This window comes from Syntrophobacterales bacterium (assembly GCA_031274925.1).
Lineage (GTDB): Bacteria > Desulfobacterota > Syntrophorhabdia > Syntrophorhabdales > Syntrophorhabdaceae > PNOM01.
This window is the reverse complement of the sequence record JAISPL010000036.1, coordinates 1-43,938: the sequence shown is the minus strand read 5'-3', so window position 1 is coordinate 43,938 and position 43,938 is coordinate 1. Positions and strand designations below refer to the sequence as shown.

Sequence of the window (43,938 nt, the reverse complement as noted above, 5' to 3'; positions counted from 1 at the left end):
TTATTAAGACCAAGCTTTGAGGATATATCGCTTATACCCAAAGATTCTTTCGACTGGACAAGGAGATTAAGAATAGTGAAGCACTTGTCTATGGCAGGTACTTGTTTGAAGGTTTTGGGGACTATAAGGACCATTATTATTTGTCCTCTATATCAAACATATGTTTAATATAAAAAACAACAATTATTTATGTCAAGTAAAAAATGAACTTTTTTATCAATGCTGTTTCCTGGATTCTAACCGTCTCCCGCAAAATCAGTACCAGTACCAGCTTTCCAAGTATCTGACGATGGGGAAGAATTCTGTAGCCTGTGATTTTGCTGGGAGCTACTGGTCGCCCCTTCTTACAAGTTCTTCTATAATAGATTTATCCGCTTCAGGGAAGTCGTAACCGGCAAGGTCAGGGGGTCTAACCCATCGCACCTCTTCGTGAGCGTTTAGGCTGAATGAATCATTAAGCACATACGCCCGGTAGGCCAGGAGCTTGATTGTATAATCGGATGTGTACCTATACTCGCTTGAGCAAATAAAATCACCGACCTCTGCTATCGTACCGAGTTCCTCTTCAAGTTCACGTTTCAGGCACTCCTCGTTGGTTTCTCCCTCTTCAAGCGTGCCACCTGGAAACTCCCATTTACCGGGATGCTGTTTTCCTCTATTTCTCTTTGCAATAAGTATGCGGCCGTCTTTCTCAATCACAGCGGCTATAACAATTTTAGGATTGGGCTTCTTCGTCATTAAGAGATAATTACTTTCCGGTTACCGCTTTTAGGCCTCGTAAACCGATGGTCGTTTTGCGCTCAACAAGACTGATTCCATATATTATTACTTGAAGAGAATATCATAAACCGCCGATGCGGTCACAGTCATTTTTTGTATCCCGATGGGAGGGAGAGAAAGGAAGCCGTCTTCGGTTGACAAAGGACTTGCATAAATGTATTATAGCTCATTCGTAATTCTTTGTGAACCACACCGGAGGCAGTCATGGACTTTTTAAGCAATATGGGCAATGCAACATTTTTCCAAGGGCTTCTTGAAATCATCTTCATAAACATCATCCTCTCGGGAGATAACGCCGTGGTGATCGCTATGGCGGTTCGCTCCCTCCCTCACAAGCAAAGGCAGTGGGGCATCATGCTCGGTACAGCAGGAGCGGTAATACTCAGAGTCATTCTGACTTTTGTAGCCGCGAAGCTCCTCGAGATATCTTTTGTGAAGCTCGCGGGAGGTTTGCTCATCCTCTGGATCGCTTTCAAGCTTATCCTACCTGAAGAGGAAGAAGAGAACGCGAAGGAGGTCAGCGGACTCAGGCAGGCCATCATCACCATACTCATGGCCGACCTTGTAATGAGCCTCGACAATGTCCTAGGGGTCGCGGGAGCAGCAAGAGGCGATTTGGCCCTTCTTGTGATCGGCCTTGCTACCAGCATCCCCATAGTGGTCTTTGCAAGCAACATCATTACCAAACTCATGGATCGTTTTCCTGTAATCGTCTTGATCGGAGCAGCCATCCTCGGAAGGGTCGCAGGGGAGATGATCATGAGCGATCCATGGATGGTGCACAAATTTGGACATCCCAGCCGCATCCTTGATTACGGCGTACAGCTTGTGCTGGCCGTGGGAGTTGTGGTAGCGGCCAAGGTTTGGGTCAGATACCGCCACAGTACTTTGAAATAGAAGCCGGCCGCTTGGATTAGATACCACCGTTTGCGCGGTACTGTACTGTAAGGTCAGGTTACACCGAAGCCTTAGGACCTCCCCGCCGCAAACTGCGGGGTCCCGTGTTTACGACTGACTATTAGGAAGTACCCCAAGGGGCGGGGAATTAGACCCGCAGAGATTAAAGGAACAAGCATCACGGTCAAGTTCGAACGGTAGTTCTCCAGTTAAACTGGAAAACTACCGTCTTCGTCTGGAGTGAAAATCAACTGCAACTTATCAGCGAGAGTTTCGATCAATTTCGACAGATACCAAGGACAGAGAAAAATTGATGCTGGCTATCAATCAAACGATTAAGCTACGTGGTAAAATAAATCAGGACGATCTAACGCCGCATCTTTCTCTGTCATTAGTGGAGGTTTACGTCTCACCTCGTGGTACGCCAAGCGGTGAGGCGGATCAGATTTTTCGAAAGCATCAGTTCTTTATCCCTAAAAGAGATCGGGAGATTAAGGATTTTGCCGAGTTCATTTTGCATGTTCCCGAAGGGAACGTCGGATCCGAAAAGAACCCTTTCCGGTCCTATAGTTTCTACGAATTTTAAGATAGTATCCTTCGACGCAAGGGCCGTATCAAAGTAAACGGAAGGGTTGGCTTTAAAGCGTGCCAGAAAATCCAATGGATTGCCTCCCAGCATACCCAAGTGCGGAATTATAAGTCTCAGGTCACACGCCATCTCCGCGAATTTCTCGGTGAAAGCAAGTTCCTCCTCAAAAATAACGGGCTTGCCGGTCTTTGTGAGTTTCCGTATAAGTGCGGGAAGACTTGGGTCTTTCAGTACGTCATAATTTGAAGCAGAATCCTGCCATCCCCTCATCCAGTGCCATTTACCGCCAAAATAACCTTCGGGTACGGGTTCAAAACCTGCGGCATCGTAGTTCTCCCTTATGTAATGATACGGTATGAACCCTTCCCGGCGCTCCGCCTCGCAAAACACATCGATATTTATATCATTGCCGGCAATAGCCGTAGAAGGAAAAGGTATTATCACTACATGAGATACGCCGGAATCTTCCTGCTGTTTCCTTAGTTCCTGTGTAGTCACTTCCGTCCCGAGGGTCAGGGAGGGACCCCAGTGGGTATGGCTGTCGATGATGCAGTCGAACTCCATGGTTGAAAGATGCTTATCATAGATGGTATAGAATTGTAAAGGGTCCGGTAGCAATTCCAACATAAAATACGCTGTGAAATGCGCCTGAGAAAGGCCCTGTGTTTGATGGGACCGGGAATATTCTTAGGTGATTTATGCTAAGCGTCTCAATTCCCCGGTTCCTGCCCCGAACTGATTGGGGGCACGAAATAGATAAGGAGTACGCCTATGGGTGAGATAAAAACCCCACTACTCACAGTTGATATTATCATCAGGTATCGGGATGGCATCGTTCTTATTGAGCGTAAGCACCATCCGAAGGGATGGGCGCTGCCTGGGGGGTTTGTGGAGATTGGCGAATCCGTGGAAGAAGCCGCATCCAGGGAGGCAAAGGAAGAGACATCCCTGAATGTGACACTGACCGAGCAGTTCCATGTCTATTCCAAGCCTGATCGCGACCCTCGTTTTCACACCGTCACAGTGGTCTTCATTGGCGATGGGGAAGGTACCCTGGAAGGCGCGGACGACGCGAAACGGGCGAAGGTATTCAGGAAAGAGAGTCTGCCCGACCCCATTGTATTTGACCACGGAAAGATCCTTTCCGACTACTTTGAATACATAAAGACCAACAAAAAGTTATCCTAAGCAGGGGCAGAGCGGACTGACGGATCCTTGGATGTCCGGCGCCTTTTGTCCGCAGGACTTTACTCCAAGGAGCCTATTGCTTTCTTTATCCGGTCGAACCCCTTTTTGATCACTTCCATAGAGGTGGCAAAGGAGAGTCTCAGGTAACCTTCTTTCCCAAATTCGATGCCGGGCACCACCGCAGTGTGAAATTCCTCAAGGAGAAGGCCGGTAAGGGCCGTGGATGTATCTATCTTCTTTCCCTTGTATGTCCTACCCAAGACTGAGGTGAAATTAGGAAAGACGTAAAAAGCCCCCTTGGGATTATAGCAGGTAATACCTTCAATGCCGACAAAACTTGATACTAGGAAATCTCTCCTCTTCTTGAATTGTTCGAGCATCATGGCAATGCTCTCCTGAGGACCAGCGAGAGCTGCTATTACCGCTTTCTGAGAAATGGAAGTGGGATTAGATGTGCTCTGACTCTGTATGTTCGACATGGCTCCGATCACTTCAACGGGTCCGGCAGTAAAACCAATACGCCACCCCGTCATTGAGTACGTCTTCGAGACTCCGTGGGCGATGATAGTCTTCTCTTTGAAAGCCTTGTCGAGAGAAGCAATGCTCGTATGGGTATATTCATCATAGGTCAGCTTTTCGTAAATCTCATCCGATATGATGTAGAAACCTCTCTCCACCGCCATCCTTCCTATCTCTTCAAGGTTTTTGAGAGAATATACGGACCCTACAGGGTTCGAGGGATAGTTCAGGACTATAGCTTTCGTCTTAGCCGTCAGGTGTCGCTTCAGTAAATCAACGGTGATCTGATAGTCTTCGTTCTCCTGAGTCTCCATGATGACTGGTTTCGCCCCTGCGAGCTCTACCATGGGAGGGTAGGAAACCCAGTAGGGGGAAGGTATCAACACTTCATCACCTTCTTCAAAAATCGCCTGGAAAAGGTTAAAGAGGGAATGTTTCCCTCCGCATGAAACAAGAATCTCTCCTCGCTCATATTCAAGGCCGTTATCTTTTCTGAACTTTTCGATAATCGCGTCTTTCAGAGTATCAATACCACCCACCGGGGTATACTTGGTAAATCCTTCGTTGATCGCATCAATCGCAGCTTTCTTGATATGTTCTGGGGTATCGAAATCAGGTTCGCCTGCTCCAAATCCCGCAATATCTATCCCCTGCGCTTTCAAGGTCTTTTCCTTGGCTGAAATTGCGAGGGTCGGTGACGGTTTTAACGCCTGGGCTCTTTTTGATAGCATATTAGAACTCCCTTGGTTTAATAATTATTTCCTTGACCTTGATGTGAAAAAATCGGTTCGAAGAGTTCGCCTTTATGATACATGCAGTGTCGGCTCCCTTCCCCGTTCCTGCTACGGCTATGACGTCATCGAAAGGTATGAATCCTCCATCCGCCGCCATGGCGACGATTTCCACGCAGACCTTTATTCCTTGGGAAAACATGCGGAGAGTATTTGCAATGAGGTCCTGCTCAGAATATCCCGTCAATCCACGGATCGCAGTCCCCAAGTTCCTCAGCACCATCGTTCCAGTCAGCACCTTTATGCCAGATTTCGACAACACTTCTTTGATTTCAGGAGGGAAAGTCTGGTTGCCTTCTTCGCCGAAGCCCGTATTGTGAGTTACCACCGTAATATCAAACTCCTCGGCTGCGGCTTTGTCACGAATGGCCAAAGCGCTGAATCCCGTGGTCGATGCAATCACAATATTCCTGATCCCGTACGCCTTTCCGCACTGGAGGGCAGCTTCAATTGTAGCCTCGGTATTGTCTATCCCCGGCTTTTCGTGCTGCATATTCCCGCCTCTCCTTAAGCTCATAGATTTATCGGGCCGTATTTCTCACATCATTTTCGGATAACTTTCTACCAACCGTCAGAATCATGTAACCAGATACTCTGCATCGGTGAGACGGACACGCCGAAAACACCTTCAATGCAGGTCTGGTCCGGAAACCACTGTCCGGCGCTTAGTGCGCCGTCGCTAAACGGTGGTGTATACCACGGAACCGCCTCTGGCCATCAATCACAACTTCCGGTCAAAATTCTTAGCGATATTCTCTACAACATCACGTGCTGCGTTGTCAATCAAAATATGTACGAGGTTAACAGACAAAACCGGTGCATCAGGAAAATTCCTTCCTGAATATAAGATCAGGACGATAAAATAGGGTCCGCGTGAATCCTTATTTTACGTAAGGTATCCCCCGTCACCTTAAATCGGTCGTCCATCCTGTGGCCTACGACCCATATTATGTGATCGTCCGATAGAAGGAGAGGGATATGCCTTCTCTTCTCCCGGGGAATCTTTTGGGAGATGAAGAAATCTTTCAGTTTGACCAACGCTTTCATGCCTAAGGGGACAAATCTGTCCCCTTCACGAAAGGACCTCACCTTCAACATCCCAAGTTTATCCTCATCGAAAAGGACGGTGAGAGGGTCGAGAAATACGAGCGGGGTCTCGCCTAATTCCCTCAAAGATTCTATCATGAGGGTAATATTGAACGGATCCAGTCTGTTCGAACCCTCCATCACAGGGAGGATGTCCATCGAAGGTGACTGAGGGTTCAATTTGGTGATTGTCAGCCTATCGTAAGTCTTCTTTACCCTAAAGCCATGGGGCAGTTCTGCTGCCAAATTGGGTCCCAGACCCATTAGGACGTTATTTATCTGGCGCATATGCTCTCGCAAGGCGATAAATCCCGGCTCCAGTTGATCAAGGAGGTGCGCCATCACTCTGAATCTTGTCTCTTCATCAAGTCCTTTCAGAGCCTCCACCCCCAGGGAAGCGGTTTCATCGTCCCACGAAATACGGGTCTTCATAAAATCATGTGCTCTCGCGTCGAACATCCGATTCACTGCGATAAGATCATTAAGGAGGAAAGAAACCTTCTCCCTGAACGCTGGATTCAACTCTTCCATCAAAGGGATTATCCGTTTTCTTACGAAATTTCTTTCATAGACCGTCTTTTCGTTTGAGGAATCGTGAACGAAAGAGACATTATACATGCGCCCATACTCTTCTATCTGCGCCCTTGTCGCTGTGAGAAGAGGCCTGACTATATTGTCTCTCTTGACCGGGATCGCTGAAAGTCCCCTAAGTCCGGTACCCTTTAGCATTCTCATAACGAATGTCTCCACCTGGTCGTCAAGGGTATGGGCGACAGCAATCTTTTGATAGCCCTGTTCTGCGGCCGTCTCCCTGAAAAACCCGTATCTCGCGTCTCTGCCCGCATGCTGTAGAGACTTACCCGCTTCCCCTGCCTCCCTTTTCACATCAATCCTTCCGACATGACAGGCCAAAGAGAGACTCTCGGCAAGGTTTCTCACAAATTCCTCGTCCCTTTCAGACTCCTCCCCTCGCAGGAGATGATTGATGTGGGCTACGCCGAGATCGAACGATAGGTCCTCACTTATGCGGAATAACAGATAGAGCATGACGGTAGAATCTATTCCACCCGACAAGCCGACAAGCACCCGTTCTCCAGGCTCAATAAGCTTCTCTTTCTCAATTATCTTTTTGACTTTATGGACAAGAGTCACTGCAACAACACCGGCTTCTTTCGGAAAGCAGGAATTGCAAAACCGCCTCGCCAGAAGGGCTGCGCCGCTACGAACACGATGAACAATTTGACGAGCTGCAACCTGCGCATCCTGATCCTGAATTTTCCGAAGATGATTTGTACTTGTATCCAACTGAAAATCCAAAAGTAGACATTTTTTTTACCGGCTCCTTATCTCCGCATGACGGACATTCTGGTGTGTCGTCTTTGAAGACGATAAGCTCAAATTCATTTCCGCAGTTTTCGCATTTATATTCAAAAATGGGCATCTATACCCTCCTCTCGCAGTGATGCTCCTTTCATTTCCTTTCCCCTGAAAGCTCCCGGATCAGACCGTTTAGTGATTTTCTGTAGAACTCCATATCGCCGGCAGCACCGGAAACGGTCAAAGCCTTCTCTGCGTACGATTTGGCCTTCGAAAGCCGGTTCTTGAAAAAAAAATGGAAAGCCGATGCGTACATGAATAAAAAGAAAGCCAGCTCATTGTCTTTGTCAAGGCGGCTGACTTTCTGAAACAGCCTGCGGGCCGCCTGGTAGTATTCGCTCTCAAGGTAGCTCTGGGCCGCCTTGAACATCAGGAGTGATCGCCCGTCCCTGTACATATCATTGAGAAGCCGTTCAAAACCTCTTTTTCCGAATATTCTGACGAGCATTTTTTCGTTCTCGAAGATAAATCGAGGCACCAGATAGTTGGCCTTGTAAAGCCTTATTATATCCTTCAACTGTTCCACTAGTTCCCCCGACAGGATCTTTATTTCCTTCAGGCCTTCTTTCGTTCTCCTCTCCGCTTTATTTATGAGAATTTCGATCTCATGGACGATTTTCTTTTCGAGGCTCGTCAGTTTTTCGGAATCCATGTCCTGCTTCGGTTTATAATATTCGATCTGATAAAGGTTCTCTCGGAGCTTCATGGCCTCGTGAAAGACGTATCCGACCGTTATATCGTAGAGTTTTTCCTTATAGCTCGCCTCGGTGGAATTCCTGAAAAGGTCATGGCACATCTCCTTCAATCTGAAAAGACAGCTCTTTCCTCTATCGTCAACAAAATCCTCGACAGTTGAAAAAGAGAGGTCTCCGTGTTTGAAAAGATCTCTGCATTCCTCCGCTTTGGCAAAAACACAAATCGACTCCCTGATAAGGTCAACCTGTCTCTTTTCTATATTTGTCCTGTTCATCTTCTCACTCGGACTTGCTCGTCTCCTTTTATGAGGGTGCGCAACTATTCACCCTCTACCGAGCGCAAAGTCGCCCTGAATTGTGTCGATGGTAAATGACCATGTCGCTTATTTTCCCCTTGTACATCAGCTCCTTGGGTTCGCTGCAAGAAATAGTCTTCACAGTGCTCTTGCTGTTGATAACTATTATTCCGGTAAAAACGAGGATAAAACAGACAAACGCGAAGTTTCGGGTATTAGGATTCTTGGCTTTCGATTTTTCCTTTAGTTCAAAGAAGATATTGGACTCTTTTGCTTTGCACGGTGATTTCTTTTTCGCCCATGGCATAGATAAATTTTATCAGAAAACCGCCTGTTTTTAAATATTTAATTGAAAAGAGGCGTTCTGGCCGCCGTTATTCGCCAGAGCAGTCAAAACACCGGGGACGTCACTACGCAACGTTTTTCTGCAATTTGCAAAAGATAAAATCAATACGGAAATAATCCGTCGGCCGTGCAAATTACATCCTTAGCTTTTGACTTAGCTATCAGCTAACGGCTTAACGACCATCTTTAAAGGTCAATTACTTTAGTTTCGATCATTCCGTCGATCGTCCGGATATCCTCAAGGACGTCATTGTCGATTGGACTGTCGACTGATACAAAGGCGACCTCTTCTCCGCTTATGGGACGCGAAACACATAATCCTGCTATGTTTATACCGTGGCTTCCGAGGATTGTCCCCACTCTGCCTATGATACCGGGCCGGTCGATAATCCTGCATTCAAGAAAGGTCCCTTCAGGCACCATATCTAAGTGGAAACGATTCAGAAGTACGATCCTCCCCAATTTGTCGGCAAAAACGGTTCCCGCGATGCTTATCTCTTCCTCATCCGTCTTCAGAACAAAGAGTACGAGGTCATTGAACGTGTCATACTGATCCGTTTTGGCCTCAACCACGACGATACCCCTATCCTTCGCAAGGTACGGGGCATTGACAAAGGTGACCGACTCCTTGAGGCTCACGTCAAGGAAGCCTTTTAAGGCGCCGATAGTGAAAGGCTGGTAGCTGAAAGGCACGTCAAATTTTCTCTCACAAAGGTCTTCCTCGAAGTTTTTTCCCACCATCACAACCTTAATCTCTTCCGGTCTGCCTTTCACTATTTGAGCGGCAAGCCTGCCCATCTTCTCAACGAGCTTAAAATAGAGCCGGGCATGGTCGGGAAGAAGGGACTGCATGAATGGAATATTCACACCGTTGAGATATGGTCTTTCGTGGAGAGCATTGGCCACCTGTTCTGCGATGATAACAGAAACGGCTTTCTGCCCCTCCTTCGTATTGGCGCCTATATGTGGTGTTACGATCACATTCTCAAGCTCAAGGAACTTATTATTGCGGGGAGGCTCGTGCTCAAAGACATCAACCCCTGCCGCAAGTATCTTACCCGATACCAGTCCGTCATAAAGATCGTTTTCGTTTACAATTCCGCCTCTGGCGCAGTTGACAAAAATTACACCATCTTTCATTATGGAGATCTCTTTTGCGGTAATCATATTCCTTGTGGCAGACGTAAGAGGCGTATGGAACGTTACGATATCCGCTTCCTTCAGGAGATCGACAAGACTGTCACGAAGAACGGCGCCCACGGCTTCGGCCTTACTCTTCTTTATATAAGGGTCGTAGGCAACAATCTTCATACCGAAACTTCTCGCCCTTACAGCCACATTGGTCCCTATCCTGCCTAAACCTACTATTCCCAAGGTTTTATTGAAGAGTTCAATCCCCATAAATCTCTTCCTGTCCCATTTTCCCGCCTTCAGTGAATCGTTCGCCAAAGGTATTTTGCGGGTTGCGGAAAGCATTATCCCAAGGGTAAGCTCCGTGGCCGCAAGGGTATTTCCGGTCGGGGCGTTTATCACAATAATCCCTTTCTTGCTTGCCGTCTCGATATCTATATTGTCCACTCCGACTCCGGCCCGCCCTATGATCTTTAATTTCCCTGGGTTTGCCAGGAGATCGCCTGTTACCGTAGTGCCGCTTCTCGTAATGATCGCGTCGTATTCTCCCACGATCTTCTTGAGCTCATCATTCTTTATTCCGACCTGCATATCAATGTCAATATCGCCGTCCTGTTCCAGAATGTCGACACCTTCCTGAGCGATGTTATCAGTGACAAGCACTTTAAACTGTTTCATGGCTTTCCCTCTTTCAGCGAATTTGAGATAACATTAAGCGCTTAAATTTTTGTCTTTTGGACAACATATATTAATTATGAAAGATACCATGCAGGGTATTGAAAAATCAACAGTATCCTTTTTCTATGTCCTCCGGAATAAAGAGAAAGGCAACATTGGCTTTACTTAAAACCTGGCCTCTGCATTATACCCGGTACTTTTCCCTTGACTCTTATAGGAACATGCTCTTATATTTTCCCACATTCCATGAAGACAGAGCAGCCTAATTCCCTTATCGCGCCCATAAGACCTTGGTCGAGCCGCGATTGGGTCTTTTTTATTCTTGTGGCAATGGCAGGCGCAATTCTCTTGCTTTCCGGCCTCTCTGTGAGATCGCTCTGGGGGTCTGAAGGGCGATGGGCGGTGATTGTCAGGGAAATGCTCTCCACCGGGAACTACTTCCTCCCCACCATCAACGGTGAGGTTTATTTCGATAAACCCCTGCTAAGCTATTGGATAATAGCTCTTTTTGCTTCCCCAGGAGGAGTCACAGAGGCAGTCTCGCGCCTTCCAAGTGCCTTTGCCGGGGTCGCGGCAGTACTGGTTACCTTCTCCATAGGGAGGAGGCTTTTCGATACCAGAACTGCGGTGCTGTCTGGAGGACTCCTTCTCACATCAATTATGTACATCCTTTGGTCAAAGACCGCTTCCGCCGAGCTTCTAAACGTATTGAGCATATGGCTCATGCTATGGGCATTCGTGACGGGCGGTGTGGACGGGAAACTTACAAAACTCATCCTCCTTTATTGTTTTGGGGCAGTTTCAGCATTCCTCAAGGGACCGGTAGCGCCTGCCGTCGGTTTTTCGGTCATCGGATTCTACAGCCTGGTCATGCTCCTTACTCCCTTTGCCACGCGTAAGCCCTCCTTCCAGAATGTGCCGAGAGCATTTCTCATCCATTTCAAATGGATAATATCCTGGCAGGGTCTGATCTCCATACTGGCGTCCCTCTTGTTGTTTGCCGCTTTACTCCTCGCGCCTGTAATCATAACTGGATCGTGGCAATCCGTGGAACTTATGTGGAGAGAAAATTTCCTTCGCTTCTTCAGACCTTTCGACCACGTAGAACCCCCTTATGTATATCTGAAATATACCCTTCTGTTCTTCCTGCCCTGGACACTTTTGCTTATCGGAGCCTTGTGGCATGCTAAAGAGTGGCTGGCTAACCGGGCTAACTGGTGGACACCTCTCGCGGGACTCGCGATATTTCTTTTCTTTACCGCTTCTGGTTCGCGGAGAAGCTACTACATCCTGCCTCTTGTACCAGCCCTTGCATTGATCACGGGAAAAGCCCTGACGGACTGGCTGGCAAGACCGGTTCAGGACAGCTCGCGCACCATGAATGCGGCGGCTCTCGCCACTGCAGCATTACCAAGCCTTGCAGGTATGGCTCTGCTCTGCAGTTATTTCATTAAAGAGATGCCTCACCATCTCGCTCAAATCTTAGTGGGTATTCTGGCGATAATCGGGAGCCTATCAGCCATCTTCCTTTTGAAAAAAAGAAGGCGCCTTCATGGCCTCATACTCCTCTTTCTTCTCGTCTTCGGCGTAGAGCTTTGGAGTTTCACCGGAGGTATGGCGGCCATGGAGGAAATGCGTACGTTCCGTGTGTTTTGCCGTGAGGCAGCGGCTGAGCTGAAAGGGATTCCCGATAGCAGGTTAGCTCTTTTCCCCGGCGGAGATTCCTCTCTCATCTTCTATTTGAACAGGGGCCGCCTGAGAACTCTGGGCGGTGTCGAGGATGTGGCAAAATTCCGGAAGGAATTCCCCGACGGCTTCATAATAAGTGAATCGAAGATGGTGCAATCGCTTCTGCGAGAAAACCCTGCATTTCAGGATCTGGTCACCGTTCTGGCTCAGGTAAAAGAACCTCGCAGCAAAAAAGAGAAAAGGCTGCTGCTTATGAGATTTGCGGCAAAATAGGCTGTGAAGCATATCCACACCAGGGTTCTTCCTGCCGCCTTGAATCCCCCGTACCTCTTGCCTCTCGAGTCAGTCGTCTGTGCCGCCTCTTGCCGCCCCCTGCCACCCCCGGCAAAGACGCTTACCGGCCAAGCTCCCCACGCGTATAGAGACTATGGTAACAATTTAACTTGATTTTTCAAATAAGATTCATTTAACTATCCCATTATGATGGATGATAAAAAGATCATAACAGCGACTCTTGCGGATATCTATCTTGATCAGGGGTGTATCGAAAAAGCAATAGAGATTTACGAGAAACTGACACGGAAGGATCCCGGGAACAGCTTCTACAAAATGAGGCTTGGGTCCCTCAAAAAAGATCTTAAAGGAAAACAAAAAGGGTCTATTTTAAAACGGTTACTGAAAAAAAGCAGTGACAGGCGATGAGAGATAAGAGAATAGGCCTGGTAGCACAGATAATCGACGAAGCGGGCCTTGATGCCTGTATCCTGAAGGGCATGGATAATATATTTTATCTTACGGGGTTCAGGGGTTCCGAGGGTTCTCTTCTGGTGACACACGAGGATGTTCTGCTGCTTACCGATTTCCGGTACATTACCCACGCCATGGAGGTGACAAAAGGTATCCAGGTCCTTGAAGTGCAGCAGAAGATCAACTCCCTCCCAAGATTATGCGACAAGTACGGCATCCGTAAAATGGGTTTTGACAGCGCCCATACTACTTATGATATGTACGCACGGTGGACTGAGACTCTGGGGAATGTGGAACTCGTGCCCCTAAACAAGATTGAGACGATAAGAGCCATTAAAGACCCGGAAGAGATTGAGACGATAAAGAAGGCGATACGGATCTCAACTGATGCCTTTACTGAGGTCTATGAGAGAATAAAGCCCGGGAGGACTGAAAAGGAGATCGCCAACGAGTTGGAGTACACCATGAAGCGGCTTGGAGCCGATTGTCCGTCTTTTAACACAATCGTTGCATCCGGGCCACGGGCGGCCCTGCCCCATGCAGAACCCACCGACAGGGAGCTTAAGGACGGGGAGGCGGTAATAATCGACTTCGGAGCCCAGGTGGACAGCTATTGCAGCGATGAGACATGTACCATAACCTTGGGCAAAGTAAATGGTAAGATTGATAAGATATATTCCATAGTAAGAGAGGCAAAAGACCTCGGCTTGGATAGCATCAGAGCAGGCATGCCGGCAAAGGAGCTTGATATGATAGTCAGGGGCTTCATTGACCGGAAGGGCTATGGTGATTTTTTCAGGCACGGAGTCGGACACGGAGTCGGGGTAGCGGTTCACGAAGCCCCGGCCGTCAACTATATGTCGGAAAGTCTCATTGAGCCGAACATGGTTTTGACCATTGAGCCGGGAATATATATACCTCATTTGGGTGGCGTAAGGCTTGAGGATATGGTACTTATAGAAGAGAATAGAACTACGGTTCTTACTCATATTCGAAAAGATATGCTGAGCGTGAGGTCGTAAAAGCGGCAGGGCGGCGCACGGTGGAGAGTTGTCGGTAGTTCTCCTGAATCTCATCGAAAATCAATTGAGGAGGAAATGATGGTAGTTTCCACATCGGAGTTTAGAAAAGGCTTGAGAATTCTGGTAGAGAATGAGCCCTTCGTCATAGTCGAGTTCCAGCACGTCAAACCTGGGAAAGGAGGCGCGTTTGTCAGGACAAGACTCAAGAGTCTTGTTTCGGGAAATGTGCTTGACCGGACTTACCGCTCGGGAGACAAAGCCGACGTCCCGGAACTTGAGGAAAGAGAAATGCAGTTTCTCTACAAAGAAAGCAGCAACTATTACTTCATGGATCAGAATACTTATGATCAGATGTTCATCGACGAAAAACAGTTGGGAGATGCGAGGTATTACCTCAAAGAAGGACTCGTCATACAGGTACTCATATACCAGGGAAAGACAATAGGGGTGGAGGTACCCAATTTTGTCACTCTTGCCATCACTCAGACCGAGCCAGGCATCAGAGGAGACACAGCGCAGAACGCCACAAAGCCGGCCATGCTCGAAACGGGGTATACGATCCAGGTCCCTCTCTTTGTGGAGCAGGGCGAGACAGTCAAGATTGATACGAGAACAGGGCAGTACATGGAAAGAGTTAAGTAGGCCCAGTATGTTAATTGCATTCGAAGGTATAGAGGGAAGCGGCAAGTCAACGCAGGCTGAGCTTCTAAATAATTATCTTGTGTCGAAAGGGCATACCGTGGTACGGACCAGAGAGCCAGGCGGCTCGCCTCTGGGGGAGGCATTACGGAAGGTACTCCTTCAAAGGGACATGAATATTTTCCCTTTTTCCGAACTTCTTGTGTTTATGGCCATGAGAGCGCAACACGTGGATGAAGTAATTCTTCCTGCCCTCCAAGAGCAAAAGATAGTGCTGTGCGACAGGTTCGTGGATGCCACATATGCGTATCAGGGTTACGGACGAAGTATTGACCTGGGTATCATCGAAACCCTGAACAGACTTGTCACCAAAGGCATCAGACCTAACCTGACGATTCTCCTTGATGTGGACGTTGAAACCGGACTCACGAGAAAAGCTCTGCACGCCACTATGGATCGTTTTGAAAAGGAGGCCCTTTCTTTCCATCAAAAGATAAGGGACGCATATTTGAAACTGTCGAAGGAGGATCCCGGGAGATTCCTCGTGGTGAACGGCGGCTTGGAACAGTCCGCGATACAGGACATCATCAGGCAAAAAGTTGAAACACTGATCAACAATTATGGGATTCGATAGCGTCATCGGCCACACCTGGCAAAAAAAGCTGCTCCGGTCGCTTCTTGCGAAAGAACGTCTGCCCCACGCATTTCTTTTCACCGGGCAGGAAGGCATAGGAAAGCGAAAATTCGCCATTGAATTCATAAAACATATGATGTGCGAAAAAGGTACGGGATGCGACAATTGCCGTCCCTGCATCAAACTTGAACATGGTTCTCATCCCGACCTTATGATTGTTGAAGGCGTCGAATCTATAGGGATCAGCCAGTCGAGAATGATAAGCAAGGAAGTGAGCGAACAGCCATACGAAGCAAAAGTGAGAGCTATTGTGATAGACGGGGCTGACACAATGACCCCGGAAGCGACAAATGCCCTCCTGAAGACACTTGAGGAGCCACCACCCAACAACGTATTTTTCCTCATATCCTCTTCGGAAAAGGACATCCTCCTGACTATAAGGTCCCGCTGTGTCCGGGTGCCATTCAGCCCCCTCAATCAGAGTGACGTTGAAGAGTACTTCGCGAATGTGCTCCGGATGGAGAAAGAAAAGGCCAGGTTGATCTCCTCCCAATCATACGGAAGCATAGGTCTGGGCCTCTTCTGGACGGAAGACGACAACCTCCTCCTCAGACGCAAACTGGGCGAACTGATTACGGGAAAAAAGAGAAGCTTCGTCGAATCAACCGCCATATCGGAGCGGCTATCCAAAAACAATAGGGGCCTTAACCTCTACCTTTCCTTCCTCCTTTCCTTTTTCCGCGATCTCTATCTCGCGGCCCACGAAAGAGGTTCTGCTCAAATTATAAACTCGGACCTGAGAGACCTGATGGACCATGAGACGGCCGATCTGCCGTGGATAGAACGCTCCATCAAAAAGATACAGGAAACCATGTTCAATATGAGGTATAATATTAACAAGTGGTTGCTTTTTGAAAATATGTTGCTCCATATAATGAGGTAGTCATGAAGAGTTGCTATATAAAGATCGACAGGCTGACAGGTGTGATTGAGGTACAGGTTCCTGACGATGTGAAAATCGGAGATCACGTGAAAGCCGACCTTGAGAAAGGCCATTGCCTTGCGCTGGTTGTTACCGAACCGGTCGATTCATCTAAGGAAGGATTGAAAAAAATCACGGCAAAGGCGACGGATACCGAGGTAGCCCAGTACTTTTCTTTAAAAGAAAAGGAGAATTACGCATTCACCCTCTGCAAACAGAAGATCAAAGATATGAATCTCCCCATGAAGCTCCTGTGGGCAGAGTATCTTTTCGGCGGAACGAAGCTCCTTTTCTACTTTGTGTCTGAAAACAGGGTAGATTTCAGAGAACTGGTAAAAGAACTCGCAAAGGAATTCAAGATCAGGATAGAATTGAGGCAGGTAGGCGTCAGAGATGAGGCAAAGATTATCGGCGGCCTCGGTAACTGCGGGAATGTGTGCTGCTGCAGAAAATTTCTCAGCAATTTTTCCATAGTCTCCATAAAGATGGTAAAGGAACAAGGTCTCGCCCTGAATCCGAATAAAATATCAGGAATCTGTGGAAGGCTTATGTGTTGTCTCTCTTATGAATATGAAATGTACGTTGGCTACAAGAAAAACTTCCCCAAGCTCGGAAAGAGGGTAACCGTGGCGCAGGGGGAAGGCAAAGTGATAAAGCACAACACCTTGAACTCCACCTTTACGGTTGAACTGGACGGCGGAAAAGAAGTGATTCTGACCGCAAAGGACATAATAAAACCGGACCAATCTGCAGGAGGCGACAGTCAACGGCAACAGCCAAAAAAGTGAAGAGAGGCGGTCGCTAATCGTTGGTTACTAATAATACGTAATAGGACCGTCAGGCTACCGCTCCCCGGTGTGCAATACGGTCACGAATAGGCATTACTACTGGAATTGGAGAAAATGATGAGTAAAAATTATTACGTAACAACCCCTATATATTACATCAACGATGTACCTCATATCGGGCACGCTTACACTACCATCGCGGCGGATATTATTGCGCGGTACAAACGCTTGTGCGGTTACAATGTCTACTTCCTCACAGGGACCGACGAACATGGCCAGAAAGTGGAGAAAGCAGCGTCCAATCAGGGAATTCACCCCAGCGAGTTGGCCGACAGGATGGTCCAAAGATTTACCGATCTATGGAAAACCCTTAATGTCACCAACAGCAGCCATATAAGGACCACCGAAGAAAGGCATAAGAGGGTGGTTCAATATATATTCCAGAAGACGTATGAGAAAGGAGACATATATCTCGGCGCCTACGAAGATTGGTACTGTGTGCACTGCGAAAGCTACTTCACTGAGCTCCAGTTGAAAGAAGGCGCTTGCCCGGACTGCGGCAGACCGCCGGAAAAATTGAAGGAAGAAAGTTATTTCTTCAACCTTTCAGGCTACCAAGAACGCCTCCTCGCCCTTCTCGAATTGCACAAGGATTTTGTTTTGCCCGAGGTACGATACAATGAGGTCCTTAGTTTTGTAAAAGGAGGTCTCAGAGATCTGAGTGTAAGCAGGACCAGTTTCCGCTGGGGCATACCTACGCCTACGAATCAGGACCACGTCATCTACGTCTGGTTCGACGCCCTCGCCAACTATATATCCGGCATAGGATTTCTCGACGACCCCGACTTGTTCACGCAGTTCTGGCCATGCAACATCCATCTCATGGGCAAAGACATACTGAGGTTCCATACCGTATACTGGCCAAGCTTCCTCATGTCCCTGGGTTTGGAGCCGCCCAAGAGGGTATTTGCTCACGGATGGTGGACCATAGAGGGTCAAAAAATGTCAAAATCTCTCGGCAATGTGGTCGATCCCAATGATGTGGTACGAGAGTACGGGGTAGACCAGTTCAGGTTTTTCCTTTTCAGGGAAGTGCCCTTCGGCCTTGACGGGGATTTCTCAAAAAGCGCCATGGTTCACAGAATCAACGGAGACCTTGCCAACGATGTTGGCAACCTCACAAGCAGAAGTGTCACCATGATGGGGAAATTCCTGAAAGGCAAAATAGAGGCGCCTGAGAAAAAGGGCGGCATGGACGAATACGTTGAGGAACAGGTAAGAAACCTTGTTGAAGAGTATCAAAGAGACATGGAGGTTTTCGCGTACCACAAGGCCCTTGCCGATGCCTTCGAGATTATTTCCATTCTTAATAAGTATATCGATGCAGAGGCTCCCTGGAGACTCGCAAAGGAAAATGACGTGCGGATCAGGACGGTACTTTACAACATCTGGAACAGCCTGAGAGTGGCCGCTATGCTTCTTTACCCGTTTATGCCCGAAAAATCGAATCTTATATGGAAAGCACTCGGCATAGAAAAATCCATAGAGACCGCTGTCTTCGACGAGGAAAAAATCTTCTACCGCTCCGGCGATACCGGCCTCATTGATAAAATAGCGCCCATCTTTCCCAGAATAGAGACCTGACCCATGGCCTTTTACACAGTACGGGGCGTGGTAGAAAAGGTACTGAAAAAATACCGACTTACCGGTGACCTTGATGCATATAAGGTTTTTCACCTGTGGAGCGATCTGGTGGGAGAGCGAATTTTAGCCCACGCTAGACCCGTGAGGATAGACGGATACACCTTATTTGTGGAGGTAGACGACCCCCTGTGGCTTACCCAATTAAAATACATGAAGACGGACATACTGGGCAGAGCTGATGTAACAATTAAGCCTGGAGCATTGAGAGACATAAAGTTCTATCTGAAAAATACCGGGTAAATCCCGAATGATCATATTTTTCTCCAATCATCGCCACGTCAGCCAGTATCGCCTTGCCATCCTTATTTAGGCGGAAACTGTCGAGACTTCTGGTACCGACATTCATCATCGAAGTGTTTTTCAATCATGACAGCACGGAAACATTTCAAGACAAGTTACTCAAGGGTAATACTTGCTGAGGAGTTGGTGTCGAGTTGACACCTTATTCATTAAAAAACCACCTTTGCTTTGCCGAGCATGGGCTGTTTTTTGCCAAAAAGAACAGACGAAAGTGCTTATACTGCATGATGTTGGTGCTATTCAATTTTGAAATCCTCTGAACTGAAATTCGTATAATATCTGCCCGTCTGCGCTGTAAATCTCAAAACACAATAATCAGGGTCGGTAACACCTTTTGAGTAGTACATGGTATCGCCTTCCTGCCAAATCATTTCCTTGCTCCCAGCGTCCTCTAAGACTTCCATTGCGCCTTTCAGCATAACACCACGGAAAAACCTTTTATCAAAGAAATAGATGCAGGCTTTTGGGTTAGAGCGATATTGCGCTACTCGCATTGACGATGTGTTTGTTGTGAACCAAAAAGATTTTATGCCCTCGCGCTTTCTCGGCGGCACCATAGCTTTTGTGTTTGGGAATCCGTCACCGTCAACAGAACTAATCAAAGAAACGCTCTGTTTGTCAATCAAATTCCCAATCGTTTGTACTACATCACGCATCAATTAAATAACCTCCATGAATTACATTATATGGTGGCAAAGAATAATAGTAAATTACCCACTTTTTTGTGGGTATGGATTATTCAATGAAACCGTTTGCTTTCAGAATATCGTCCATGCCGTTTTCTTTCATAAGGTCAACGCGGCCTATGCTTTGCATGATATAGTCACCGTACTTTAAAACAAACAGTCTGTAAGGACATCGTCAAATGAATCGAATAGATTTAGGACGCTACGCCGAGATTTGAGCCAGCCCCAGAAACGTTCAATCAAGCTTAGTTCCGGCGAATAAGGATGATTGGGCCTCTTTCAAGTGCGTCAGCTATAACCAATATATACTCAAGAGTCCCAAACGACTCCTGCAAACCGTAAAGAGGAGGACGACAGTAGCCCCGAAAGCTGGTCCATCTCCTCTTTTTTTAGGTAATATAGCCGTTCGCGACATTGAAGGTATTGTATTACGCATACGTAACGTTCTTATTGGCCCCCGGTAAGGCGCTTTCCGCACAAATTATAATAAATCAGCTCTACCTTAGATACCTTCCCGTCGCCTCATGGCAATCTCATTTAGCCGCTCCTTAAACTGGTCACTACCGCCGAGTTGGGAGACGGAAAATCTCTCTCTGTCGAGGTGCAATTCCAATCCTCCGTAAACTGAATGATTCACAAGATTTTTGAACCGCGGGATAGTCTCCAGCGGAAGGGCCATAAGTTCTTTGACCATAGCATCTAGATTGGCTTCAAGTTCTGTCTCGTCCCATACATAATTCACCAAACCAAGATCAAGGGCCTCATCCATGTTGATGTTGCGGGAGAAGAGGTACAATTCATTGAATTTCTTTGCTCCCACCATCCTGGGAAGAAAAAAACTGTTGCCCCCTTCAGGTGTCAAGCCGAGCCTACGATACCCTACATTCATGATCGCTTTTTTTTCCGCCACTGACAAGTCACACGCCAGAGCAAGACCCACCCCGGCGCCTGCCGCGAGACCTTCAACGACGGCAATAACTATGGCGTCCATTTTCCTTATGAGCATGATGGCTCTGTGCAGCGCATCCGCCATGGAATCTATCCTCCCGGGACTCTGCTTAACCTGGGCTATATCACCACCTGCCGAAAAAGTTCTCCCCGCCCCTCTTATAACCACGACGGCGGCCCCTTTCTCCTGGGCGTTTCTAAGCGCCTGGGAGAAAGATACCAGTACCTCCAGGGTCAGGGCGTTCCTCTTTTCGGGCCTGTTGAAGGTAATAGTGTACACACCGTTTCTCAATTCTTCCAATACGTTTTCCGCCACGCAACACCTCCGTATCAAGATTGGATCTTACACTCCACTTCAAAATATACGATTTCTTTTCGTATCAGTCAAAACGCATGTTCTCCGCTATCCTTTTCGTCTCATTTTTTTCGGAAGATGTATATGAGAAACACAAGCGCCAACATGGCAAGGGTAGCCCCAATGACTGTGTCATAAACAGAAAGAGATTTTCTCTCATACCGCCTAAGTTTTCCGGTTTTATTGGACGCATATATCCTTATGCAGCTACCGTCCGGGCCTTTGCGTAAGTTGCCCCCCATCATCGGAAGAGCGTGACGCCGGACAAGCCGCCCGGTATGGATATAACCACCGCCGAGAGCGGTTATATCCATACGCTAAGACGGACGAATTCCTAGCATATAAAGAATAACAGCGTGAAGGCGAACCAAAGAATCAGAAAGGCGGCATTCTCTTTTTCAAATCCTCCACCGCAGGCGATCGCGCTAATCGACAAGCTCGATATCCATCGTCTCTTCGGCCCTGGGCAGACGGTCCGTCGGCCTCGCCCACCAAACATAGAACGTGGGAAGCAGAAAAATACTCATCAACATATCTGCGATCAACCCCCCCACGATCACGATGGCAAAGGGTCGCTGGGAATCCGACCCGATGGCGTGGGACATAGCTGCAGGAAGAAGGCCCAAGGTGGCCACCAGCATGGTCATCATAATAGGGCGCAGTCTACGTGTCGCCCCTTCTATTGCCGCCTCCGTGACGGAATACCCCCTTGCGCGCAACTGGTTTATGTATTCCACCATAATGACCCCTATCTGGACCGATACCCCAAAGAGCGCAAGGAACCCTACCCCTGAAGAGACGCTGAAATGAGTACCGGTGACAAGGAGCGCCATAAGACCGCCGATAGGCGCCACAACCACGTTAATCAGGTTAAGAAACGCCCATTTGGCGGAACCAAAGGCGCCGTAAATTATTATGAATATGAGACATATGGTAAGCGGCACAACGACAAGCAGTCGCCTCTCCGCCCTCTTCTGGCTTTCATATTCACCCATCCAGTTGATATAGTAGCCTTGAGGCAGCTTTACATGTCTGCCGACATTTTCAATCGCTTCTTCGACAGTACTCCCAAGATCGCGGCTCCGCACGCTGTATTTAACCGCGATGTACCGCCTGTTCCCTTCCCGGTAGATTTGCGAGGCTCCGTCTCTCGTCTCCACCTTGCAGAGTTGAGCAAGCGAAACCCTCTCCCCGGAAGGTGCAAGGAGGCGCACCCTCTCGATTGCTTCTTTCGTATCACGATAGGACGACTGGTAACGCATCACGAGGTCGTAGCGTTGTTCGCCTTTTAAGACCTGGGTGATAGCTCCTCCTCCCACTGCGGTCTGAATAGCGTCCTGCACGTCGGCGACGTTTATCTGGTAGCGGGCCGCCTGCACCCTGTCCACCTCGAAATTAAGGTTCGGCTGACCGACTACGCGGAAAATCCCAAGGTCGTGGACGCCGTTGATGTGACGCATGGTTTCGACGATTTCCTCTGCCTTGGTCTCAAGAATTTTTAAATCGTCGCCGTAAATTTTCGTGACGAGCTGCCCCTTCACTCCGCTCACGGCCTCCTCCATGTTGTCCTGGATAGGTTGGGAGAAATTCCAGATCGCGCCTGGTATCTTTTGAAGCTCACGGTTCATGGCCGCGATCAGTTTCTCCTTGTCCTGGTCAAATACGGGTCTCCACTCGTTTTTCGGCTTAAGGTTCACGCAGTACTCGGTATTGAAAAAACCGGTAAAGTCCATTCCGTCATCAGGCCGTCCTACCTGGCTTGTAGTCCTTGTGACCTCGGGAAAGGAGGCGAGTATCACCCTAACCTTGTCCGCCACCCTGATCCCTTCACTCGGTCCAGTGCTTGGCGCAAGAGTGCCGCGCACCCAGATGGAGCCTTCATCGAGATGAGGCAGGAACTCTGATCCGATCACACCGCTCTTCACAAGGAAAATGCTGCCGCACAAGATGAACATCGAAATGGCTACCATTACTGCTCGATGATGTATAGACCAGGTCAGGGCCGTCCGGTAGTGCTTCGTGAGCCACACGACAACCGGATTGTGCCACTCGGGGGTCACTTTGCGGAATATGAGACTCACCAGGACCGGAGCGATGGTGATGGAAAATATCATGGCGCCGAGAAGGGCAAACCCCACGGTCCATGCCATGGGCTTGAACAGACGCCCCTCCACGTGTTGAAGCGTAAAGACCGGAAGGTAACCGCTGATGATGATCGCAATGGCGTAGAAGACAGGTCTTTGCACTTCGTGTGCAGCAGCCCTTATCCTGTCCGGTACGGTGGCTGTCGACTCCTTTGAACCCAGGTGACGGATTATGTTTTCCACCATCACGACCGCACCGTCTACCACCATGCCAAAATCAAGGGCGCCCAAAGAGAGCAGATTCGCGGGGATGTTCCTGAGGTTGAGACAGATTGATGCAAATAACAGGGAAAATGGGATCGTAAGGGCGACAATGAGTGCGCCCCTCGGACTGCCTAAGAAAATGAGGAGCACGATCGTCACAAGGATGAAGCCTTCAGTTAGGTTCTTAAGGACGGTCTGGGTCGTGTGGTGAACGAGATCGCTCCGGTCATTGAAAGGTACCACCTGCACACCAGGCGGAAGGATCTTCTCGTTTAGCTCCTTCACCTTCTTATGCACACCTTCAAGCGTAGAGTCGAACTCCGCGCCCTTCCTCATGAGAATGATCCCGGAGACGACGTCTCCGTTATCTATTATCTTTCCATCCTCCCGATGGATCGCCCTGCCGAATTGACCGAGCCGTATCTTCGGGCCCTGAGAGACGGTAGCAATATCTTTCACCCTGACCGGCGTGCCATTCTTGGCCGCAATAACCGTATCCTCGATGTCCTGCACGGTGCGCACCAACCCGACCACACGGACATTAATCTGCTGCATGCCGGCCTCAATGAAGCTTCCTCCCGCATTCATGTTGTTATTCGTAAGCTGCTGCTCCACCTGGCCGATATTTAAACCATAAGAGATGAGTTTGTCGGGATCAACCCTCACCTGGTATTCCATGGTAGGACCGCCGAATACCGATACATCCACCACGTTCGGTACTGTCTTGAACTGTTTTACCAGCACCCAATCCTGCAGGGATTTCAACTCCATGGCGTCATAACTAGGGTTCGTACTCCTAAGGGTGTAGAAGTATATTTGGCCCACCGGGCTGAAATCAGGACCAATCTCGGGTTGGAGGCTCGGAGAAAGGTTCGCTATGGAGATGCGCTCTAAGACTCTTTGCCGATTCCACACGTTATCCGAATCGTCGTCAAAGACAAGAATCACCACAGACAGTCCTGCCACCGAAACGGACCGGAGGTGGGTAATATGAGGAATACCGTTCATCGCGTTTTCAATGGGGACCGTGATCTGCTGTTCCACCTCCTCTGCCGCCCGGCCCGGCCATTGCGTGATGACCCATGCATAATTATTGGCAACGTCAGGATAGGCCTCTACAGGGAGACGCTTGAACGCAAATATGCCCGTCACAAAAAGCAACAAAGCAAAAGCCAACACGATGTATCTTCTGTTTAATGCAAAATCGACGACAGCGCGTATCATCTTGACTCCCCTTACTGTTGCGCGGTGGACTGCAGCGCCAGTGCGTTCGTGACGACTTTTTGCCCTCCCTTGATCCCCGCTACTTCCTGCATCTTATCTGGGAGCATCTTCCCGGCCTTCACCTCAACACGCCGGAATTTGCCTCCCTCCACCGGAATATAAACCCAATCCCGGTCCTGCAAGTGGAGGATAGCCGTGGCCGGGACCGTGGCTTGTACCGCTTCTTCACTGCCATAGAAAGTGGCGGTAGCAAACATACCGATCCTCATAAGACCTGGGTTTTGCATCTCCAGCCGGATCTTCGCGGTACGGATATCGGGGTCGAGCACCGGTCCAATATTGCTTATACGTCCTTTAAAAATTTTGTCTGGATAGGCATTAAGACGAACGTCCGCGTATTCACCAAGACGCACGAAAGAGAGATCATTCTCGTACACATCACACACGATCCAGATGTAGTCAAGATTGGCCACGGTGAAAAGGTTCGGGGAGGCATCGAGGGACTTCACTCCTGCGCCTGTCGTCACATTCTGCTCAATAATGACCCCCGATATCGGGGCATACACGTTGACGATCCCATCCGGATGACCGTCAAGGTTCGTAACGCCTAAGTTCTTAAGCTTCTCCCTCGCGGACTGACAGACAATCTGGGCCTTGACGTCCACGTCAACCGCCACTTCCAGATCTTTCTTTGGAATGGCTCCTTTTTCATAGAGGACATTTGCGCGTTCAAGCTGGGTCTTCGCCAGTGCCTGATCCGCCGCAGCCTGTCGGTAGTCGGAGTACACGTCGGAGACGTCGTTACTCTTGACCTTCATAACGAGCTGTCCTTTTTTTACCGTATCACCAAGGCGAACTTTGATCTCCACCGCTCGGCCCGAGGCGAGGGATATGGCAGGGACGGTACGGGCTACATCGGGACTCACCACCCCCGTAACGGTCAGCTCTGGCGCAGCCTTCCTCTCACCTACGGTCACAAGCGGAAACTGGTCAGGGTGATCCACCTGAAACCCTGTGGAGTCCTGTTCTCTCTCCACCTTAGCAGGAGGAGGAGCGCCCGACTTATCACTATCTTTGCGGCCGCACCCCGCCGCGAGAGGACACAAAATCACCAAAAGAATAAGAAAAAGAATAAGACGTTTCACTGAATTACCTCCCTGCCTACGGCAAGATTGAGCTGCGCCGCGGAAGTCAGATAGGAGCCGACAAGGCCAAGATAGGTCATCATGACGGTCCGGTAGTCACGCTGCGTCTCCAAGAAGTCAAGAAGAGACGCTCCGCCGCGCTCATAGGAAAATGTCATCGTGTCTCGCACTGTTAAGGCCTGATCAAGGTATTTTTCCTTGTAAGGCTTGAGAAGGGCTACCGTACTCATAAGCGCGGCGTGGGCCGAATCCACATCGCTGTAAAGCTGGGCCTCCGCCGCCGCCCTCAACCTGTCGGTGCGGTTGATGTCCAGTTTGGTACGAAGTCTCTCCCCCTGGTTTCTGTCAAATATGCGAAGAGGGATACTTATTGAAAAGCCCACATAGTTACGCAGGCTGTTCGAATTCGGGTCTGATCCGGAGCTCTCGGCAAGACGGCCCATCCCGATGCCTACCGTCGGATCCGTCGATGCATTTGCCTCAGCAAGCTGTTGGTTTGTTTTGGCCTGATCGTACGCCTGGACTGCGGCCCTGAGGTCAGGCCTCGCCTCCAGGGCTATATCGCGAAATTCCGTCAGGGACTCAATTGTTTCGGAAAACTCGAAGGATCCTGTGACATCGAACAGGTCCACAGGGGTTCGGTCATCAAGAAGCATGAGAAGCTGTATCTTTGAAGTCCTGAGACTCACAAGGGCGTTTTGCACATCGGATTCAAACTGGACTCTCTGGAGCTGGAGGCGAGCCAAATCAATCCTGGCAATATCCCCTGCCTTAAACCGATGGGCGTTAACTTCAAGCGCCTTGTCATAGTAGAGAAGGTTCTCCTTCGCCAGATCAAGCGCCGCTTTCTGCTGGAGGACCTGTATAAAGGCACTCCTTAAAGTAAAAAGGAGGTTTCTCTCCAGATCCGCCGTCTGAGAGACGGCAATCCTCGTCTCTTTCTCCGCGCTCTCCCGCCTGAGCGCCCGCTTGTTCATGCGCTCAAAGAGATAGCTTAGCGACACATATTTCTGGACATCCACGGTAGTCTCGGACTTTCTCCAAGGATGGAGATTGTCATAACCCACGGTGAATTCCGGGTTCGGCCGCATATTCGCGGTAATCTCCTGGGCCCGTGTCTCGTCAACACCGATCCTCGCCGCCTGCAAGGTCGGGTTGGTGGATATAAATTTCGCCCGGACTTCCTGCCATGTGAGCGGCTCTGCGCAAAGCGGCCCTGCGGCAAGGCAACTCACCGCCGTTATAACAACTGTAAGTAAACTCCATGCAGGACATTGCATGTGTAACCTCCCTAAAAGTATGGGTTGGTATCAAAGTGGTACTCCGGCCACCATGAGAGCGGAAATACACCCCGCTAATGATGGTCAGATAGTGCTGAAAACCGAATTGATAACTACGATTCTAAAGAGGGAGGACCCCTGTAGACATGGAGAAAGAGTGTGGTTTGATCTGGAAAAATATCCTTATGGTGGGAGACGCGGTAAGCAACGACCCGAGTCTCTTTGATGGCAACCGTACAATCGGGAACTATGGCTATTTCAGAGTCGGCTTCAAGGAAGCCGGCGTACTTGAGCCACGGAAAGCTATTGCTTTTATGGAATTCTACCGTGAGAAGAGAGAGTAAGAATACCCCCACGCAGAAGACCAGAAAAACCATGCTAATTCGTTGAAACCTAAATTTACTCATATCGCCTTATTTTTAACCCTTTTTTTGGAACTTGTCAACATAATATAACTATGCCGCAGTTTTTCTAATTTTTCATTCCATTACTGCTCCTCCTCGCTACGCTGGCCGGACTGACTGCCCGAAGACTGCCGTCATGCTATATATAAATATGGAAGCGTGAATCTTATATTATAGATGCCTCATTCGCCCTATACGCGTTATAATGGCCATACCGGTAACCTATGACCGTTGTTATGTATGACCTTTACAAAACAATTATCATAAACCTCCCCGCCCCAAGGGGCGGGATACCTCGGGGTTTACGACTGACTATTAGGCAAGCGCGTGCCTTAAGGGGCCGAGAATTAGATCCGTAGAGATTTAAACTTTTTATCAAGAGAATAGCGGAGGGACAATAGCTGCATGGTGCATAATCCATTGAAAGTATTTGTATCATAGGAGAAAAGACCGTATAGACAACCAGCTTCAGCTTAAAAACTATAGATGGCCGCCACTTAATTTTGCGTCATTGTTGAAACTGATTTAGAAGTATAAGGATAGGGTAAGGAAAAAACTTAGAGTAACTTATCTATATAACCTCCCGCCTTTACGCCTGCAACAGGCCCAAGGTTTCTCTTACTTCTTGCATCGTATCCTTGGCTATTATACTGCACGCCTTCGCCCCCTGCCGCAGGACATCAAGGACATAGCACTGATCTTTCATTAATGTCTTTGCCTTCTCCTGAATGGGTATCAACTCTTCCATCATTTTTTTGAAGAGCATTTTCTTGCAGTCGATACACCCTATACCGGCCGTTCGGCATCCTTTCTCCACATCCGCGCGAATCTCGTCTCCTGAGAACGCTTTGTGCATTGTGAAAATATTACATACGTCGGGATTGCCAATATCGGTCCTCCTCACTCTGCTTACATCCGTTACCGCCGTCCGGAGTTTCTCCCATATAGTTTTCTCATCTTCGAGGATGGCAATGTAGTTACCCATGGTCTTGGACATCTTGCCCGCTGCATCGACTCCGAGAATCCTGGGCGCCTCGGAGAGTATCACTTTTGGTTCTGGAAAGATAGGCTTGAACCGGCTGTTGAATTTTCGAGCCACTTCCCTGCACAACTCCACATGTTGGACCTGATCTTCTCCCACCGGCACAAACCCTGCCTTGTAAAGAAGAATGTCGGCGGCCTGAAGGACAGGGTAATCCATGAGGCCCACATTCAAATTTGTCCTGTGCTGCTTCGACTTGTCTTTGAACTGGGTCATCCTTTCAAGTTCACCTATTGGGGTCACACAATTGAAGATCCAAGCAAGCTCGGTATGCTCCGGCACATGAGACTGGACAAAGATTTTGCATTTTTCGGGTGATAACCCACACGCAATGAGCACGACTGCGGTTTCGATGATCCTTTTTTTCATCTCCTCAATCGGGTATTCGACGGTAATTGCGTGGTAGTCGACTGCGGAGAAAACACAGTCATACATATCGGCGAGGACGACCCATTGTCTGATCGCACCCACATAGTTCCCTATATGGATATCCCCTGTCGGCTGAATCCCGCTGAAAATTCTCTGCATACTCTCCTCCGGTGCCGTAATCGTCTATTCTACACCATAATCAGACGCGAAATCAATAGCCTGGGGTATATTACCACAAGGTCCATCGTGTTTAATCCCTCCTGATTTCAAGCCTTAGGCTTTTGTCATGGGAAAACTGAAATGTGCCTTTTTATATACAATTCTCTTGACAATTATTTTCGAGAATAGAATAATATAGTGACTTTAAGCAATGAACTATCTTGCGGCAATGAGTGGGATATCATATATGACAGACAATCTGGCATGTTCCAGCTTGTTTCCGGATTGCGGTATCCATCTCGGGTATATTTAGTATCAAGCGCGAAAGACGGCAATGCGGTGCGTTGTTGTGGGATATGTCCAAAGAGATTCATAATAAAGAGGGAGCCATGAGCTATAAGAATAAGGAACAATTACCGAACAAGGATAGGTTCTTGAGAGAACAGGTTTACAGGCAGCTCAAAAACAATGTATTGGATGGAAACTGGGAGCCCAATACTCGCCTTGTAGAAGAAAAACTGGCCGCGGATATGGGAACGAGCCGGACCCCTGTCAGGGAGGCGATCCAGAAACTCGAAAAAGAAGGACTCATTCAAAAGTTGCCGAGGGGTGGTTTTGCGGTGGGTTCTGTTACGGCCGAGGAAGTCGAGGAAGTTTTCGAAATAAGAGGAATACTCGAAACCCATGCGGCTTACCTCGCCGCAAAAAGAGCCACCGAGCGGGACATCATAGCTCTGGAGGAGATCGTCAAACATGAAGAAGAGGCTTTAATCAAGAAAAATATGGAGGAGATCGTCAAGTTCAACACTCTCTTTCACGACACCCTTTACAAGACGGCCAGGAGCGAAAAACTCGTGAAGGTAGTCAATGAACTCAGGGATTTCATTCACCGGTACAGAGTTATCTGTTTCACTAATGACAGAATGGCAGTCACGGCGGTCCGTGATCATCTGACCATGATCACCGCGATGAAGGCTAATAATCCTAAGCTGGTACAGAAGACCATGCACAAGCTCTTCATTAGAGCAAAAAAATTCATTAAGAAGAGGATCAGGCAGCACCCGAGGAAGAGAGCCGCAAAATTAGTGTAACGTCTCAGAAGGTTTACATTCTCTGCGTCGTTATTCCGGCAACAGCGCTTTTGTCGGCAGAATCATATCCACAAGGAGCAAACGGAACACCCGGCCGCTATCAGGAAGTCTTCTGGAGGGAGACTTCGCCCGCTCTTCCCTCCACGTGGCCGTACACAATCTCACATGAAGGGGTGTTTTCCCCTTTTTCATACCTCGCGGCAATATCAATAAGCCGGACGAAGGTGAAACTATCCCTCAAGGCCTCAACGACAAAAGATTCGAGAAAGCCGGTCCATCGTTTTCCCTCAAGCTCGGTGTGGACCGTGAGGATATTGAGTCCGTCTGTCAGGCGGGAAAAGAAATGGTCCGCGAGGGCCTTCTGGTCGGTGCCTGCAATGCCCACCATCTCGTCAAGCGTGGGCAGGCTCGACGGGATCTGGAGAACTTTGAATTTTTCCCCGCCCAGTATGGGCCGGAAAGGATATGACCCCCTCGTGTCACTCGAATAAATAAAGCCTTTCTCCTCAAACCAGTTAAGGGCGTGGCCGTTGATCATCCATCCAGGGGCCGCAAAGGAGACCGGTGGATTCCCGAGAACTTCCCGGTATACGGTAAAAGCCTTCTCAAGATCCTTAACTGTTCTTGCTTTTCCTAAGGATTTGATGTGGTCATGCCAGTACACATGGTCAAGGCCGTGTATTCCGGCCTCATGGCCTTCACCCGTAATCCGGCGAAGCACGGGGCCGTTTTCTCTGGCTATTTCAGGTCCGGGCAGGACAAGACCGTACATTAGCGTCTTTACTCCGTAAGTGCTCAAGACCCCTACCCTTCCCGCCTTCTTCAAGAATCCTTTCTTCGTGAATACCCTTTTCGCGGTCCGGCCTGTATGGTCTTTCCCCATTGGTACAAAAAAACTCGCATGGATGCCATATTTTCGGAAAAGTTCAAGGAGCACGGGCACGCCGTTCTTCATGCCCACATCAGTATCCACATCCACCTTAACACCTATTGTCTTATGCCAAGCCTTATCCATTAGGATACCTTAGCCGGGGAACAGTCATCACTCCGGCAAATATTCCCTCCTTATCCGTTCCTTCAAGCCATTTTCAGGTTTGTTTCGAGATAATAATCAAGGGTTTTCTTGAGGGCTGTATCAAGATCGACTTTCGGCGCCCAGCCGATTAACTCTTTCGCCTTCTTTATGGAAGGCACTCTGCGATCTATATCCTGATACCCTTCACCGTAATAATCCTTCGAATAGACTTCCACTATCTCAGCGAACTTCTTGAAATGCGCCGTGTTCGGGTGGGCCATGAACATGGCCTTCATCTTTCCGGCAAGCTCCTTCACCGTCGCCTCATTGTCAGGATTTCCTATGTTGAAGATCTGGCCGTCGCATTTGCCTTCTTTATTCTCTATAATCTTCATGAGGCACTCCACTCCATCGTCGATATATGTGAAGCACCTCTTCTGAAGGCCCCCGTCCACCAGTTTGATCGGTTCCCCCAAAAAAAGATTGCTGATGAACTGAGTCACTACCCTTGAACTGCCTTCCTTCTCCGGGTCCGTGGTCAGCTCGTCAAGTTTTGGCCCGATCCAGTTGAAAGGTCTGAAAAGAGTGAATCTTAAACCATTCTGGAACCCATAGGCCCATATGACCCTGTCAAGAAGCTGCTTTGACGAGCTGTATATCCACCTCTGCATCCTTATGGGGCCGGTGACAAGAGGACTCTCATCTTCGTTGAATTCGCCATCGGGACACATGCCGTACACCTCTGACGTAGACGGAAAGAGAAGTCTCTTATTGTATTTCAGGCAAAGCCTAACAATGTTCAGGTTTTGCTCAAAATCGAGCTCGAAAACCCTGAGCGGCTCTTTTACATATGTTGCGGGCGTCGCGATTGCGACGAGAGGCATGATAACGTCGCATTTCTTCACGTTATACTCAATCCACTCCTTGTTTATCGCTATGTCTCCCTCGACGAAATGGAACCGCTCGTGCCCGAGACATGTGTCCAGCTTGTCGCACTTTATGTCCATGCCGTAGATTTCCCAGTCCGTATCACGCAGGATCTGCGCTGTAAGGCTGTTTCCTATAAATCCATTTACTCCGAGTATCAGTATTTTCAAGCGTTACCTCCCAGTATTCGGTTTTTTGATATATAGACGGCAGCCCATGCCTCGCCGCTAATTTCCCTTTCCCCATCGAACTCCACCGTCACCAGTTTGAGCGCCTTGCCACCTGCATTAACGACAAGGGGGTTGGTCGAGATTATCTCTCCTTTTCGCACCGCCGGATCAATTTCCATTCGTGGTTCAACCTCGGTCTGCCAGATAAAAAGCTTTTTTCCGTCAAAGTAGGTGAAAGCTCCAGGATAGGGGTGGGTAACCGCCCTGACGAGGTTATGAACCGAACGGGCATCCTTCTCCCAGGAGATAAGGCCGTCTTCCGGACGTCTGCCACCAAAATACGACGAGGGGCCGAGCTCCGACTGGGATATGCGGGTGAAGGTCCTGTCCAGGAGTCTGGGAAGGATATCCCTCATGAGCGGTCTCGCCTCATTTACCAGCTTCAAAAACAGGGTGTGGGCGGTGTCGTCCGAGGTAATATCCACGGCTCTCTGAGCCACTACATCGCCGGCGTCCGGTTTTTCCTCCATGAAATGCATGGTCAGCCCGGTTTTTTCAGCTCCTGCGATAAGTACCCAGTTCACCGGGCACCTCCCTCGGAACTGAGGCAGTAACGAGCCGTGAACGTTGAAAGCGCCCGTCCCGGGAATTTCGAGAATTCTTTTTGGAATGAGGCTTCTGTAATAGAAGGAGAAGATAACATCCGGTTTCGCCTGCCTGATAAGGTCCGCCCAACGAGGGTCTTTGAGAGTTTCGGGAGTATACACGGGAATATTGCGTTCCTTCGCCAGACGGACGGGTGTTTTGAACCATATCTCTTCGCCTGGGTCGTCTTCGTGGGTGAAAAGGCAGGAGACATGGGCCCCAAAAGAGAGAAGCTCGTCAAGGCATGCATATCCGATCTCGTGGTACGCAAAGACTACCGCCTTCACCGCAATTCCTTCTTTATAATGAACCTCGGGCGGCGTCTTACTTCTTGATATATCCTTCCCACATATTCCCCGATGATGCCAAGGGCGAATATCTGAATACCGATGAAGAAGAACAGGATGGCGAAAAGGGTGAACGCCCCTTCCGACTCAGGCCCTACGATGAACCGTCTTATAACAAGAAAGAAAGCGAATGCAAGGCCGAGAATGGCAATGACGATCCCCAGCACGCCTATAAACTGGATGGGAAGGAGAGAGAAACTCGTCATGAGGTCAAAATTAAGCCTCATGAGCTTGAACAGACTGTATTTGGAGGTCCCTCTTTTTCTCTCCTCATGACCCACTTCTATCTCCACGATCCGTTTCGCGAAGGTATTTCCGAGGGCCGGGATAAAACTCGACGACTCGGGACACATATTCATATAGTCGATTATGTTTCTCCGGTAAGCGCGGAGCATGCAGCCGTAGTCTTTGAGCTTAACACCAACGAGGCGGGCCGTGATCTTGTTGACCACATACGAGGGGAAAGTTCTAAGAAAAGAGTCCTTGCGGTCCTTTCTGTATGTACCCACCACTTCATACCCTTCTTCCATCTTTGTGATAAGCCTGGGGATCTCTTCAGGCGGATTCTGGAGATCGGCATCTATCGTAATGACAATCTCCCCTCTTGCCGCTTCAAACCCCGCGAAAAGGGCCATGTGCTGCCCGTAGTTCCTGTTGAATTCGATCACCTTTACCGTTTTGTCATGGTAATGGAAATCTTCAAGCATCTTCTGTGTATTGTCGGTACTGCCATCATTTATATAGATGATCTCATAGGCCTTTTCTATTCCCTCAAGTGTATTCCGGAGTCTCATCTGAAGCTCTTCAAGGGATTCCTGCTCGTTAAGAACCGGGATCAACACAGAGACATAAGGGTTATCTTCCATCTTTCCTCACATAGAAGGTGTAGTATTCTTTCTCGTAACGCGCCTTCCCTACCGGAACATACCTGGCGTTCAACTCTCGTTGAAGGCGAGAGGTTTCCCTGTCTTCAACAATAAGCAGTATATCACGTTTATCCTCTTTTATCTGCTTTACGGACAGAAACATATGGATCGGCTTCCCGACATAATATATTAATCCTGCGGAGCTGAATCCGAAGGTCCAGATATCTCTCGATTCGGTGAGACTCTTAAGTTTGTCCGTTATCCGGAGGGGTGACTTGAACGCTTCGTCAATAACGGGCATGTAGAGCACATTGTAGAACAGCCCGCTTATGGTGAGGTACACAAAAAAGGATATGAGGGCGCCTTTTTCCAATTTTTTGAGGAGACAGGTAAAAAATGCTCCCCCGGCAACGAACAGAAGGCCTAAGTAAAGATAGAGCACGGACGGCCCGCTCCTGAACACCTCCAATGTCTGATTGGACACATTGCGAAGAACAACCACAGAAACAATCGGCAAAAAGGCAAGGAGCACAGCAAGAGCCTTGAGGAGATATCCTGGGATTCCCCGATGCACCAGTTCCGACCACTTGTCTCTCAGGTAGAAACCTGATAGCAGCGCAATGGCGGGATAGCAGGAGAGCAGATATATGGCCCTTTTGCTTGTGGAAAACTCAAAGAAAAGAAACGTGAAAACAAACCATATAAAGGGAAGCCAATATTTTTTCCTGTACCCGTGATAGACTGCGAAAGGCAGAAAAATGCTCCATGGCAGGAAGTTGATAAAGAGTTTATGAAAATAGTAGCCCAGAGACTCGGCATGGTCAAAGGCATTGGTATACCGCGTGAAATTCTGGTGGACAATGAATTCCTTTATGTACTCGGGACCCGCCATGATAAACCATATGGAGGCGATGGCGGTTGACAGAAGGCACCCCAGCGCCATGGGTCCAAAAAACCTCTTAACCTCTTTTTCCTTTATTATAAAAATAAATATTACGCCTGCCGGAATCACAAGGCCTGCCGGCCCTTTTGTCAGGATAGCAAGGGCGGAGGGCAGGAATGCAAGGGCAAAGAGCCATTTATGCCTTCTTCTTAGCGCCAGATAGGTAAGGTATATGGTAAGCCCGATGAAAAAAGCGAAGGTCATATCCATTACGGACTCACGGGCGTTAGAGAGGAACTGGTAATTAGTAGCCAGAATTGCCGCGCTGATTAAGCCTCCTCTCGCATCAAGAAGTACGGAACCGAGCATAAATGTGACGAGTACTAACATGGTGGCCGAGACTGCGGCGGGCATCCTTGCGGAGAATTCGTTGAGTGTGCCAGTCACCTTAGACGCCGCGATTATCATCCAGGGATAAAAAGGCGGCTTCTCGAGATAGGGTTTACCGTTCAGGTATGGATGGATATAATCGTGACGCTCCATCATCTCACGGGCCATGATGGCCTGCCTTGGCTCATCCGGATCCCAAAGCGCAATGCCTCCGAGATTGTAAAAGAATAACAGATATGTGAAGCAGAGAAGTATCAGTACTTTTATTTTCATAGGTAAAGGACAACTATATGGAACACAGTGCCAGGCTATTCAAGAGGACATAACTTTCAAGTCACTTTTATATCCCAATATCGGGCTTTTTTCAATAAAGTTTTCCTCGTCGGGTATCTTCTTGCAAAGGCGTCAAGTATATCATCGTTTGTGAAACTTTCAATATTGCTATGTAGCTTTTTTGCGTAACTCCTCCGTTGTTTTTCAGATGCACGCCAGACATCATGAGAGATACTCTCCGGCTTTGCCGTCTGCACTTGGGAAAACACCTCACTCTTGAAGGATTCATAAGGTGATTCTTAGGAGGTGTCTTGGCTGCTGCCGGGTGGCCTGGTACCGCAGACACTGTTGCCTGATATGCGATTCCTGCTGAAATATCCTCCGAAGACTTTTTATTGTCGGCTAACGGTCTTTTCAAATATCCTGTACGCATCCAACAGGGCAGGGGACGTCCTATCCAAATCAAAGATGGTCTTGCCTGCCGCATCTGCCTGCAGAACATCTTTGCCATCCCTGACAGTACCCGTCACTTCAAGGCCCATCTCCAGGACGACCCTGGCAATGGTCTCTAAATCCTCTTCCTTCAGGCGGTTTACCAGAAGATAGGTATTTTTGATATTCAGCTTCAGTTCCCCAGACAGATCAAGAATCCTCTTCGCCGTGATCAATCCCCTGGGCTGCCCGTCTGAGATCACAAACAGGTGGTCCACATCCTGGGTGACAAGCCTGCTCATATGTTCCATTCCAGCTTCGTTATCCACTACGACAAATGTGTAATTACCCTTCAGACTGTCAATCGATTGCTTTGCCAGGCTATTTGCCGCACAGTAGCATCCAGGCCCCTCAGGCCTTCCCATGACCAGGAGGTCGAACCCTTTTCCTTCAACAATGGCCTGGTTTACCTTGTGCTCAAACCAGATGTCCTTTGTCATGCCAGGAGGAACATCCTTCTTCATCAGTTCACGGGCTTCCCCGATGGTATTCTCCACTGGAAGACCCAGAACCTCGTTGAGGTTCGAATTGGGGTCTGCGTCGACCGCGAGGACAGGTCCGTCATTGATCTCCTCAACAAGGTATCTGATCAGCATCCCCCCCAGAGTAGTCTTCCCCACACCACCTTTTCCTGCAAACGCTAAAATTTTCTGCATAATCTTTATTCCTTACCTTTTACCTTTCTCTTTTCTGCCTTCATCAACCTATTCGGCGTTCTTTCGCGTGCCCATAAGTCTTTCCATGACTTTCGGAAAAACCCTCTCGTCCGTGTGAGGCAGGAACATGGACGCCACGAATTCCTCCATGAATCTAGGATTGGCAGAGAGTTCAACATTGGTCATCTTGCGGGTCACTTCATTGACTTCTTTAAGGAATTCACTGGAAAAAGAGGCCAGCCGTACACCGAGAAGGACGCTGTTTCCCACAAATATGAATTTCCTGAGAGGCAGTTCAGGGAACAGGCCTATGGTGATCGCCTTTTCGAGGTCGATGTAGTGGCCGAACCCACCAGCGATAATGACTGTGTCAATTTCACTCACGCTCACACCGAGACTGTCGAGAAGGACTTTGCAGCCCGCATAGATCGCCGCTTTCGTCCTGATGAGGTTGTCAATATCTGATTCGGTGATGACAATATCCCGGCCGGTCCCGGTATCCGGCCCGTAGCTCAGCACATACTCATGCCCGTTCGCACCGGCTCTGACCCTCCCTGATTTTCCATTTCTGTCGAATGTGCCCTTCTGATCAATAAGACCTGTTTCCAGAAGCTCCGCCACGACATCAATGAGGCCGGAGCCGCATATGCCCACGGGCTTGGACTTCCCTACGGTCAGAATCATGGGCTCATATGTTGAGGGGTTGATGCGTACCTGTTCTATCGCACCTTTTCCCGCCCGCATGCCGAATTCTATGCCTCCCCCTTCAAATGCTGGCCCTGCGGAGCAGGAGGCGCATGTGAGCCAGTCTTTATTACCAAGCACGATTTCACCGTTGGTTCCTATATCAAGAAAGAGTGTGGTCTCGCTTCTCTGGAACATACCCGATCCGAGGACGCCTGCAATGATATCCCCTCCAACATAGGACGCGACAGAAGGGAAGGTGAAGGCATGGACATGGTCGCCAAGTTTCACACCGAGACTGGTGACCCTGATGGGCGGAAAAAAGGTTGTGGTGGGTATGTACGGGGCCCGCATGATATACGTGGGGTCAAGGCCCAGAAGAAGGTGGGTCATAGTTGTATTTCCCGCAAAAACAACATGGGATATGGAATCTGCCATGATCCCGGCGGACGCGACAAGCTCATCAATGACCTGGTTTATCGCGTCAACAACGGCCTCCTGCAACTTGCATAACCCATCTTTCTTTCCGGAGAATACAATTCTCGATATTACATCTTCGCCAAAGCTGATCTGTTTGTTGTAGTCGGAGTGTTCAGACAGGGTGCAGAGATCCCTTTCGCTTTTCAGGCGCTCCATTATACTGGTAACACCGCAATTGGCAAGGTCAAGAAGCTGACCGCAGATGGTGGTGGTGCCTATGTCCAGTACGATGGAGTAATTCTCAAACTCTCTGTTTCCCTGCTCCACATTGATGAGCGTATAACTGGAGCCGGTGGTGGCAATCGTCACGGTAACCTTCCACTTCCCGGCCCTCAATACCTTCGCAAGCTTCTTTAAAACCAGGAAATCGACGTATGGAACGTGAATACCGCACTGCGTCCTGAGTTCTCTCGTAAGTCTCGCAAGGTCGGAGATATTGTCTTCCATGGTTGGCTCAGGGAGCTTGATGTATCTCTTAAAAACTGCGGGATCAATCTCCATCCCGGCCACGAGCTTGCCTGCATCGGAGGGGGAGAGGATATGGGGCGCCTCCCGCCGCCTGCCGAGGGCCGTCCTGTCAACTTGGGACTCCAACGGCACTTCTACGGCTATATCACCATGGATGGCGGTCATACACGCGAGCCTAACTCCGTTCCCGTAATCTTCCGGCGTAATGGTCCGGTGGGAAGGAGAATTCACATCACCTTCACGCAGCATGATCCTGCATTTACCGCATGTGCCGTTTCCTCCGCAGGAAGCATTGATGTGGACGCCAGATCTCATCGCCACGTCAAGGAGATTATCGCTTTCAGCAGCACTAAACATTGTCTCCATCGGAAAAAATTTAACCCTGTATTCCGCCATGAATATCCTTCAGTGTCATCTCTTGCCGCTATTATACAACATAATGGAAAAGGTTTTTCAAAAAAGCCGGGGAGGCGGTCGTCGTCGTTGGTTACCTCGGTAAACATAACTCATCAAGACCAAATTTATGGTATGACCTGTTGATCTCATTGCCCGTGTGGATACATCACACATGTGGGGTGAATGAAATCAATACTCTGTAGCTTGTTGTATGGTATTGATTCGTTGATGACTACAAGATTTAATGCCGACTTGAATTAACGAGGTAAAAAACGGAGAGGGTGGGATTCGAACCCACGGTACGCTTATCAGGCGTACAGCCGATTTCGAGTCGGCCCCGTTATGACCACTTCGGTACCTCTCCTTAATTGAAAGAATCTTCTGAGCAGTGCCTTGCTTTCATTTTCGAGCACTCCTCCCTTTATCTCCAGCTTGTGGTTCAGGGGGAGTGTATTTATATCAACGATTGAGCAGAGGCCGCCTCTTTTCGCGTCGAAGCATCCGAATATTACCTCCTTCAGCCTCGCCTCTATTATTGCCCCGGCGCACATGACGCAAGGTTCCATTGTCACGTAAAGCGAACATCCCGTAAGGCGGTAGTTCCCTAATGCCTTCGCCGCCTCGTTTATTGCGAGGATCTCCGCATGGGCCGTAGGGGAATTAGCACGAATCGTGAGGTTGTGAGTTCTTGCAACTACCGCTCCCCCGGCCGAGACTACAACCGCACCGACAGGAACTTCACCATCGTCAAAGGCCCTCCAAGCCTCGTCAAGACAGATCTGCATGATGGCTTGGCTTTCCATGGACAATAAATATACCCCCGATCAATCACAAAATCAACGAAATAGGTTCGCGCCAGGATGTCTTTGAAGTCATTGGTTATCAGACGTTAGTCGTTATTTAAAAACGGCTGTCACGAGGGACTGCCCCTACGCGAATTCTGGGAAACGCAACCTCGGCTACTCTTGCCGGAACACCTATAGCGGGTGAGGCTGACCAGAGCAATATTGTCTTTCTTCTTAAAGATCAGGACATTCTTTTTATTGAGCAAATACTTCTTATAATACTTGTCAGGCGTCTGTCGATGGTTTGCCAAGGGAAAGGCATGATTGCGCCTTTGCTTTTAGCGCTGCCACCACCGGTTGGCGATCAATATAGCGATTAATTGCATGAAGATCATGATCGCCACGCAACCGCGCCATCCGGCGTACTTCCAGAGAATGCCGGGAATGACGGAGCCGGCGAAGCCGCCGAGATAGTAAAAAGAGATGTAGAGACCTGCCGCGGAAGAGCGTGCTTCGCGGGCCGCCTTTCCCACGTGGCTCGCCGACGCGGAGTGGCATGCGAAGACCCCTGAAGCCACGAGGGCAAGCCCAGCGATAATGAGCGGCAGGGAGTGAATCAAGGTCATGGCCATTCCTGTTGCAGACATTCCCGCAGCCCCCATAAGTACCTTCCGCTGGCCGACGCGATCCATGAACCGCCCTGCCAAAGGAGTGATTACTACTCCGACAAGGTAGACAACGAATATCAATGCAAGGGCGGTGGGACCTAAAAGGAACGGCTTGTCCGCCAAATAGAAGTTCACGTAGGTAAACGTTCCTACGAGACAGAAAAGGACATTGAACCCCGTGGCATAAGTGGCTAAAAGAGGAGGATTCTTGAGATGCCCCCACATGGGTTTCAGAGCCTGGACAATATTGCGGTGTCGGATGAATTTCGTAGAACGGGGGAGAAGCGACCATGCAGCAATTGCACCTGCCATGGTTGCCACGCCAAGGACGATAAAGGAAATTCGCCAGCCGTATCGGGCCGAAATAAACCCGGCACTGAAGCGACCCACAAAGCCGCCCACGACGGTCCCGGTAACATAGGTCGCCATGATGGATCCCAGCGACTTGGATGGCGACTCCTCACTGATATAGGCGATGGTGACGGATGTGATGCCTGCAATGAAGAGCCCCTGCCAAAAACGCCACATCACGAGCTGACCAAGGTTAGCCGATGTCCCAGCCAGAATTGTGGGAAGAGAAAGACCAAAAACGGCGGCAATAATCACCCTTTTGCGACCCACTGCATCGGCGACAAGCCCGATCATGAAGGCCGTGAGCGTCACCGCAAGGACCGGGGCACTCACAGTAAAACTCACCAGAAGTTCAGACGCCATGAAGAAATGCCGAAATTGAGGCAAGAGCGGCTGGGTTGTATACAGATTGAGAAAAGCGAAGAACCCGATGGCAAAGAGTGCCACAAGGGTTCCAGACTGCCTCGCTGCCAAAGTTCCCTCTCCCGACGGAGGGGCTGTCTCTGGCTCACACTGCCCTGATGGTCTTATTGTCTTCTCTGCATCCATACCTATGTCCTCATATCCAAGTCCGGCAATACTCTATAATGTATTACCCTCTTTGTCCAATATACTTAATACGTCAACCAGTTATGTTCCCGATACCCTTAATATCTGTTTCAGGAGCAAAAAGACCTTGTTGCTTTGGGATCGCGTCGCCACCGTGAGTGCCTGGAATACGGACCAAACAGACCATCTCACCGTTACGGAAGTTAACTATTATGATAAGGACGGAAGACTTTTTAAAAAATATCTGGAAAAACCTCTGCAGATCAGTCCGAATGGATCGACGCGCTTCTAAAATATAAGGAATTCGGATGGCACAAGGCAGATAGGAGGCAAATGTGCTCGCGTATAGCGGCGGTCCGGCATGCTGGTGAATGCACCGATCGTCGAGCCGGTTATGACAGGTACGCAGAACCAACATGGTATCTCTTTGCATATCGCGGGCCCATGCAATCGTAGATAAAAACGGGAGCGGATCACACCCCTTCGTCTTTGAGAAATAGTCGGTGGTATTCGGGCTCGTTCAGATGTTTTTTCAGCATCTTACCAATTACATCGAATATCTCTGCCAGATCGTCGTCGGTCATCCTCTTCAAAACCGTTTTCATCAGATCGTCATCCGAGAACTTCTGCAGGTAGAACTGGACGGTATTTTCATCGGACTGTCTGTCCAGGCCATACCCCACAAAACCATCATACATTTCCACAAAACGATGGGAATATCTTGCCATAGCGGTACACCTGTTTCCTTAAAGTACCCGGTCCGCACCGGTATATATTTTCATCTGCGCTTTTTCGAAGACCCTGACTTCCATATCCGTGTGCATTTTAGAGCCAGCGTCCCGGACAAAACCGACGACGGTAAGCCCGTGGTCTTCAGCGATTCTTAAGCCTTCATCGGTAACGGCGGTTTTGGTAGCCACAAGCGGAATGCCGGCACGGCAAACCTTAACGATCATTTCCGATGACATACGGCCCGTAGAAACCACGAAAGTCCCGGCAAAATCGATATTATGAAAGAGTGCATAGCCGATGATTTTATCCAGCGTATTATGTCTTCCTATATCTTCCACGATGGAGAGACGGTGCATCCCTTCGTCGAAAAGGGCAGCCGCATGAACGCCTCCGGTTTCATCGTAGAGGACTGCATTTTCAAATAAGGTATTCATTGCCCGGAAAATCTTCCTTCTCTCGATTTTGAGGCCAGACTTTATCCGAGAAGAAATGCCTGATTCGAAATAGGCCGTGCGGCCGCCGCCTGAAACGATGCGGCAGCTTGCCTTCGTCTTCCTGGTTGATGCCACATCCGTCCTTACCAGGACAACGTCCGCTCCTCTCTCCGTGATTTTAAGTTCCACGATCTCCCCGACGCTGTCGATAAAGCCCTGTCCAAAAAGGTATCCGGCAACAAACTCTTTCTCCATGGAGGGTACCAGGGAAGCGGTGGCGAGATGTTCCCCATTCACATAGACAGGCAACTCTTTTTCGACCACCACTCTTGACTCGGAGGGCACAAATTTTACTCCCGTAAATCTTTGAACGTTTAAAGTCTTTGCAGTGTCCATCAGTATACAGTCGCCCTCACCCGCGATCGTCAAATCTATCCAATCCTCTCCGGGTGAGAATAGACCGTCATAGTCTCGGCCCTCACCAGCCCCACGATTGTTATCCCCGCCTTTTCCGCCAGTTCCACGGCCGCCGATGTGGGCACGCCCTTGGTGGCAATGATCGGAATACCGGTCTTTATGCACTTTATGATCATCTCGGTCGGCTGCCTTCCCGTGGAAGCGGCGAGCGTTCTTCCAAAATCAATATTCTTAAACATAGCATCCCCGACAACTTTATCCAGCGCATTGTGGCGGCCAATGTCTTGAGCGATAGAGATGGCTTCTTTGCCGTTCAGGAACAGCCCGGCCGAGTGCACGGCCTCGGTCTCGGCGAAAACCGGCGACTTGAGAATGGCCCGGACGCAATTGAAGACATCCCGTCCTGAGACGACAATGCAGGAGCGGACATTCCCGGAAATAGTCTGTCTCTTCCTATCGCCTCTCAACTGCACACGGGCGACGTCATTTTCGATTTCCACGGCGATGATGTCAGCCACACTGTTTATTACTCCCTGCGCAAAGAGGTGCCCGGCCACATATTCCTTTTCCATATCGGCCATTATCATTGCTGTCGCATAGTACTCCCCATCGATCATTACCTTGAGCGCACTCTCCCTAATGATTTTTTCGCAGACGGAAACCGCGTCCCCGTCAGACCCGATATAGGATACCTCTTTCAGAATTTTGCTTTCCATAGAACGCCAGAAATGAGGACAGCAACCATATTGATCTCCATAATACTGCCAGTATATCACAATCATACGCCAATGAATAATCTAAAAAAGCAGGTCAGAAGCCCCGGGGGAGGCAATGATTTGATCCATTGCCCCCGGTTCCATTCCCTTCCTGAAGATGGCGACAAAAGTTAGACGGAGGGAAAGGCATGCGCCCCTGAATCACGGTCGGGACGACCGTGCTTTAGATAACCGTGACCACGAGAAACGAATATTGCCTTGGATCATAATGTTGTGGAAATAATCATAAATGACATGGATCGTCCCAAAGACGAGCCTCATCGACATGAGGAGCGATAATGCCAGCGCCCGTTGCACCCTTTTCGGAGCTTCTTGGTTACCAGATAGAAGCCGAATATCTTGGAGCTAACCCTTAACTGACAAGGGGCTAAGAATAAATACCCTGCAACAAGCTACAGGAAACTCTGAAGTTAGACTGATCGTAATCACCGTCCCGAGACCATTGATGAACTAAGCCTCAAGACCGCCTTTACCGAGGGCAGTCTTATTATACCAACTTAACAAAACACATACTATAGAATATTCTGTAAATATCCAAGAAGAAGGGGTGTTTACAGGACGCCAGCGCCATTATCGAAGGACTTACGTAAACGCATAATAGATGCA

At 49.0% G+C, this 43,938-nt stretch carries 40 protein-coding genes, 1 tRNA gene and 2 pseudogenes; 15 read left to right on the top strand and 28 right to left on the bottom strand.

The genetic code is table 11. The annotated features are described in order from the left end of the window. Positions 1–327: 327 nt before the first annotated feature. Complete coding sequence (locus LBQ00_06340; GenBank protein MDR2018469.1) at positions 328–738, bottom strand: (deoxy)nucleoside triphosphate pyrophosphohydrolase; 411 nt, start codon at positions 736–738, stop codon at positions 328–330. A 246-nt stretch (positions 739–984) separates the two neighbouring features. Here LBQ00_06340 and LBQ00_06335 point away from each other — a divergent pair, with 246 nt between their 5' ends. Then, positions 985–1,677: a TerC family protein gene (locus LBQ00_06335; protein MDR2018468.1), complete on the top strand. Its 693-nt coding sequence runs from the start codon at positions 985–987 to the stop codon at positions 1,675–1,677. A gap of 409 nt (positions 1,678–2,086) precedes the next feature. Here LBQ00_06335 and LBQ00_06330 read toward each other — a convergent pair whose 3' ends face one another. Beyond that, complete coding sequence (locus tag LBQ00_06330) at positions 2,087–2,893, bottom strand: amidohydrolase family protein (protein MDR2018467.1); 807 nt, start codon at positions 2,891–2,893, stop codon at positions 2,087–2,089. Between the two features lie 144 nt (positions 2,894–3,037). Between LBQ00_06330 and LBQ00_06325 the strand changes: the two genes are divergently transcribed. Further along, the gene (locus LBQ00_06325; protein MDR2018466.1) at positions 3,038–3,454 is read left to right on the top strand and encodes an NUDIX hydrolase; all 417 of its coding nucleotides are present in this window, start codon (positions 3,038–3,040) and stop codon (positions 3,452–3,454) included. 59 nt (positions 3,455–3,513) lie between these two features. Here LBQ00_06325 and LBQ00_06320 read toward each other — a convergent pair whose 3' ends face one another. The 6 genes from LBQ00_06320 to serA all read right to left on the bottom strand — a co-directional run bounded on the left by LBQ00_06320 (position 3,514) and on the right by serA (position 10,372). Then, the gene (locus LBQ00_06320; protein ID MDR2018465.1) at positions 3,514–4,704 is read right to left on the bottom strand and encodes a pyridoxal phosphate-dependent aminotransferase; all 1,191 of its coding nucleotides are present in this window, start codon (positions 4,702–4,704) and stop codon (positions 3,514–3,516) included. A gap of 1 nt (position 4,705) precedes the next feature. Continuing rightward, the gene (locus tag LBQ00_06315; protein ID MDR2018464.1) at positions 4,706–5,257 is read right to left on the bottom strand and encodes a hypothetical protein; all 552 of its coding nucleotides are present in this window, start codon (positions 5,255–5,257) and stop codon (positions 4,706–4,708) included. A gap of 356 nt (positions 5,258–5,613) precedes the next feature. Next, positions 5,614–7,155: a tRNA lysidine(34) synthetase TilS gene (gene tilS, locus LBQ00_06310; protein ID MDR2018463.1), complete on the bottom strand. Its 1,542-nt coding sequence runs from the start codon at positions 7,153–7,155 to the stop codon at positions 5,614–5,616. Beyond that, the gene (locus tag LBQ00_06305; protein ID MDR2018462.1) at positions 7,070–7,291 is read right to left on the bottom strand and encodes a zinc ribbon domain-containing protein; all 222 of its coding nucleotides are present in this window, start codon (positions 7,289–7,291) and stop codon (positions 7,070–7,072) included. The genes tilS and LBQ00_06305 overlap by 86 nt, the downstream gene beginning before the upstream one ends. Positions 7,292–7,321: 30 nt before the next feature. Next, on the bottom strand, positions 7,322–8,197 hold the full coding sequence (locus LBQ00_06300) for a hypothetical protein (GenBank protein MDR2018461.1): 876 nt from the start codon (positions 8,195–8,197) through the stop codon (positions 7,322–7,324). A gap of 552 nt (positions 8,198–8,749) precedes the next feature. Next, a complete protein-coding gene (gene serA, locus LBQ00_06295) occupies positions 8,750–10,372 on the bottom strand; it encodes a phosphoglycerate dehydrogenase (GenBank protein MDR2018460.1) in 1,623 nt (540 codons plus the stop codon). A 246-nt stretch (positions 10,373–10,618) separates the two neighbouring features. On the opposite strand from serA, the gene LBQ00_06290 reads away from it, so the two are divergent. From LBQ00_06290 to LBQ00_06245, 10 genes are all read left to right on the top strand, one after another. Then, positions 10,619–12,334: a glycosyltransferase family 39 protein gene (locus tag LBQ00_06290; protein ID MDR2018459.1), complete on the top strand. Its 1,716-nt coding sequence runs from the start codon at positions 10,619–10,621 to the stop codon at positions 12,332–12,334. 207 nt (positions 12,335–12,541) lie between these two features. After that, positions 12,542–12,763 carry a hypothetical protein gene (locus LBQ00_06285; GenBank protein MDR2018458.1) on the top strand — a complete coding sequence of 74 codons (222 nt, stop codon included), beginning with the start codon at positions 12,542–12,544 and terminating at the stop codon, positions 12,761–12,763. Further along, on the top strand, positions 12,760–13,830 hold the full coding sequence (locus LBQ00_06280) for an aminopeptidase P family protein (protein MDR2018457.1): 1,071 nt from the start codon (positions 12,760–12,762) through the stop codon (positions 13,828–13,830). The genes LBQ00_06285 and LBQ00_06280 overlap by 4 nt, the downstream gene beginning before the upstream one ends. A 75-nt stretch (positions 13,831–13,905) precedes the next feature. Next, positions 13,906–14,472 (top strand): elongation factor P, encoded by a 567-nt coding sequence (gene efp, locus LBQ00_06275; GenBank protein MDR2018456.1) that lies wholly within the window; start codon positions 13,906–13,908, stop codon positions 14,470–14,472. A gap of 7 nt (positions 14,473–14,479) precedes the next feature. Beyond that, positions 14,480–15,103 carry a dTMP kinase gene (gene tmk, locus LBQ00_06270; GenBank protein ID MDR2018455.1) on the top strand — a complete coding sequence of 208 codons (624 nt, stop codon included), beginning with the start codon at positions 14,480–14,482 and terminating at the stop codon, positions 15,101–15,103. Beyond that, on the top strand, positions 15,090–16,046 hold the full coding sequence (gene holB, locus LBQ00_06265) for a DNA polymerase III subunit delta' (protein ID MDR2018454.1): 957 nt from the start codon (positions 15,090–15,092) through the stop codon (positions 16,044–16,046). The genes tmk and holB overlap by 14 nt, the downstream gene beginning before the upstream one ends. A gap of 2 nt (positions 16,047–16,048) precedes the next feature. Continuing rightward, on the top strand, positions 16,049–16,873 hold the full coding sequence (locus LBQ00_06260) for a stage 0 sporulation protein (GenBank protein MDR2018453.1): 825 nt from the start codon (positions 16,049–16,051) through the stop codon (positions 16,871–16,873). Positions 16,874–16,987: 114 nt separating this feature from the next. Next, complete coding sequence (gene metG / locus LBQ00_06255) at positions 16,988–18,517, top strand: methionine--tRNA ligase (protein ID MDR2018452.1); 1,530 nt, start codon at positions 16,988–16,990, stop codon at positions 18,515–18,517. Positions 18,518–18,520: 3 nt separating this feature from the next. Further along, a complete protein-coding gene (locus tag LBQ00_06250) occupies positions 18,521–18,817 on the top strand; it encodes a DUF721 domain-containing protein (protein ID MDR2018451.1) in 297 nt (98 codons plus the stop codon). A gap of 113 nt (positions 18,818–18,930) precedes the next feature. Then, positions 18,931–18,996 carry a hypothetical protein gene (locus LBQ00_06245; protein ID MDR2018450.1) on the top strand — a complete coding sequence of 22 codons (66 nt, stop codon included), beginning with the start codon at positions 18,931–18,933 and terminating at the stop codon, positions 18,994–18,996. Positions 18,997–19,113: 117 nt separating this feature from the next. On the opposite strand, the gene LBQ00_06240 is transcribed toward LBQ00_06245, so the two are convergent. The 6 genes and pseudogenes from LBQ00_06240 to LBQ00_06215 all read right to left on the bottom strand — a co-directional run bounded on the left by LBQ00_06240 (position 19,114) and on the right by LBQ00_06215 (position 26,863). Then, the gene (locus LBQ00_06240) at positions 19,114–19,533 is read right to left on the bottom strand and encodes a pyridoxamine 5'-phosphate oxidase family protein (GenBank protein ID MDR2018449.1); all 420 of its coding nucleotides are present in this window, start codon (positions 19,531–19,533) and stop codon (positions 19,114–19,116) included. 177 nt (positions 19,534–19,710) lie between these two features. Continuing rightward, positions 19,711–19,827: pseudogene (locus LBQ00_06235) on the bottom strand (IS630 family transposase). A gap of 238 nt (positions 19,828–20,065) precedes the next feature. Beyond that, positions 20,066–20,827: an enoyl-CoA hydratase/isomerase family protein gene (locus tag LBQ00_06230; protein MDR2018448.1), complete on the bottom strand. Its 762-nt coding sequence runs from the start codon at positions 20,825–20,827 to the stop codon at positions 20,066–20,068. A gap of 464 nt (positions 20,828–21,291) precedes the next feature. Beyond that, on the bottom strand, positions 21,292–24,438 hold the full coding sequence (locus LBQ00_06225; GenBank protein MDR2018447.1) for a CusA/CzcA family heavy metal efflux RND transporter: 3,147 nt from the start codon (positions 24,436–24,438) through the stop codon (positions 21,292–21,294). A gap of 11 nt (positions 24,439–24,449) precedes the next feature. Then, the gene (locus tag LBQ00_06220) at positions 24,450–25,583 is read right to left on the bottom strand and encodes an efflux RND transporter periplasmic adaptor subunit (GenBank protein MDR2018446.1); all 1,134 of its coding nucleotides are present in this window, start codon (positions 25,581–25,583) and stop codon (positions 24,450–24,452) included. After that, entirely contained in the window at positions 25,580–26,863 is a 1,284-nt protein-coding gene (locus LBQ00_06215; GenBank protein ID MDR2018445.1) for a TolC family protein, read from the bottom strand. Before LBQ00_06215 ends, LBQ00_06220 begins: the two co-directional genes overlap by 4 nt. A 146-nt stretch (positions 26,864–27,009) precedes the next feature. Here LBQ00_06215 and LBQ00_06210 point away from each other — a divergent pair, with 146 nt between their 5' ends. Then, positions 27,010–27,207, top strand: a complete 198-nt coding sequence (locus LBQ00_06210) for a hypothetical protein (protein MDR2018444.1) — start codon at positions 27,010–27,012, stop codon at positions 27,205–27,207. Between the two features lie 649 nt (positions 27,208–27,856). Here the strand turns inward: LBQ00_06210 and trpS are convergent. Further along, positions 27,857–28,837, bottom strand: coding sequence for a tryptophan--tRNA ligase (gene trpS / locus LBQ00_06205; GenBank protein MDR2018443.1), 981 nt, complete (start codon positions 28,835–28,837; stop codon positions 27,857–27,859). A 389-nt stretch (positions 28,838–29,226) separates the two neighbouring features. Here trpS and LBQ00_06200 point away from each other — a divergent pair, with 389 nt between their 5' ends. Further along, complete coding sequence (locus tag LBQ00_06200; protein ID MDR2018442.1) at positions 29,227–29,928, top strand: GntR family transcriptional regulator; 702 nt, start codon at positions 29,227–29,229, stop codon at positions 29,926–29,928. Positions 29,929–30,028: 100 nt separating this feature from the next. Here LBQ00_06200 and LBQ00_06195 read toward each other — a convergent pair whose 3' ends face one another. The 10 genes and pseudogenes from LBQ00_06195 to LBQ00_06150 all read right to left on the bottom strand — a co-directional run bounded on the left by LBQ00_06195 (position 30,029) and on the right by LBQ00_06150 (position 40,973). Further along, positions 30,029–30,943, bottom strand: a complete 915-nt coding sequence (locus LBQ00_06195; GenBank protein MDR2018441.1) for a polysaccharide deacetylase family protein — start codon at positions 30,941–30,943, stop codon at positions 30,029–30,031. Between the two features lie 62 nt (positions 30,944–31,005). After that, positions 31,006–32,040 carry a bifunctional UDP-4-keto-pentose/UDP-xylose synthase gene (locus LBQ00_06190; GenBank protein ID MDR2018440.1) on the bottom strand — a complete coding sequence of 345 codons (1,035 nt, stop codon included), beginning with the start codon at positions 32,038–32,040 and terminating at the stop codon, positions 31,006–31,008. After that, entirely contained in the window at positions 32,037–32,972 is a 936-nt protein-coding gene (locus LBQ00_06185) for a formyltransferase (protein MDR2018439.1), read from the bottom strand. The genes LBQ00_06190 and LBQ00_06185 overlap by 4 nt, the downstream gene beginning before the upstream one ends. Then, a complete protein-coding gene (locus LBQ00_06180) occupies positions 32,969–33,898 on the bottom strand; it encodes a glycosyltransferase (GenBank protein MDR2018438.1) in 930 nt (309 codons plus the stop codon). The genes LBQ00_06185 and LBQ00_06180 overlap by 4 nt, the downstream gene beginning before the upstream one ends. Continuing rightward, positions 33,888–35,444 (bottom strand): glycosyltransferase family 39 protein, encoded by a 1,557-nt coding sequence (locus tag LBQ00_06175; GenBank protein MDR2018437.1) that lies wholly within the window; start codon positions 35,442–35,444, stop codon positions 33,888–33,890. Before LBQ00_06175 ends, LBQ00_06180 begins: the two co-directional genes overlap by 11 nt. 392 nt (positions 35,445–35,836) lie before the next feature. Next, positions 35,837–36,592 (bottom strand): AAA family ATPase, encoded by a 756-nt coding sequence (locus LBQ00_06170; GenBank protein ID MDR2018436.1) that lies wholly within the window; start codon positions 36,590–36,592, stop codon positions 35,837–35,839. A 48-nt stretch (positions 36,593–36,640) separates the two neighbouring features. Beyond that, entirely contained in the window at positions 36,641–38,620 is a 1,980-nt protein-coding gene (locus LBQ00_06165; protein ID MDR2018435.1) for an ASKHA domain-containing protein, read from the bottom strand. A 273-nt stretch (positions 38,621–38,893) separates the two neighbouring features. Next, a tRNA-Ser gene (locus LBQ00_06160) sits at positions 38,894–38,984 on the bottom strand. Beyond that, positions 38,977–39,423: pseudogene (tadA, locus tag LBQ00_06155) on the bottom strand (tRNA adenosine(34) deaminase TadA). The gene LBQ00_06160 and the pseudogene tadA overlap by 8 nt, the downstream one beginning before the upstream one ends. A gap of 320 nt (positions 39,424–39,743) precedes the next feature. Further along, positions 39,744–40,973: an MFS transporter gene (locus tag LBQ00_06150; protein MDR2018434.1), complete on the bottom strand. Its 1,230-nt coding sequence runs from the start codon at positions 40,971–40,973 to the stop codon at positions 39,744–39,746. Between the two features lie 4 nt (positions 40,974–40,977). Here LBQ00_06150 and LBQ00_06145 point away from each other — a divergent pair, with 4 nt between their 5' ends. Further along, positions 40,978–41,265, top strand: a complete 288-nt coding sequence (locus LBQ00_06145; GenBank protein ID MDR2018433.1) for a DUF3124 domain-containing protein — start codon at positions 40,978–40,980, stop codon at positions 41,263–41,265. Positions 41,266–41,446: 181 nt separating this feature from the next. Here the strand turns inward: LBQ00_06145 and LBQ00_06140 are convergent, their stop codons facing one another. Genes LBQ00_06140 through fdhD (LBQ00_06130) form a run of 3 tightly spaced genes read right to left on the bottom strand, consistent with a single transcriptional unit; the run spans position 41,447 to position 43,272 of the window. Next, positions 41,447–41,701, bottom strand: coding sequence for a cytoplasmic protein (locus LBQ00_06140; GenBank protein ID MDR2018432.1), 255 nt, complete (start codon positions 41,699–41,701; stop codon positions 41,447–41,449). Positions 41,702–41,719: 18 nt separating this feature from the next. Further along, complete coding sequence (gene fdhD, locus LBQ00_06135; GenBank protein MDR2018431.1) at positions 41,720–42,535, bottom strand: formate dehydrogenase accessory sulfurtransferase FdhD; 816 nt, start codon at positions 42,533–42,535, stop codon at positions 41,720–41,722. Between the two features lie 35 nt (positions 42,536–42,570). Next, complete coding sequence (fdhD, locus tag LBQ00_06130) at positions 42,571–43,272, bottom strand: formate dehydrogenase accessory sulfurtransferase FdhD (protein ID MDR2018430.1); 702 nt, start codon at positions 43,270–43,272, stop codon at positions 42,571–42,573. Positions 43,273–43,938 lie beyond the last annotated feature (666 nt).

Excerpts from the sequence above, each read along its gene's own strand:
- LBQ00_06340 (MDR2018469.1), bottom strand. The coding sequence starts at position 738 with ATGACGAAGAAGCCCAATCCTAAAATTGTTATAGCCGCTGTGATTGAG.
- LBQ00_06335 (MDR2018468.1), top strand. The coding sequence starts at position 985 with ATGGACTTTTTAAGCAATATGGGCAATGCAACATTTTTCCAAGGGCTT.
- LBQ00_06330 (MDR2018467.1), bottom strand. The coding sequence starts at position 2,893 with ATGTTGGAATTGCTACCGGACCCTTTACAATTCTATACCATCTATGAT.
- LBQ00_06325 (MDR2018466.1), top strand. The coding sequence starts at position 3,038 with ATGGGTGAGATAAAAACCCCACTACTCACAGTTGATATTATCATCAGG.
- LBQ00_06320 (MDR2018465.1), bottom strand. The coding sequence starts at position 4,704 with ATGCTATCAAAAAGAGCCCAGGCGTTAAAACCGTCACCGACCCTCGCA.
- LBQ00_06315 (MDR2018464.1), bottom strand. The coding sequence starts at position 5,257 with ATGCAGCACGAAAAGCCGGGGATAGACAATACCGAGGCTACAATTGAA.
- LBQ00_06305 (MDR2018462.1), bottom strand. The coding sequence starts at position 7,291 with ATGCCCATTTTTGAATATAAATGCGAAAACTGCGGAAATGAATTTGAG.
- LBQ00_06300 (MDR2018461.1), bottom strand. The coding sequence starts at position 8,197 with ATGAACAGGACAAATATAGAAAAGAGACAGGTTGACCTTATCAGGGAG.
- serA (MDR2018460.1), bottom strand. The coding sequence starts at position 10,372 with ATGAAACAGTTTAAAGTGCTTGTCACTGATAACATCGCTCAGGAAGGT.
- LBQ00_06290 (MDR2018459.1), top strand. The coding sequence starts at position 10,619 with ATGAAGACAGAGCAGCCTAATTCCCTTATCGCGCCCATAAGACCTTGG.
- LBQ00_06285 (MDR2018458.1), top strand. The coding sequence starts at position 12,542 with ATGATGGATGATAAAAAGATCATAACAGCGACTCTTGCGGATATCTAT.
- LBQ00_06280 (MDR2018457.1), top strand. The coding sequence starts at position 12,760 with ATGAGAGATAAGAGAATAGGCCTGGTAGCACAGATAATCGACGAAGCG.
- efp (MDR2018456.1), top strand. The coding sequence starts at position 13,906 with ATGATGGTAGTTTCCACATCGGAGTTTAGAAAAGGCTTGAGAATTCTG.
- tmk (MDR2018455.1), top strand. The coding sequence starts at position 14,480 with ATGTTAATTGCATTCGAAGGTATAGAGGGAAGCGGCAAGTCAACGCAG.
- holB (MDR2018454.1), top strand. The coding sequence starts at position 15,090 with ATGGGATTCGATAGCGTCATCGGCCACACCTGGCAAAAAAAGCTGCTC.
- LBQ00_06260 (MDR2018453.1), top strand. The coding sequence starts at position 16,049 with ATGAAGAGTTGCTATATAAAGATCGACAGGCTGACAGGTGTGATTGAG.
- metG (MDR2018452.1), top strand. The coding sequence starts at position 16,988 with ATGATGAGTAAAAATTATTACGTAACAACCCCTATATATTACATCAAC.
- LBQ00_06250 (MDR2018451.1), top strand. The coding sequence starts at position 18,521 with ATGGCCTTTTACACAGTACGGGGCGTGGTAGAAAAGGTACTGAAAAAA.
- LBQ00_06240 (MDR2018449.1), bottom strand. The coding sequence starts at position 19,533 with ATGCGTGATGTAGTACAAACGATTGGGAATTTGATTGACAAACAGAGC.
- LBQ00_06225 (MDR2018447.1), bottom strand. The coding sequence starts at position 24,438 with ATGATACGCGCTGTCGTCGATTTTGCATTAAACAGAAGATACATCGTG.
- LBQ00_06215 (MDR2018445.1), bottom strand. The coding sequence starts at position 26,863 with ATGCAATGTCCTGCATGGAGTTTACTTACAGTTGTTATAACGGCGGTG.
- LBQ00_06210 (MDR2018444.1), top strand. The coding sequence starts at position 27,010 with ATGGAGAAAGAGTGTGGTTTGATCTGGAAAAATATCCTTATGGTGGGA.
- trpS (MDR2018443.1), bottom strand. The coding sequence starts at position 28,837 with ATGCAGAGAATTTTCAGCGGGATTCAGCCGACAGGGGATATCCATATA.
- LBQ00_06200 (MDR2018442.1), top strand. The coding sequence starts at position 29,227 with ATGAGCTATAAGAATAAGGAACAATTACCGAACAAGGATAGGTTCTTG.
- LBQ00_06195 (MDR2018441.1), bottom strand. The coding sequence starts at position 30,943 with ATGGATAAGGCTTGGCATAAGACAATAGGTGTTAAGGTGGATGTGGAT.
- LBQ00_06180 (MDR2018438.1), bottom strand. The coding sequence starts at position 33,898 with ATGGAAGATAACCCTTATGTCTCTGTGTTGATCCCGGTTCTTAACGAG.
- LBQ00_06175 (MDR2018437.1), bottom strand. The coding sequence starts at position 35,444 with ATGAAAATAAAAGTACTGATACTTCTCTGCTTCACATATCTGTTATTC.
- LBQ00_06170 (MDR2018436.1), bottom strand. The coding sequence starts at position 36,592 with ATGCAGAAAATTTTAGCGTTTGCAGGAAAAGGTGGTGTGGGGAAGACT.
- LBQ00_06165 (MDR2018435.1), bottom strand. The coding sequence starts at position 38,620 with ATGGCGGAATACAGGGTTAAATTTTTTCCGATGGAGACAATGTTTAGT.
- LBQ00_06150 (MDR2018434.1), bottom strand. The coding sequence starts at position 40,973 with ATGGATGCAGAGAAGACAATAAGACCATCAGGGCAGTGTGAGCCAGAG.
- LBQ00_06145 (MDR2018433.1), top strand. The coding sequence starts at position 40,978 with ATGTCCTCATATCCAAGTCCGGCAATACTCTATAATGTATTACCCTCT.
- LBQ00_06140 (MDR2018432.1), bottom strand. The coding sequence starts at position 41,701 with ATGGCAAGATATTCCCATCGTTTTGTGGAAATGTATGATGGTTTTGTG.
- fdhD (MDR2018431.1), bottom strand. The coding sequence starts at position 42,535 with ATGGACACTGCAAAGACTTTAAACGTTCAAAGATTTACGGGAGTAAAA.
- fdhD (MDR2018430.1), bottom strand. The coding sequence starts at position 43,272 with ATGGAAAGCAAAATTCTGAAAGAGGTATCCTATATCGGGTCTGACGGG.